Raw genomic sequence first — 56215 nt, forward strand, 5'->3', positions numbered from 1 at the left:
GATCACCCGAAGCCTCAAACGCTACATAGCCCGCCAAATCTGGCGCACCCTCGAAGCCACCGCTTGACAAAAACCGTCACAGATCTTGCACTTTTCGTCGGGACGAATGCCGCCAGAGCGGGCATACCGGCGACCACGAGTGCAAGATCGGCGAGGTTTGACGAGCCGCTGTCGGGGTGCCGGGTGGCGGGGTCCGTGGCAGGCTGTCCGGCGTGAAAATCTACGCTGATCGTTTCCCGACCGCGCTGCGACAGCTGCTCACCGACCTGCTCGTCATCGCCTGGGTGTACGCGACGATCCGAGGCGCACTGTGGCTGCACGACCTGGTGCAGAAGCTGGCCGTACCCGGGCAGAAGCTGGAGGGCGCGGGCGGCGGACTTGCCGACAACCTCGCCGAGGCCGGCGGCAAGGTCGGCCGGGTGCCGTTGGTCGGCGACGAGCTGACCGCACCCTTCGAGCGGGCGGCCGGTGCCGCCCGCTCGCTGGCCGAGGCCGGCCGCGACCAGCAGGAGTTGGTCGACCAGTTGGCGCTGGCACTGGCCGTGGGGCTGCTGATCGTGCCGCTCGGACTGGTGGTGTTCGGCTGGTTGCCGCTGCGGGTGCGCTGGATGCGCCGGGCCGGCTCGGCGGCGACGCTGGCCGCCGCGCCCGCCGGCCGGGATCTGCTGGCCCTGCGCGCCCTGGCCGGCCAGCCGCTGCGCAAGCTCACCCGGATCGCCCCCGACGTCGCCGAGGCCTGGCGCCGTGGCGACGACGCGACGGTCAACGCCCTGGCCGCCCTCGAACTCCGCCGCCTAGGCCTCCGCGACCCCCACCACCCGTAACCCACCCTGCCCCCGCCCCAGGGCCGCCGTCCCACCCCGCCAGCCCAGGCCGCTGATCATGAAGTTGTTGTCGTCGATATCGGCGTGGCGCGACAACAACCTCATGATCAACGCGGGCGGACGCGGGCGGACGCGGGCGGACGCGGGTTACGGGGTGGGGGGTGGGGGGAGGTGGCGGCGGGCGGTGGAGGGGGCGGTGGAGGGGCCGGGCGTCCAGGGGGCCACCCAGGGCAGGTCGGTGGATGGGGTGATCACGCCGTTCTCCAGGGCGGCGTAGCGGCCGGCGAGGATGCGCTTGGCGGCCGTCACGTCGATCGAGTCGGTGTTCTCCCACAGGGCGGTGAACAGGGCGTCTACCCGGACCCGGGCCTGCCGGCAGAACAGGTCGGCAAGTTCGACGTTCTCCGGTCGGCTGTCGCGCTCGGCGTGGGCGCGTACGCAGACCGCGCTCATCGCGAACAACTCCGCGCCGATGTCCACCACCCGGCCGAGGAACGCCTGCTTGCGCTCCATCTTTCCCTGCCAGCGGGACATCGCGTAGAAGGTGGACCGGGCCAGCTTCCGACTGGCGCGTTCCACCTGACGCAGGTGCCCGGCGAGCGGACCGAACTCGCTGTACCCGGTGGGCTGCTGCCCCTTGCCGACCGCGAGGGTCGGCAGCCATCGCGCGTAGAACGCGCCCGCCCGGGCACCGGCCTTCGCCTTGCGGGCGAGCCCGGCGTCGGGGTCGATGATGTCACCCGCCACCGAAAGGTGCGCGTCCACCGCCTCGCGGGCGATGAGCAGGTGCATGATCTCCGTGGAGCCCTCGAAGATCCGGTTGATCCGCAGGTCGCGGAGCATCTGCTCGACCGCGGCCGGACGTTCGCCCCGGGCGGTGAGCGACTCGGCCGTCTCGTACCCCCGGCCACCGCGGATCTGGACCAGCTCGTCGGCGATCCGCCACGCCATCTCGCTGGCGTACAGCTTGACCAGCGCCGCCTCGATCCGGATGTCGTTGCGGTCGTCGTCGGCGAGCAGGCAGCAGAGGTCGAGCATGGTCTCCATGCCGTACGTGGTCGCGGCGATGAAGGAGAGCTTCTGGGCGACCGCCTCGTGCTCACCCACCGGCCGGCCCCACTGGACCCGCTCCGCCGACCATTCCCGGGCCACGTTCAACGCCCACTTGCCGGCGCCGACGCACATCGCCGGCAGCGACAACCGGCCCGTGGTCAGCGTACTCAGGGCGATCCGCAGCCCCTTGCCCTCGCCACCGATGACGTTCTCCTTCGGCACGAAGACGTCGTGGAAGCGGGTGAGGCTGTTCTCCAGTCCACGCAGGCCGAGGAAGGCGTTGCGCCGCTCGACCGTGATGCCCTCGGCGTCGCCGTCGACCACGAAGGCGGTGATGCCGCCACGACGCCCTTCGGTCTTCGGCACCCGGGCCATCACCACGAGTTGGGACGCCACGGTGCCGTTTGTGGCCCACAGCTTGACGCCGTTGATCCGGTAGCCGGTGCCGTCGGGCGTCGGGTCGGCGGTGGTCGCCAGGCGGGCCGGGTCGGAGCCCACGTCCGGTTCGGTGAGCAGGAACGCGGAGACTTCCCCGGCGGCCAGCCGGGGCAGGAAGCGACGCCGCTGCTCCTCGCTGCCGAACATCTTCAACGGTTGCGGCACGCCGATCGACTGGTGTGCCGACAGGAGCGCGCCGATCGCCGGGCTGACCGAGCCGGCGAGCATCAACGCGCGGCAGTAGTGCAGGTTGCTCAGGCCCAGCCCGCCGTACTCCCGACCGATCTTCATCCCGAACGCACCCAGCCGGGCCAGCCCCTGGAACACCTCGTCGGGGATCCGCGCGTCACGTTCGATCGCCGCGCCGTCCACCTCGGCGGCGACGTAGTCGCGGAGCCGACCGAGGAACTCCTCGGCGCGGGCCTGGTCCTCCGGATCCGGTCGCGGCCACGGATCGATCAGGTCGAGCCGCAGCCGCCCCAGGAAGAGTTCCTTGCCGAAGCTGGGCCGGTCCCAGGTGGTCTGGCGGGCCGCCTCGGCGACCTGACGCGCCTCCTTCTCGGACACCTGACCTGTGGCGTCCGGAGTGGACGCACGGGTCTCGGTCTCCGGCGACGGGTCGGCGTCACGGCTGTCGGTAGCTGACGGACGTTGGTTCTCGGCGATGGCCACGGCAAACCCCCCGGGGGCTCGATCCGGACAGTCGGACTGTTCCGCCTGTTCAGCAGGCTACCCGCGTTTGTTACCCAAAGGTAGCCACGGATATCCGCAGCAGCGGCCGGCTCAGTCCTGGTTCAGGCCGCTCGGGTCCTCGTCGTCGTCGATGTCGTCCTCACCCCAGTTGCGGCGGGCGAACGGCAGGAACATCCAGAGGGTCAGGAACCACAGGCCGGCGATGCCACTGAGCAGGAAGGCGACCGGTCGGGCGAGTACGAAATCGGTGATCAGCAGCACCGAACTCACCATCGCGATCAGCATGAAGCCGAGGCCGCCGCTGGCCATCCGGTGGGCGAAGCGCACCAGTTCCGGCTTGCGTCCCTGCCGGAACAGCGCCCGGTGAAACGCCACCGGCGAAATGATCATCGCGGTGGCGCCGGCCGCGGCCAGCAGCGCGACGATGTAGACGTCCCGCTGGAACGGTGTGGTCTCGCCGAATCCGGCGCTGAACGGCAGAGTCAGCAGGAAGGCGAAGAGGATCTGCACGCCGGTCTGCGCGACCCGCAATTCCTGTAGCAGATCGGCGAAGTTGCGCTGCCACCGCTGCTTCTCGGTTTCCTTTGACACTGCGGACCTCCGGGGCTCCGCCGGCCCTGGCTGCCGGCGGTCACGCTGATGCCCCACCGGGTTCGAACCGAAACCCGTTCAGGATCACCCCTGCCCGCTCTCCGCCCGCTCAAACCGTCGGGCGGACCCGGGCCAGGATCGCCTCGGCCAGCGGCGTCGGCGCCTCGTCCGGGATCCAGTGGGTGATCCCGGCCAGTTCGACGAATCGGAAATCCCCGGTCACGTGCGCGGCGCACGCCTGCGCGGCGACCCGCCCGATGGCGACGTCACCGTCACTCCAGACGAACGTGGTGGGCACCGGCACCGGGCCGGTCGCCGCCAGATCCGCCTTCGACATCGCCCGGTACCAGTTCAACGCGGCGGTCAGCGCACCCGCCTCACGCATCGGATCGGCGTACGCGGCCACCCGGGCGGCGTCACCGACGCCACGCAGCAGCCGACGCAGCCCGGCCGCACCGAGCGCCAGCAGCGTCTTCTCGGCCACCCCCGGCTGCCGGAACAGCAGCATGTACGCGGAGCGCGCCTTCTGCTGCGGGTCGTTCGTCAACGCGTACGCCATGGCCGCCGGATGCGGCACGGAGACCGCGGTCAGGGTCCGTACCCGGTCCGGGTGGGTGGCGGCCAGCGCCCACCCGACGACCGCACCCCAGTCGTGCCCGACCACATGGGCGGCGGGCACCCCGAGGGCGTCCAGCACCGCAGCCGCGTCGGCGACCAGTTCACCCAGCCGGTACGCCTCGACCTCGGCCGGCCGGGCCTGCGGCGAGTAGCCCCGCTGGTTCAGCGCGTAGCTGCGCAGACCCGCGGCGTGCAGGGCCGGCAGTACCCCGTCCCACTCACCCGAGTGCTGCGGGAAACCGTGCAGGAGCAGCACCGGTTCGCCCTGCTCCGGACCGCCGGTGGCGACGTCGAACCGCAGACCCCGGGCCTCGATACGCATTCCGGCAGCCTACCGACAACCCGACACCGGCTCGCAAAGGTGATACCAGGCCGGAGATCAACGGGACGGCTCGGCCAGCCGCTCCATCCGGTTCCAACCGGTCCAGCCACGCTCACGTAACAGCTCCTTCAGCCGTTGTATCCGGGGGTCGGACTCCTCGGCGAGCGCGTCCACCAGGTCGTGCGGCAGCTCGTCGTAAGCCTCGTTGCTGACGTTCAGCTCGCCCGCGGCGTACGCCTGCTCGGCCAGGCAGGCCATGATGTCGGCGGCTTCCACCAGGCGTGGATCGTCGTCGGCGTCGCTGTCGAAGACCTCGGACAGTACCCGGTAGAGCCGGACGACCCGCGGGTCGTCGAGCTGCGCGAGTTTGCCGGGCATGAGCTCGCGGACGCTGTCGGGCCAGCGAGCGGCGACCAGGATCCATCCGTCCCGTTCACCCGCCACCACCCGCTCGGAGGCACCGATCTCCCGAAGCCGGTCGAGGTAGGCGGTCACCTCCGGGGGGGAGCATCAGGCCGTCCCCGGCCGCGAGTTGCGCGATCTGCCGACGGCTGGTCTGAAGCCGTTGGATCTCATCCCGGAGGTGGCTGTCGATCATATGAATCGCCTCCGTGAAGGTCACCGCGTCGGCTTCGAGTAACTGATCGATCCGGGACAGCGGCACCCCGGCGTTGGCCAGAGTGCGGATCTTGATCAGCGACACGGCCGCTGTCGCGCCGTACCGCCGGTAACCCGAGGCATCACGCTCCGGCTCGGGCAGCAGCCCAATCTGGTGATAGTGCCGCACCGTCCGCACCGTGACACCGGCGTACGTCGCCAGTTGACCGATCGTCAGCATGCTCCGATCCTGCCCTCACCACACCCGGTCCGGTCGGCGCCGACTCATGCGATCCTCCGCCGGTAGTAGATGGTGGCGGTGAGGTAGGCGACGATGAGGATGCCGACGCACCAGGCGAGTGCGGTCCAGATGTCGGAGCCGACGGGCCGCTGGGTGAACAGGTCCCGGATCGCGTTGACGATGGCTGTCACCGGTTGGTGCTCGGCGAAGGCCCGCACCGGACCGGGCATGGTGTCCGTGGGCACGAAGGCCGAGCTGACGAACGGCAGGAAGATGAGCGGGTAGGAGAACGCGCCCGCGCCGTCCACCGACTTCGCGGCGAGGCCCGGGATCACGGCAAGCCAGGTCAGCGCGAGGGTGAGCAGGGCCAGCATGCCTGCCACCGCGAGCCAACCAAGCACATCCGCCCCCGAGCGGAAGCCCATGAGCAGGGCGACGCCGACGACGACCACGAGTGAGATCAGGTTGGCGACCAGCGAGGTCAGGACGTGCGCCCACAACACCGAGGTTCGTGCGATCGGCATGGACTGGAACCGCGCGAAGATGCCGCCCTGCATGTCCTGGAAGAGCCGGAACGCGGTGTAGGAGATACCCGAGGCGATCGTGATGATCAGGATGCCCGGCAGCAGGTAATTCACGTACGAGTCGGACCCGGTCTCGATCGCACCGCCGAAGACGTAGACGAACATCAGCAGTAGGGCGATCGGCATGATCGCGGTCGTGATGATGGTGTCCGGGCTGCGGGAGATGTGGCGCAGGGATCTTCCCAGGAGCACTGCGGTGTCGCCGAGGAAATGCTTGTTCATGGCTGTTCCTTGTCCGTGTCGGCACCGACGAGGGTGAGGAAGATGTCTTCGAGACTCGGCTGCTTCTCGACGTACTCGACCTCGGCGGGTGGCAGGATCCGCCGCAGCTCGTCGAGGGTGCCGTTCACGATGATCCGGCCTTCGTGGAGGATCGCGATCCGATCCGCGAGGTGTTCCGCCTCGTCGAGGTACTGGGTGGTGAGCAGCACCGTCGTGCCGCCTTCAGCGAGCGCCTTGACGGCCTGCCACACCTCGATCCGGGCCTCCGGGTCCAGCCCGGTCGTCGGCTCGTCGAGGAAGACGACCGGCGGGTTCCCGATGAGACTCATCGCGATGTCCAGCCGACGGCGCATGCCACCGGAGTACGTCGCCACCCGCCGCCCGCCCGCCTCGGTCAACGCGAAGCGCTTCAGCAGGTCGTCCGCGATCGCGTCGGGTGCCTTGAGGTGACGGAGTCGGGCGACCAGGATGAGGTTCTCTCGCCCGGTGAGGATCTCGTCGACGGCCGCGAACTGCCCGGTGAGGCTGATGGACTCGCGTACGTCGGCCGGCTGGGCCGCGACGTCGAAGCCGTTGACGTGGGCGGTGCCCGCGTCGGCCTTCAGCAGCGTGGAAAGGATCTTCACCACCGTGGTCTTGCCCGCCCCGTTCGAGCCGAGCAGGGCGAAGATGCTTCCCGGCGCCACATCGAGATCCACGCCGCGCAGCACATGCAGTTTCTTGTACGACTTTTCCAGGCCCCGGACACGAACCGCAGGCCCCTGAAGTTGACTGGTTGTCGCAGGGACGTTCATGCCGGTCAGCATGGAGGGTTGACGCAGCGTCAGGGTCAAGGCCGCAGCCCGATAATGACCGACGGGAATGGGCCTAGTCGTACGGGCGCTTGGGGACGGGCACCTGTCGCCAGGACTCGACCTCGAGGTAGGGGATCTCGGCGTCGTTGACCGGATCCCGACCGAGCCGGTCGCTGTAGCGGCCGGTCACCTCCACCCAACTGTCGTCGGGCAGCCCGGCCGGTACGTCGCCGGTCAACCCGAGCTTGACCGGGCGGCCGTCGGCGGCGCAGCAGGACAGCACCATCCGGGCCAGGATCGGCTGGCCGTCTGCGCCGGTGGCGATGAAGCCGGTGAGCTGCACCCGCCGATCGCCGATCGACGCGCCCCGGTCGAACAGTGCCCGGGAGGCGTAGTCCAGGACGCTGACCTGCACCGGGTTGCCCTCGGGCAGCGGCGGGTAGTCCGACTGCTGCTGGCTGCTCAGCGCGGTGCCGGCCTGGCCTGCCGCGTACGAGCCGAGGGCCGGTGGGGCGACCAGCAACAGGCCGAGCACGGGCAGGATCAGCAGCCAACCGACCCGCGGCTCGTGGTGGGCGTGCCCGTGCCCGTCGTGACCGTCACCGGACCCATCGGCTGGTACGCCAGCGCCGTCGCCCGGGAGGGGCCGCGAACCGGTATCGGACCACGCCGGGACGGCAGCGCTGCCACCGACCGAGACGGCATCGTCCCCACCGACCGGTGCGGCACCGTCGGCTCCGGCGGGTGCGCCGCCGGGAGCGCCGGCCGGGGCCAGTGCGCGGGAGGCCGGCGGCCGCAACTCGTACCAGAGCGTCATGATCGCGGCGGCGATCAGCAGCAGCCCGGCGGCGATCAGGAAGGGGCGCAGGCCCTCCTTGACGTAGCGCAGGTAGAGATCGGTGGCGCTGGCCCGGAGCACCGCGCCGCCGAGCAGCAGCAGGATCACCGCCTGCGCCTGCCGGTTCACAGCAGCACCGCCCCGGCGCCGACGGCGACCAGCACGGCCACCACGAAGGTGGTCGGCGCGAACCGGAAGGCGAACCGGCGGCCGAACACACCGGCCTGCATCGAGATCAGCTTGAGATCGACCATCGGCCCCACCACCAGGAAGACCAGTCGGGACGTGAGAGAGAACTGGGACAGCGAGGCCGCCACGAAGGCGTCGGCCTCCGAGCAGAGCGAGAGCAGCACGGCGAGCAGCGCCAGTGCCAGGATCGACAGCCACGCGTTGTCGGCGAGGGTCTGCAACCACCGTTCCGGCACCAGCACGTTGATGCTGGCGGCGGCCATCGCGCCGAGCACCAGGAACCCGCCGGCGTGGGTCACGTCGTGGCGGACCGCGGCCCAGAAGGCCCGGCCCCGGGAAGCGTCGTCCAACTCCGGGCGGCGCGGCATCCTGATCCACTCGGTGCGCCCGAGCCGCAGCCAGAGCCACCCCATGATCATGGCGACGATCAGGCTGGCGACGCCCCGGGCGAGGACCATCTCGGGATTGTTCGGGAAGGCGACCGCGGTGGCGGTGAGCACGATCGGGTTGACCGCCGGGGCGGCGAGCAGAAACGCCAGCGCGGCGGCCGGTGTGACGCCCCGCCGGATCAGTGACCCGGCGATCGGCACCGAGCCGCACTCGCAGCCCGGTAGTACCACGCCGGCCGCGCTGGCCGCCGGCACCGCCAACGCCGGGTGCCGGGGCAACGCCTTCGCCCAGAAGGATCGGGGTACGAAGACCGCGATCACCGCGGAGAGCAGCACTCCGAAGACCAGGAACGGCACCGCCTGCACCATGATCGAGACGAAGACGGTGGTCCAGGTCTGGATGCGGGGATCGTCCAGGGTGGCGGCGATCGGCTCCCGAAAGATGATCAGGATGATCAGCAGCGCCGCCAGGACCTCCACCGATCCGATCCGGTCGCCGAGCCAGCGCCGGGGCGGCTCGCCACCCCCCGGCTCGGGAGGGCGCGTCCCGGTGTCCACGCCCCCACCTGAGGGCCGGCCCTCAGGGTCGCCGGCTGGCACGGCCCGGTCAGTGTCTGTGGTCACCCGTCACCCTTCGGCCGTGGCGGATCGGCGGACTGAGATTACCGTCCGGCGCGGATGACGTCGATGGATGTCACAGATTTGGCCGGACCGTCGCCCCGCCGAGACGGCCGGCTCGCATATCCCAGCGCCACCAGTCCACGCTTCCCGTGCCACCGGATCGCGGGAGGCAGGCACCCGTCGTGACCTGGGGAGATCACATTGCCCGTGGATCTTCCGTGGTGTTAGCGTCGGCGGGACAGACAACACCTCCGACAGGGGAGCGCACAGCGCTGAGAGTGCGGGTCCGCCCGCAGACCCTCCGTACCTGATCTGGGTAATGCCAGCGCAGGGAGTTCGGTCCACCTCCAGCCCGCCACCGTTCGGCGCCGCCGGGCGGGGCGTGCGTCTTGCCTGGTTCGTATCTGGACTGGGAGCAATCATCATGAAGACCACCGACAGCAACCGCTGGCGCACCATCGACATCGTGGTGGCGTCGGTCATCGCCGTCGCCTTCGGCGTCATCTTCTGGGCGTGGGGCGTGGTGTGGAGCGTCACCGAGGGCGCCTTCAGCTTCTTCCCGCCGGCACAGACGCTCATCTACGGTGTCTGGCTGGTGCCGGCCGTCCTCGGCGGCCTGGTCATCCGCAAGCCCGGCGCTTCGCTGTACTGCGAACTGCTGGCGGCGATCATCTCGGCCCTGCTGGGCAGCCAGTGGGGCACCATCGTCCTGTTGCAGGGTTTGATGCAGGGTCTCGGCGCCGAGTTGGCCTTCGCCGCCTTCCGATACCGCTCGTACCGGCTGCCGGCCGCCCTGCTGGCCGGCGCGCTGACCGGCCTGAGCGCGGCGATCTTCGACTTCGTCTACTGGAACGCCGAACGCGACATCGCCACCTACCGCGTGCCCTACGCCCTGCTCACCATCGTCAGCGCCACCGCAATCGCCGGCGCTGGCGCGTACGCCCTCACCCGCGCCCTGACCCGCACCGGCGTGCTCGACCGCTTCCCCGCCGCCCGCGAACGCCCCCTCGTCTGACCCCCACCCATCGCGTTGATCATGAGGTTAGCGGCATTTTCGATCTCCAAATCAACCGTCAACTTCATGATCAACGAGAAGGAAGGATGGACGGACGGAGGGAGGGGGGAGGGAGGGGCGGGATGGTTAGCGGGGTGCGGGTGCGGGGGTTCGGGTGGCGGCATGCCGGGCGGCGTGGCTGGGCGGTGCGTGGGGTTGAGCTGCGGGTGGAACGTGGTGAGAAGGTGCTGCTGTTGGGGGCGTCCGGTGCCGGGAAGAGCACGTTGTTGGCGGCGCTGGCCGGGCTGCTGCCCGAGGACTCCGGGGAGCACGAGGGCAGCATCGAGATCGACGGCCGACCGGCCGGCGAGGCCCGGGAGCGGGTCGGCATCGTCTTCCAGGACCCGCAGTCCCAACTCGTGATGGCTCGCAGCGGCGACGACGTGGCGTTCGGGCTGGAGAGCCGGGGCGTGCCGGCCCGACAGATCTGGCCGCGGGTGGACGAGGCACTGCACCGGGTCGGCTTCCCGTACCACCGGGACCGGCCCACCGCGGCGCTCTCCGGCGGCGAACAACAGCGCCTCGCCCTGGCCGGCGTGCTGGCGCTGCGTCCCGGCCTGCTGCTGCTTGACGAACCCACCGCCAACCTCGACCCGGCGGGTGCCGCCCTGATCCGCACGGCGCTCGCCCGGGCGGTGGACGCCGACACCACCCTGATCCTGGTCGAACACCGGGTCGCCGAGGCGCTGCCCCTGGTCGACCGGGTGGTGGTGCTCGAACCCGGCGGCGGCGTCCGCGCCGACGGCCCGCCGGACGCGGTCTTCGCCACACACGGCGACGCCCTCGCCGCAGAGGGGGTCTGGGTGCCCGGCCGGGAGATCCCGCCACGCCGGGCCGCCGGCCCGGCCGGCGAGGTGCTGCTCACCGCCGAGCGGCTCGGCCAACCACCCCGGCTGGCCGCCACCGACCTGACCGTACGCGCCGGTGAGGCGGTCGCCGTGCTCGGACCGAACGGCGCCGGAAAATCCACTCTGGCGCTGCTGCTCGGCGGGCTCCTCCGGCCGGGCACCGGGAAGCTGGTGGCGAGCCCGGAACTGGCCGGAGCGGACTCGCGGACCGCGCCGCACCGCTGGCGGGCACCGGCGCTGACCCGCCGGATCGGCTCGGTGTTCCAGAATCCCGAGCACCAGTTCGTCACCGGTACGGTCTTCGACGAACTGGCCTTGGGTCCGAGGCGGACCGGCACGTCCGAATCGGCGGTCCACGACCGCGTGACGGAACTGTTGAGTCGGCTGCGGCTGGATCGGCTCGCCGCCGCCAACCCGTACACCCTCTCCGGGGGCGAGGCGCGGCGGCTGAGTGTGGCGACCGCCCTGGCCACCGCGCCCCGCCTGCTGATCTGCGACGAACCCACATTCGGCCAGGACCGGCGTACCTGGCGGGAACTGGTGGACCTCCTCGCCGACCTGCGCGACGCCGGTCACGGCCTGGTCACGGTCACCCACGACGCCGAGTTCGTGGCCGCGTTGGCCGACCGCACGCTGGCCCTCGCTCCACCCGGCGCGGGACCGGAGCCGCGATGATCACCCTGGAGCCGATCGCCCGGCCGGGTGCGCCGCTGGCCCGGCGCAATCCGGTGGCCAAGCTGGCGGCGGCGATGCTGTTCGCGTTTCCGCTGATGGCCACGCTGGATCCGGTCACCCCGGCCATCGCGATCGCCGTGGAGTTGGCAGTGCTGCCACTGTTCGGGGTGCACCCCGGGCTGCTGGCCCGACGGGCCTGGCCACTGCTGGCCGCCGCCGGCGGCATCCTGGTCACGCTTGTGCTCTTCGCCGCCGACCGATCGGGTCGGGTGCTGCTCGACGCGGGGCCGGTCGTGGTGACCTCGGGCGTGTTGACCACTGCACTCGGTCTGGTGCTGCGGCTGTTCGCGGTGGCGCTGCCCGGCGTGATCGTCTTCGCCACCACCGACCCGACGGACCTGGCCGACGCGTTGGTGCAGAACGCCAAGGCACCCGCCCGGTTCGCGATCGGCGCGTTGGCGGCGTTCCGGTTGGTGCCGCTGCTCGGCCAGGAGTGGCAGATGATCGCCATGGCACGCCGGGCGCGCGGCGTCGAGGCGGGACGCAACCCGGTGGCCCGGCTGCGGCTGTTCGTCTCGACGGCGTTCACGCTGCTGGTCGGGGCGATCCGGCGGGGCACCCGGCTCGCCGTGGCGATGGACGCCCGAGGCTTCGACAGCGGCGTGCCGCGCACCTTCGCCCGCCGACAGCGTTTCGGCACGGCCGACTGGCTGCTCGTCGTCGGCGCGACGGCGACGGCCGGAGCCGCGCTGGCCGTCAGCGTGGCGCTCGGCACCTTCCGTCCCCTGATCGGCTGACACCGCCGCCACCCGCCGATCCTGCGTCGAAGCGGCACCGGGTGAGCGGCGGACCCGATCGACACCACACATGGTCGGGATCGCATGTTCGCATGTTCGCCGCGAAGGTGACACGCCACGTTCCCCCGCTGCGACCAGATTGGCCTGCGACGACTCCTCGATCAAACTGGAGCAGCAGATGGGCCACGGCCACGCGCACCAGCACGACCACGACGCCGCCAGCGGTACCGACGTACCCCCGGCGCTCGACCTGTCCATCCCCGACGGTGACCTGCCGCCGGCCGACCTGAACCGGCGCGGCTTCCTGCGCAACGCCGGCCTGCTCGGTGCCGGCGCGGCCACCACCGTGCTGGCCGCCGGCACCCCGGCGGCGGCCGGTGGCCATGACCACGGTCACGGTCACGGGCCCGGCGGGGACCACGGCAAGACTGGCGGGTTCCACTGGCTCGCGGGCGACCACCACATCCACACCCAGTACAGCTCCGACGCCATGTACCGGGTGATCGACCAGGCCCGGCACGCGCGGGCGTACGGCCTGGACTGGATGGTCGTCACCGACCACGGCAGCGCGACGCACGCGAAGATCGGCGTGGAGAAGGTCAACCCGGACATCGTCGCCGCCCGCTCCCGGCTCAAGGATCTGCTGATCTACCAGGGCCTGGAGTGGAACATCCCGGCGGCCGAGCACGCCACCGTCTTCGTTCACCCCGGACGCAACGAGGTCGCCGTACTCAAGGAGTTCGAGAACTCCTTCGACGGCAGCGTCCGCAACGCCGGCGACAACACCCCGGTGAACGAGGCGCTGGCCATCGCCGGCATCAAGTTCCTCGGCGAGGCGGTCCGCAAGCGCCGCGTCGAGGGTGCGCTCTTCCTGGCCAACCACCCGGCCCGGCGGGGCATCGACTCCCCGCACGAGATCCGGGCGTGGCGCGACGCCGACCCGAGCGTCGCCATCGGGATGGAGGGCGCACCGGGCCACCAGGCCGCCGGCCTGCCCCGGGACAGCGGCGGCCGGGCCCGCGGCTACTACGACAACAACCCGTCGGCCAACTCGTTCCCCGGTTACCCCCTGGAGAGCTACCGCACCTGGGGTGGGTTCGACTGGATGACGTCGACGGTCGGCGGACTCTGGGACAGCCTGCTCGCCGAGGGCCGGGCCTGGTGGATCAGCGCCAACTCCGACTCGCACGTCAACTACCTGGACACCTCCCAGCGTGGCCCGGGCAGCGACTTCAACCTCAACGGCAGGTACAACGACCCGGTCCACGGACCGGTGATCACCGAAGCCGGCGACTACTGGCCGGGGCAGTACAGCCGCACCCATGTCGGGGCGAGCAGCTTCAACTACCGGGCGGTCATGGACGGTCTGCGCGCCGGCCGGGTCTGGGTCGACCACGGCGGTCTGATCAAGGGGCTGGACGTCCGCGCCCGCGTCGCCGGTGACCGGCGGGCCAACTCCGGCACGCCACTCGGCGGCGTGCTGCGGGTCCGCCGGGGCACCTCCGTCGAGGTGACCATCGACGTCGACCTGGCCGACATCCCGAACTGGTCGCAGTTCGTGCCGGTGCTCGCCCGCGTCGACGTGATCGCCGGCCGGGTGACCGGCCCGGTCGCCGACCAGGACAGCTTCACCGCCCCGAACACCCGGGTGGTGAAGTCCTTCGAGGTCACCAGGAAGACCGGCCGGGTCTCGTTCAGCTACTCCTTCGGCCGGGTGGATCAGCCGTTCTACCTGCGCATCCGGGGTACCGACGGCAAGCGCAGCCAGCCCGGTCTGATGGGCGCGGGGATCGACCCCTTCGGTCCCGCGTTGGACATCTCCGGTGCCGCCAACCCGTGGGAGGACCTGTGGTTCTACGCGAACCCGATCTGGGTCCTGCCGAAGTGATCGTCGGCCTCAGCCTGGGGCACCGAACCCTGCGTGAGGCCGACCACTGGCTCACCGATCAGGCGAGGGTGCTCGGGCCGGACCTGGTCGCCTGCACCCACCTGGTCGCCGGGCCGTACCCGCATGTGGCGCTCAGTGTGGCCGGCACGGCCGCGGAGCGGCTCGCGGAGCTGGCGGTCACCCCACCCGAGCTGCGGGCCGCAGCGGCCCGGGCAGCCGGCGAACACGCCGCCCGCCGCTCCGGTCGCGCGGTGCGGTACCCGGGGGCCGACCGGATGGTCGGCACCCTCACCGTCGACGAGTTGCTCGCCGCCGGGGCGATCGAGCGGGTGGTGGCGCTGGGTGGGGCGCCGGTAACCCCGGACACGCCGGTGCACACCAGGGACTTCGTCCGGCCACAGTGGCAGGACGGCGAGCTGGTCCTGGTCACCATGCCGCACCACGCGGGCGGCCTGGCCCCGTTCGAGGTGCCCGACCCGACGCCCTGCTGCGCCGACCACTGACCCCGCGGTGATACTCCGACCGTGGCGCCCGGCACCGGCGCGACGCGGGAGGGCAGCGGGCCGGGTGCGCGTACCGACGCACACCCGGCCCTCGCCCGACCCCTCAGCTACGCCGGAAGGCGTAGCGGCGGACCTGTCCGGTCCGCTGGCCGCGTCCGACGCCGGAGGTGCCGGTGGCCGGCGGACCCGCCTTAGGTGCGGCCGGCCGCCCGGCCGGCAGGGTCGGCACCGGCGCGATCGCGACGTCGTCCAGATTCGCCGGTGTGACGGCGGCGAGTTCCGCCGAATGACGGTCGGGACGGGATTTCCGGGTACTGCGCTGGGCGGGCATCTGTGCCTCCTCGCTCGGCCGGCAACCCGCGAACGGTCGGCCGACCACATCGTGAGGACCGCCACCGGGGCGGTCGGAACGGATCGGACTGCTGCCCGGGACCGGCCACGGAGGACGCCACCGCCGACGGCGGGTGGACACACGCGGACGCCCGGGAGCACACGGGTCGCGGCACGACGGCGGCGAGACCCGGCTCGGAAAAGGGGCGTCAGTAGCGCATGCCCGCACGTTACCGGCCGGGCGAGGCGGCCGCATCCGAATTAACGCCACCGGTCCGCGCAGGGATCGTGGTGCGCTACGCGACCACCTGATGACCAGCGGTGGGGGGACGGCGCACGCCGACCCGATGCCGCGATACCGTCGCAGCACTACAGGTAGACGGCGGAAGGTGGCGACGAGGATGGCGGATCGGGCTACGGCGCAGATCGGTGTGACGGGGCTGGCGGTGATGGGTCGCAACCTGGCCCGGAACCTGGCCCGCAACGGGTTCACCGTGGCGTTGCACAACCGCTCGCCGGAGCGGACCCGGTCGCTCGTGGCGGAGCACGGCGACGAGGGCACCTTCGTCCCGACGGAGTCCCTGGCGGACTTCGTCGCCGCGCTGGAGCGCCCCCGCGCGGTGATCATCATGGTCAAGGCGGGCGGCCCCACCGACGCGGTGATCGACGAGTTGGTGCCGCTGCTGGAGGCGGGCGACATCATCATCGACTGCGGCAACGCGCACTTCGCCGACACCCGCCGGCGGGAGGAGGCGCTGCGGGCCCAGGGCCTGCACTTCGTCGGCACCGGCGTCTCCGGTGGCGAGGAGGGCGCGCTGTGGGGGCCGAGCATCATGCCGGGCGGCTCGGCCGAGTCGTACCGCAAGCTCGGACCGATCTTCGAGAAGATCGCCGCGCAGGTCGAGGGCGAGCCCTGCTGCCAGCACGTCGGGCCGGACGGTGCCGGGCACTTCGTCAAGATGGTCCACAACGGCATCGAGTACGCCGACATGCAGCTCATCGCCGAGGCGTACGACCTGCTGCGGGCCGGGCTGGGCGCGGAGCCGGCGGAGATCGCGCAGATCTTCCGGGAGTGGAACTCCGGCGAGCTGGAGTCCTTCCTGATCGAGATCACCGCCGATGTGCTGGCGCACACCGACGCCGCCACCGGGCGGGCGTTCGTGGACGTGGTGCAGGACCGGGCCGAGCAGAAGGGCACCGGCCGGTGGACCGTCCAGATCGCCCTTGACCTGGGCATCCCGATCACCGGCATCGCCGAGGCGACCTTCGCCCGGTCGCTGTCCGGGCACGTGGGCCAGCGCGAGGCCGCGGTGCAGGCCTTCCCCGAGGCCGGCGAGAAGTGGCAGGTCAGTGACCGCGAGGCGTTCATCGAGGACGTACGCCGGGCACTCCTGGCCTCGAAGATCGTCGCGTACGCCCAGGGCTTCGACCAGATCCGGGCCGGCAGCGCCGAGTACGACTGGGGCATCGACCTGGGCGGCACGGCGACGATCTGGCGCGGCGGCTGCATCATCCGGGCCCGGTTCCTCGACCGCATCAAGCAGGCGTACGACGAGCAGCCGGAGCTGCCCACCCTGCTGGTGGCACCGTGGTTCGCGGACACCGTGCGCGACGGCGTGCCGAGCTGGCGACGGGTGGTGGCGGAGGCGGCCCGGGCGGGCGTTCCGGCTCCCGCGTTCGCCTCGTCGCTGGCGTACTTCGACGCGCTGCGGGCGGACCGACTGCCGGCCGCACTGATCCAGGGGCTGCGCGACAACTTCGGCGCGCACACCTACCGCCGCGTCGACCGGGACGGCTCGTTCCACACCCTCTGGGCCACCCCCGACCGCGCCGAGGTCGAGGCCTGACCCGCAGGTCGAGGCCAACACCCCTGATACGCGGCATCTCGCGGTATCCCTCAACAGGAATACCGCGAGATGCGGTATTGCTGGGCTACCGGCGCGTCAGAAGAAGCGGCGGCGCTTGGCCTGCCGGGGGCGGATGAGGTCCGCGCCCTTGTTGAGCAGTCGAGTGGCCCGGTTGGGGCCACGACGGGCCTCCAGCGTGTGGCTCAGCTTCCGGGCTCCGGCGGCGGCGACCGGTACCGCGATGGCCATCACCGCCCACTGCCCGATGCGCTTGCGGATCATATGGGTTCACCTCCGTCAGTGGCTGCTGCCGGCGGTGATACCCAGTGTGGCCGCCGGGTATGCGTTCGGGTGGCCGCGACCACCACCGCTCAGCTGGCCGGGACCGTGGCTGCTGAGGTCGTCGGGGCCACCGGATTGGGCAGCGCGCCGCCGAACCGCCGGTCGCGCTGGGCGTACAACTCGCAGGCGTACCACAGGTGCCGGCGGTCGAAGTCCGGCCAGAGCGTGTCCAGGAAGATCAACTCAGCGTACGCGCTCTGCCAGAGCAGGAAGTTCGAGGTCCGCTGCTCGCCGGAGGGCCGCAGGAACAGGTCCACCTCGGGCACCTCAGGGTGGTAGAGGTACCGCTGGACCGTCTTCTCGGTGACCTTGGCCGGATCGAGCCGGCCGGCGGCCACGTCCCGGGCGATCGCGGCGGCCGCGTCGGCGATCTCCGCCTGCCCTCCGTAGTTCACGCAGAACTGCAGGGTCAGCGTCGAGTTGCCGCGGGACATCTCCTCGGCGGTCTGCAACTCGCTGATGACGCTCTTCCACAGCCGCCCGGCCCGACCGGACCACACCACCCGCACCCCGAGGTCGACCAGCTGGTCCCGGCGGCGGCGGATGACGTCCCGGTTGAAGCCCATCAGGAACCGCACCTCGTCCGGTGAGCGTCGCCAGTTCTCCGTCGAGAAGGCGTACGCCGACAGGTACGGAATGCCCAGCTCGATGGCGCCCTCGATGGTGTCGAAGAGGGAGAACTCCCCCGCCTCGTGGCCCTTGGTGCGCGGCAGACCGCGCTCCTTGGCCCACCGGCCGTTGCCGTCCATCACCACGGCGACGTGGCGGGGCACCGCCCCCGGTGGCAGCGCCGGCGGTCGGGCTCCCGACGGATGCGGTGTCGGCGGCACCGGCTCGCGCCGCCCGGCCCTGGACGATCGGATCACTCGGTTCTCTCCCTACTCGCGTCCGGTGACGCCCGGTCGGGCGGCAACGCTGCGCCGGCCGGGGCCACGGTGCCGGCCTCGCCGGTCGGCCGTCGCGCGCCGGGTGCCGACGGCACCCCACCCCGGTCGACCAGCGGCAGCGAGCGTAGCGCGCGTTCCAGGTGCCACTGCAGGTGCGCCGCGACCAGGCCGCTGCATTCCCGGCGTACCCCGTTCTCGGTGGCGTCGGCGACCCGCCAGTCACCGACGGTCAGCGCCGACATCAGGTCGATGGTGGCCGGGGCCGGGTGGGCGGCGCCCGGTGGGCGGCAGTCCGGGCAGACCGCGCCCCCGGCCGGCACCGAGAACGCCCGGTGCCGGCCGGGGGTGCCGCAGACCGCGCAGGCGGTCAACGCCGGCGCCCAGCCCGCCAACGCCATCCCGCGCAGCAGGTACGCGTCGAGCACCAGCGTGGGGGCATGGCCGCCGTCGGCGAGGGCGCGCAGCGCGCCCAGGGTGAGCTGGAACAGCCGCAACGACGGTTCCCGCTCGACCGGGGTGAGTCGCTCGGCGGTCTCGGCGATCGCGCTGGCGGCGGTGTAGCGGGGATAGTCACCGAGGAACCGCTTGCCGTACAGGTCGATCCCCTCGACCTGGCTGACGGTGTGCAGCGAACTGCCCTGCTCCCCCTTGGGGTCGCCGGCCAGTTGCACATCGACGTGGCCGAAGGGCTCCAGCCGGGCACCGAACTTCGAGGTGGTCCGGCGCACCCCTCGGGCGACCGCGCGGAGCCGGCCGTGCCGCCGGGTGAGCAGGGTGATGATCCGGTCGGACTCGCCGAGTTTCTGCACACGCAGCACCACCGCGTCGTCGCGGTAGAGCTGTCGGCGGTACCCGGCCATCGCGCCATTCTCCCCTCCGGCCGAAAATCAGGTCCGACCCCGGGTCGGAATTCAGGGTCCGCTCGGGGTCGCCGTGCCGGCGAACCCGGATGCGTGCCCGGTCACGCCGGTCGTAGCGTGCTCGGCATGGCTTCGCACCGGACCAGCACCGTCTCCCGGCCCACCGTCGCAGATCGGCACACCGCCCTGCGCCGAACCATCGCCCGTCGAGGGAGCACTGCGCGCCGGACCGGCATGGCGATCGCCGCGACCGCCGCCCTCATCGTCCTGGTCGGGTGCGACAACCTGTCGTCCCGGCGGCTGGACTTCGACACCACCGAGTCCGCCCGGATCACCGCGATCCAGGTGCTGCCCGGTGCCGGCGACGTGGTGGTCCGGGCGGACGGCGGGGCGGACGAGGTACGCGTCAAGCGCGTGGTGCGCTACCAGGGTGGCCAGCCGGACGCGACCTACGAGATCAAGGGCGCGGAGCTGGTGCTGGACACCTCCTGCGGCCCCCGGTGCAGCGTCTCCTACGAGGTGACGGTCGGCCAGGGGGTGAGCGTACGGGGCGAGACCGGCTCCGGGAACGTCAACCTCAGCCGCGTCGGCCAGGTGGATCTCAAGGTCGGCTCCGGTGACGTGCGGGTGGCCGCGGCGACCGACGAGGTGCGGGTGGAGACCGGCTCGGGCGACATCGAGGTGCACGACGTGACGGCGTCCGTCGTCATGCGGGCCTCCTCCGGAGACGCGACCGGAAGCCGCCTCGGCGGCAGGGTGGACGCGGAGACCAAGTCCGGCAACATCACCCTCGAACTGGACAAACCCGCCTCCGCACGGGCGCACGCGTCGAGCGGCAACGTCGACCTGACCGTGCCGGAGGGCGCGTACCAGGTCCGGTCGAAGGTCGGCTCCGGCCAGATCGAACTGGGTGTGGCGCACGATCCGTCCGCAACATCAGTGCTGGACCTGCGTACCGGCAGCGGCGACATCACCGTCACCTCGCGATGACGTCCCCACCCCGGCCACGCTGTTCCGGCACCAGCGTCGCCCGACGCTCAGCCGGCCCGTCGCTCGGGTCGTCGTCGCCGGTGCGGGACTCCGCGTGCCGGCGGACGGGGCGCGACGTCGGGCGACGGCCACCGGGAATCAGCTCGGGCGGACGCTGCGCCGCGACATCCTCGACCCAACCCACCACCGCGGTCACCAGGCCCACCAGCAGGAAGACCAGGGCCACCCGGATCGCCAGGCCCAGCAGATCCTGATGCGACCAGCCGACCACGTCGACAAGCGGGGTCAGCGCCACCACGAACGCCATGTGCCACAGATAGATCGTCAACGCCCGCCGGTTCAGCACGGTGACCACCCGGCCGAACACCGCGTTGCGATCCAACCAGGCCGCGGTCGCCGGTGCCCGACCCAGTGCCACCAGGATGAACGCGGCCGACCAGAGCGCGTTGCCGAGCGGAATGTCGTTGAGGTCGTAACCACGCGGACCCTGGTGAGTCAGGATCCAGGCCCCGCCCACCGCCGCGAGCGCGACCGCGGTCGGCACCAGAATCCAGACACTCAGGCGGCGCAGCATTCCGCTCTGGTGGGCGAAACCCAACAGCCAGGCCCCGAAGTAGAGCCCGAAATGGCGCAGCACGACCGGCGGATTCTGGTAGATGCCCAACTCGATTACCAGCAGCAGGCAGTACGGAGCGAGCAGGGTGGGCACCGGGAAACGGCGGAACAGCCACAGCGCGGCCGGTGAGGCGAGAACGAACCACAGATAGTCACGCAGGTACCAGATCGGGCTCAGCGCCAGCGCACCCCAGTAGTTCGCCGGTGGGTCGGCCACCGGAAATAGCCAGAGCAGCACCGCCGGGGTGAACGGCAGCCCGGTGAGCAGCATCGCCGGCACGAAGATCGCAGCGACCACCCACAACGACGGCAACAGCCGCCGCAGTCGCCGGCCGACCGCCATCGGCCCGGACCGCGACAGGGACGCGGCCATCAGCGAACCGGCGAGCGCGAACATCACCGACATCGCCGGGAACATCAGCGTAAGCGATCCCCAGCCGGTGACGTGGTAGACGACGACCCGCACGATGGCCAGGGCGCGCAGCAGGTCCAGGTATCTGTTTCGCATCAGCCTGCATCTGTGTCGGGGGCGCGGAGGCTCTTGCTTCCCTACCCTCCGTTGCCTGCCGACGAACCGACCAGAGACCCACTGCGTTAGTGAAACTTCCCATATGCCTGACCGGTCCAGATCAGACGATCCGGTGCCGGTCGTCCGATTTCACCGATCCGCCGGATCGACTCAGAACCCGAGCTTGCGCAACTGCTTCGGGTCGCGCTGCCAGTCCTTGGCCACCCGTACGTGCAGATCGAGGTAGACCTTCGTACCCAGCAGCTCCTCGATCTGCCGTCGCGCGGCGGTGCCGACGCCCTTGAGCCGAGCGCCCCGATGCCCGATGACGATCGCCTTCTGGCTGGGCCGCTCCACGTACACGTCGGCGTAGATCTTCGTCAGCCGGCCCTCCGGAATCATCTCCTCCACCACCACGGCGATGGAGTGCGGCAACTCGTCCCGGACCCCCTCCAGCGCGGCCTCCCGGATCAGCTCCGCCACCAGCACCTGCTCCGGATCGTCGGTGAGCATGTCGTCCGGGTACAGCTGCGGCGACTCGGGGAGATAGCGCGTCATCACCTCGACCAGGGTGTCCACCTGGTGCCCGGAGACCGCGCTGACCGGCACGACCTCGGCGAAATCCCCCAGCTCACTGACGGCGAGCAACTGCTCGGCCAGCCGCTTGCGATCGACCAGGTCGGTCTTGGTGACCACCGCCAGCACGGTCGCCTTCAGCTCGGCCAACTCCCCGGTGATGAACCGGTCGCCACGGCCGATCGGCTCGTCGGCCGGGATACAGAGGCCGATCACGTCGACCTCGCTCCAGGTCTGCCGCACCAGATCGTTGAGCCGCTCGCCCAGCAGGGTGCGAGGACGATGCAGGCCCGGGGTGTCGACCAGCACGAGCTGCGACTCCGGCCGGTGCAACACCGCCCGGATGATGTGCCGGGTGGTCTGCGGCTTGTTCGACGTGATCGCGATCTTCTGCCCGACGATGGCATTGGTCAACGTGGACTTGCCGGCGTTTGGCCGCCCGACGAAACACGCGAAACCCGCCCGATAGGCGCGTCCGCTGCGTTCGCTCATGACGCCGCTCCGCTACGCTCCGCGCCGCCATGAGGCACCCACGCACCGCGCCTGACGATTCGCTCGCTGAGCTCGCTCATTCGGTCACCGTGCCGAGCAGCGTGCCGTCCGGTCCGGCCACGTGCACCGGCGCGTCGGCGGTCAGGTCACGCACGGCCGCGTAGCCGGCACCGTCCAGGGTGGACGCTTCGGTCACCACCACCGCGGCCTCCAACCGGGTGGCACCCGCCGCAGCCGCCGAGGCGACCGCCAGTTGCAGCGCGGTGATGGTCAGCGAGGGCAGCGACACGCTGGCCGCCGCGTACGTCCGACCGTCCTGGTCCCGGACCGCGGCGCCCTCCACGGCGCCCACTCGGCCCCGGGCACCCCGGGCGAGGATGACCAGCTTGCCGTCCTCGGCGCTCAGTTCGGAGCCGGAGGACCGGACGGCCGGTACGGCGGGTGACTCAGGCATCGGCGGGCTGCCTCTCCTCGGATCGGTCGGTGTCGGAACGGGACGCGGCCGGCCTGCCGCCCGGATCGTCAGTGGTGTCGGTCGGCTCCACCCGACGCACCAGCACCGTGTCGATCCGGTTGCGGCGGCCGGTGGTGCCCTCGGCGACCAGTCGCAGGCCGGCCACCTTGACCTGCGCACCCGGAATCGGCACCCGACCCAAGGCCTGGGCTAGCAGACCACCCACGGTCTCCACCTCGTCGTGCGGCAACTCGGTGTCGAACAGCTCGCCGAGATCCTCGACCGGCAGCCGGGCGGTGACCCGCACCGCGCCGTCCGGCAACTGCTCGACCGGTGGGCGCTCGACGTCGTACTCGTCGGTGATTTCCCCGACGATCTCCTCGAGAATGTCCTCGATGGTGACCAGGCCGCCGGTGCCGCCGTACTCGTCCACCACGATGACCAGGTGGTTGCGGGCGGCCTGCATCTCCGACAGCAGATCGTCGACGGGCTTGGACTCGGGCACGAAGGTCGCCGGCCGCATCAGCTCGGCCACCGGCAGCTGACGGTCCTCGACGGCCCCGCCCTGGGTACGCCGGATCAGGTCCTTGAGATAGAGGATGCCGAGCACGTCGTCCACGCTCTCGCCGATCACCGGGATCCGGGAGAAGCCGGAGCGCAGGAACAACGCGAGCGCCTGGGAGAGGTTCTTGCCCGATTCGATCCACACCATCTCGGTACGCGGAACCATCACCTCGCGGGCGATGGTGTCACCGAGAGCGAAGACCGAGTGGATCATCTGCCGCTCGCCGTGCTCCACCACGCCCCGCTGCTCGGCGAGGTCGACCAGCTCACGCAGCTCGACCTGAGTGGCGAACGGCCCCTCCCGGAAACCACGTCCCGGAGTGACCGCGTTACCGATCAGGATCAGCAGAGAGGCCAGCGGGTTGAGCACCCGGCCCAGCCAGCGCACCAGCGGTGCGGCCGAGCGGCCCACCGCGTACGCGTGCTGCCGGCCCAGGGTGCGCGGGCCCACACCGACCACGACGAAGCTGACCACGGTCATCGCCCCCGCGGTGACCAGCGCCGCCCGCCAGCCCGCGCCGAAGGTGTCCACCGCCACCAGCGCCACAAGCGTGGTGGCGGTCAGCTCGGCGAGCAGCCGGAGCAGCAGCAGGAGATTGAGGTGCCGGACCACGTCACCGGCGACCGTCTGGAGAGTACGCGCTCCCCGGATCCCCTCACGGGCAAGTTCGGCCGCCCGGGCCGGGGAGACCGCGGCCAGGGCGGCCTCGGTCATCGCGATCAGGCCCGCGAGCACCACCAGCCCGGCAGCGAACACGAGCAGTTGCAGGTCGGGTAGGCCGGTGGCGGCCGCGGCCAACGAAGTGTCCATCACCGGGGGCGGGCCGACCGCCAGCTCGCCAGCAACCGGGCCTGGAGCCCGAACATCTCCCGCTCCTCCTCCGGCTCCGCGTGGTCGTAACCGAGCAGGTGCAGGACACCGTGCACGGTGAGCAGATGCAACTCGTCAGCGGTGCTGTGCCCGGCGGTGGCCGCCTGCTTCGCCGCCACCTCCGGGCAGAGCACGATGTCGCCGAGCAGCGCCGGTTCACCACCGGCGGCAACCTCACCCGGCCCGTGGTCGACGCTGCCCTCGTCCATGGGAAAGGCCAGCACGTCGGTCGGGCCGTCGCCGCCCATCCAACGATGGTTCAGCTCGGTCATGTAGTCGACGTCCACCAGCAACACGGAAAGCTCGGCGAGCGGGTTGACTCCCATCTCGTCGAGTGCGTGCCGGGCGACGGCGAGCACGGCGTCGGTGTCGACCTCGGCACCGGACTCGTTGGCGATCTCGATGGACAACTGTCTTCCCTCGGTCTAGCGGCGCCGGCCGCCGCGGTTGCCCTGGGCGCTGCGCCCGGACACCGCGTGCACGCCCTGCGCCTGCTGGTTCTCGGCGTCCCACCGCGCGTACGCGTCGACGATCTCTCCGACCAACCGGTGACGTACCACGTCGGCGCTGGACAGCTGCGCGAAGTGCACGTCCTCGACACCTTCCAGGATGTCCCGGACGACCCGCAGCCCGCTGGTCGTCCCACCGGGCAGGTCGACCTGGGTGACGTCGCCGGTGACCACGATCTTGGAGCCGAAGCCGAGCCGGGTGAGGAACATCTTCATCTGCTCGGGAGTCGTGTTCTGCGCCTCGTCGAGAATGATGAACGCGTCATTGAGCGTGTTGTGCGTGACCAGGAAGTCATCGGTGACATAGAGCGAATCTTCCGCCGCCACCTGGATGCACATCGTCTCCTGGACACCAGCGGGGACGATCGAGTCGATGAAACGCATCGGTCGGCCGCCGCCGCACTCTTCGTACCGCTGGCGCTTACGCGCCAACCGGAACGGCGCTACGCCCTCCGGCAAGCGGATCTCCACGACATAGGCGTCCGACCGGTACGCGACCGGTCGACCGTTGGCCAGGCCAGGCTTGCAACCCTCGGCCTCTCGAACGCGCCACGTCGCCACGCCACCGAGTGACTGGACCAGGTGGACGACGTCGTCGCGGAGTCGGGGAGAGGTCGTCGAGTACTGCACCCGGCAGGTGCGTCCCGCCTGGACGACCGGCCCGCCGTCGGTGTCCAGCAGCCCTTGCAGGACGGCCAGTCGGACATCGACGCTGTTCTGGAGATACACGGACGGGACGAACTTGGTGCCCGACTTCGTCCCGGCCAGTCCCAGCTCACGGAGCGCGACCGTCACCGGGTTCGCGACGATCACCCCGCCGCGGTGACCCTTGGTGTGCCGGAGCACATAGTCGTATTCGCTCTTGCGGTGCAGCTCGATGTCGACGAGGTTGTCCTCCACCGCCCGGGCGAGCTCAGGGTCCGCCGTGGTGAACCCGGGCGTCGTGCGGCACGAGATCGAACCGTCACCGAGCAGCAGGCCGAGGACGTACGGATCGAGCGGAACGTCCTGCGGTTCCAGCTGGACCGGAGCTACCACCGGGAGTTCGTACCGGCGGATGTACCCCCGCCGCTCCTGCCCGATCATCTCCTGGGTCTCGAGCGTGCGTCGGCGACCACGCCGTTTGTCCTCGGGCGTGGCGACGGTCCAGAGGTGCTCACCGCAGCACAGGGTGGAGGCCCCGTCCTGCGTGGTCACCCGGTAGACCTGCTTGGGTCCTTGCGGGTAGATCCCGATCACCGGGGTCGGCATGCCGTTCGAGCCGATCACCAGGTCGCCGACCTGGAGTGAACCGAACCGCTTGAAGCCTTCGGGTGTCAGCACGCGTGCGTCGTACGGCTGCGCCCGACCCCTCATGTATGCCAGGGGTGCGACCTCGATCGTCCCGGCCGCCATCAGTTTCGGGATGGTCTCCGGGTCGAGCATGTCGTGCAGCGCGTCGTAGAGGGGGCGCAGATAGGGGTCGATCTTCTCGTTGAGCGTGCCGGGCAGGAAGCCCAGCCGCTCACCGGCCTCGACCGCCGGCCGGGTCAGGATGATCCGGTTGATCTGCTTGGCCTGCAACGCCTGCACCGCCTTGGCCATGGCGAGGTAGGTCTTACCGGTACCCGCCGGGCCGATGCCGAAGACGATGGTGTGCCCGTCGATCGCGTCGACGTAGCGCTTCTGCCCGAGCGTCTTGGGGCGGATGGTGCGCCCGCGCCGGGAGAGAATGTTGAGGGTCAGGACCTCGGCGGGCCGCTCCGTGCCACCCTGTTCGAGCATGCCGACGGTACGCCGGACGGCATCTGTGGTCAGGGTCTCGCCTTTCTCGATGAGTTCGAGCAACTCGCTGAAGAGCCGCTCGGCGAGGGCGTTGTCGGCGGGAGCGCCGGTGATGGTGATCTCGTTGCCACGCACGTGCACGTCACTGTTCACCGAGCGCTCGACCAGTCGCAGGATCTCGTCACCCGCGCCGAGCAGGTTGACCATGATCTTCGAATCGGGAACCGTGATCCTGGTCTGCACCCGGGGCGGGCCGGGAGGTGGGGTGCCGGTCATAGGTCGGGCCCGAGGGCCCTGCGCCACCTGCTCTCGATCTCGGTGCCGGGCCCGTGGCACGGCGTGCGGACGTTGCCACCATCGTATCGGGTCAACGGCGGGGACACGCTGCCCATTTCCGCCGCTGCGACGCGCCGGCACGACCGGACACAGCAGGGCATTCCACCCCGATGAACCGCCCGGTCAGCCGCGGAAGTCGGAGCCGTCGAAGGTCTCCTGACGGCGGGTGAACCGGTAGGTCGCCCAGTGCATCCGGAGCACCACACCAGCGGAGTCCCGGGTCAGCCGGAGCAGCTCGCCGTTCTCCCGGCCGGAGACGGTACGGAACACGTCCGGCTGGTCCGGCACCGGGGCGAACACCGCCGGCGGCTTCCCCGGCGGATCGCCGGCGGCACGGGCACGCAGCGCCCCCTCGTGCCACGAGAAGACGTACTCGAAGCCCTCGCCCCACCAGCGGCCGAGCAGCCCGCGCACGTCCGGCGGCGCCGGATCGCCGGGACGCCACGGGTCGATGTCGGCCGGATCGTGCTCGACCGCGGCGGCGAGCAGCCGGTGCGGCAACTCCAGCAGCTCGACGGCGGTGCCGGAGGAGCCCAGTACGGCGGCGCCGAACGCCCCCGGGGTGCCCTCGCCGCCCCGGCGGCCGTACGCCCCAGCGAGGAAGCCGGGCATCGCCCCGTCGTGCCCGACGTGCACCACCCGATCCCCCTGTGGCACCAGGATCAGGCCGAGGCCGAACCCGCCGGCCCACAGCGCCTCGTCGGTGACCGTGACCGGCCAGCGCATCTCGTCCAGCGTGGCCGGGGCGAGCACCCGACCTGCCGCGTCCAACGCCGCCGGGTCGGCCAGGAAGGCGGCCCAACGGGCCATGTCGGTCGCCGTGCTCCACAGTTGCGCGGCGGGGCTCACCGCGCCGAAGTCGGTGGGTGGCTCCGGACGCGCCTCGTCGGAGTACGCGTCGACCAGGAACCCGGTCGCGGCGCGCGGACCCGGGGTGACAGCGGTGGAGGTGAGCCCGAGCGGGGTCAGCACCCGCTCGGTCAGCACCTCCGCCCAGGTGCCGCCGCGTACCTGCCCGACCAGGTGGCCGAGCAGTGCCATGCCGAGATTCGAGTAGTGGTAGCGGCGCCCGGTGGGCAGCACCCGCTCGGCCCGCTCCAGCTCGGCGATCAGCTGACCGGTGTCCGGCGCGCGTAGCGTGTCCCAGACGTCGCCGTACGGTTCCCGTTGCAGGCCGGCGGTGTGCGACAGCAGCCGACGCACGGTCAACTCGCCGTGCGCCGGCAGGTCGAGGTGCCGCCGCAGCGGGTCATCGAGGTCGAGCAGCCCGTCGTCGCGGCACTGCATGACCAGTACAGCGGTGAACGTCTTGGTCACCGAGCCGATCCGGAACCGGGTCTGCTCGTCCAGGGCCGTGTCGTTGCCGGTGCCGCCGGCGGTGCACGTCCACAGCGGCCGGTCGGCGCGATGCACCGCAGCCGAGATCGCCGGCACCCGGGCCTGTGCCTGGACCTGGCGCACCATCCGGCCCAGACGACCGGCGGCGGAGGTGCGGCCGGCGGCGGAGGTCATCCGAGGTCCCGGGCCAGCATCGGGCCGAGTGGTGCGCCGCCGAGTACGTGGGCGTGCACGTGGAAGACCTCCTGGCCGCCGTACGCCCCGGTGTTGAACATCAGCCGGAACCCGTCGCCGAGCAGTCCCTCGTCCTCGGCCACCGCGGCGGCCGTGGCCAGCACCTCGCCGGCCAGCGCCGGATCACCCTGACCGAGGGTGGCCACGTCGGCGTAGTGCTCCTTCGGTACGACCAGCACGTGTACCGGCGCCTTCGGGTCGATGTCGCGGAAGGCGAGCGTGGTGGGCGTCTCGCGGACCACGGTGGCCGGAATCTCTCCGGCGACGATGCGGCAGAACAGACAGTCGCTTCCCATCCGGGCAGTGTAAGGAAGGGATCCCCGGCGATGTCCGCGCGAGGCTCACCAACGCAGCAGGCGGGTGGCGAGGACCGCCAGGGCGGCCACGCCCGCGGTGGAGGTGCGCAGCACCGAGGGGCCGAGCCGCACGGGTCGGGCGCCGGCTTCCTGGAAGGCCGACAGCTCGTCCGCGGTGATGCCGCCCTCCGGGCCCACCACCAGCACGATCTCGCCGTGCTCGGGCAGCTCGACGGTGGTCAGCCGGTCGGTTGCCTCCTCGTGCAGCACGTAGCCGGCCGCTGCCCCGGCGATCCGGCGCGTCACCGATGCGGTGGTCTCGTCCGGCGCTCCCGCCACCACCGGCAGCCACGCCCGGCGGGCCTGTTTCGTCGCTTCCCGGGTGGTGGCGACCCACCGGCTGCGGGCCCGTACGCCCCGGTCGCCGCGCCACTGCACCACCGAGCGGCCCGCCGCCCAGGGGACGATCTCGTCCACGCCCGCCTCGGTCATCGCCTGCACTGCCAGCTCGCCCCGGTCGCCCTTGGCGATGCCCTGGACCACCACCAGCCGCGGGTTCGCGGCGTCGACGTACCCCCGGTCGGTCACGTCGAGGTCGAGGGTGCCCCGGCCGACGGCGGTCACCACGGCGGTGGCCGTGCCGCCCCGCCCGTCGGCGAGCAGCACCTGTTCGCCGGCGCGCAGCCGTTGCACGGTGGCGGCGTGGTGGCCCTCGGGGCCGTCCAGCACCATCGAGGCGGCGGTCGGCAGCGACTCGACCAGGAACAGCGGGGCGGACACGTCAGGCGTGGCCGTTGAAGGCGTCGCGCATCCGGGAGAAGAACCCGCCCTGCTTGGTCAGCTCGGCGACCTCCTCGCCGCGGGTCTTGGCGAAGTCGCGCAGCATCCGTTCCTGGTCGGCGTCGAGCTTGGTCGGAGTGCGCACGTCGAGGTGGACGTAGAGGTCGCCCCGGCCGGCGCCGCGCAGGTGCGGTACGCCTCGGGCCCGCAGCCGCAGGGTGCTGCCCGGCTGGGTACCCGGCTTGACGTCGACGGGTTCCTCGCTGTCGAGCGCCTTGATGGTCAGCCGGGTGCCGAGCGCGGCGGCGGTCATCGGCACGGTGACCCGGCAGTGCAGGTCGTCGCCCTTGCGGGAGAAGACGTCGTGCGGCCGTTCGTGGATCTCCACGTAGAGGTCCCCGGCGGTGCCGCCGCCCGGGCCGACCTCGCCCTGCTGGGCGAGGCGGATGCGCATGCCGTCCTCCACCCCGGCAGGGATCTTGACGGTCAGCGAACGACGGGTGCGTACCCGGCCGTCACCGGCGCAGGTCGGGCAGGGGCTCGGGATGGTGGTGCCGTAGCCCTGGCAGACCGTGCACGGCCGGGCGGAGACCACCTGCCCGAGGAAGGTGCGCTGCACCGACTGCACCTCGCCCCGGCCACCGCACGCCTCGCAGGTGGCCAGGTGGGTGCCGGCGGCGGTGCCGGCACCGGAGCAGGTGGTGCAGAGCACGGCGGTGTCGACGGTGATCGGCGCCTCGACGCCGAAGGCGGTCTCCTGGAGGTCCAGTTCCAGGCGCAGGATGGCGTCGGCGCCGGGGCGGGTACGCGGACGCGGGCCTCGCCCGGCGCCGGTGGCACCACCGAAGAACGCGTCCATGATGTCCTGGAAGCCGACGAAGGGGCCTGCCCCGCCGGGGCCACCCGGACCGCCGGGCCCGCCTCCGCCGGGTGCCAGCGGATCCCCGCCGAGGTCGACGATCTGCCGTTTCCGATCGTCCGAGAGGACCTCGTACGCGGCGTTGATGTCCTTGAACTTCTCCTGTGCCTCCGGATCCGGATTCACGTCCGGATGGAACTGCCGCGCCAGCTTGCGGTAGGCGCGCTTGATCTCGTCATCGGAGGCACCCTTGCTCACGCCGAGAATGCCGTAGTAGTCCCTGGCCACTGCGTTCCGTGTCCTCGTGTTCGTCTCGAGTTACGCCGTTCGGCGGCGGCAGCCTGCCGTCGGCCCTGACTTGTCAGTTCTGGGCCAGCAGCTCGCCCACGTAGCGTGCCACGGCCCTCACCGTGGCGATGGTTCCGGGGTAGTCCATCCGGGTCGGTCCCAGCACGCCCATCCCCCCGACGATTGTCGCGCCCGGGCCGTATCCGGTGCTGACCACGGAAGCCGCCCGCAGGTTGTCGTACTCGTTCTCGTCGCCGATGCGCACCCGCAGTGTGCTCGGCTCCACCTCGCCGATGAGCTTGAGCAGCACGACCTCCTCCTCAAGTGCTTCAAGGATCGGACGCAACGAGCCCTGGAAGTCGAGCAGGCCGCCCCGGGCGAGGTTGGCGGTGCCGGCCAGAGCGAGCCGCTCCTCGTGCCGTTCGACGAGCGTCTCCAGCAGCACCGTGGACAGGGTGGTCATCGCCGGGCGCAGGTGCGGCACGCAGTCGTCGATGAGGGCCTGCACCAGCGGCGGGGTCTCCGACAGGCGGACGCCCACCAGTTTCTCGTTGACCAGCCGGCGCAGGTCCAGCACGTCGTCGGCGAGGACCGGCGCGGGCAGCTCGACGAGTCGCTGCTCGACCCGGCCGGTGTCGGCGATCATCACCAGCATCAGCCGGGTGGTGGAGATCGGCACCAGTTCCAGGTGACGCACCCGGGATCGGGCCAGGCTCGGGTACTGCACGACGGCGACCTGCCGGGTCAGCTGCGCCAGCAGCCGCACCGTGCGGTGCACCACGTCGTCGAGGTCGACGGCGCCGGCCAGGAAGCGCTCGATCGCCCGGCGCTCGGCCGGGCTGAGCGGCTTGACCCGGCTCAACCGGTCGACGAAGAGTCGGTAGCCACGGTCGGTGGGCACCCGCCCCGCGCTGGTGTGCGGCTGCCGGATGTAGCCCTCGTCCTCCAGCACGGCCATGTCGTTTCGGACCGTGGCCGGCGAGACACCGAGTTGGTGCCGCTCGACAAGCGACTTGCTGCCGACCGGCTCCTGGGTGGCGACGTAGTCCTCGACGATCGCCCGGAGCACGGCGAGCTTCCGGTCGTCCAGACCCATCCTTGCCACCTCCTGTCGCAGGTCAGCCCGCAGCGTCACGGCCACCAGAGGAACACTCTGGCACTCGACTGTAGCGAGTGCCAGTCTACGTCGGCGTCCCCGTCCACGCGATGATCAAGTCGGCACGCCCGTCATCGAACCGATCGGTGGGTTGACACTCGCCGGTGTCGCTCTGGTGCGCCGTTGCCGGTGGCACCTACCGTGACCCCCATGACTGAACCACCTCGTCCCCCGGACTCCGGCGACGAACCCACGACACCACTGTCCGGTTCGCCTGGCCAGGGCGGCTATCCCCCGCCCGGCGGCTATCCACCTCCCACCGGCGACCAACCGCCGCCGGCCGGCTACCCCCCACCCGGGGGCTACCCGCCGCCCGGCGGTTACCCGCCGCCGCCCGGGGCCCCCGGTGTCGGCTACCCGACCGGCGGTTACGGCGCTCCTGGCGGTGGCTACGCCAACAACGAGGACAAGACCTGGGTGCTGATCGCGCACTTCGGCGGCCCGCTCGGCGTGGTCGTCGGTGGCGGGCTCTTCGGCTGGGTGGCGCCGCTGATCGCCATGATGGTCCGCGGGCAGCAGTCCCCGGTCGCCCGGGCCCACTCGGTGGCCGCGCTGAACTTCCAGCTCACCTGGGCCATCGTCGGGGTGCTGAGCTGGGTGCTCGCCACCATCACCTGCGGCATCCTGTTCTTCGTACCGATCATCGTCGCGATCGTGCCGCTGATCTTCGGCATCATCGGCGGGGTCAAGGCCAACGAAGGGGTGCTCTACCAGTACCCGATGACGTACGCCTTCGTGAAGCGCTGACCGGCCGGCTTACCTGGTGACGGGGGTCAGGGCAGCAGGTCGCGAACCACGGCGTCGGCGAGCAACCGGCCGCGCAGGGTGAGCACGGCGCGGCCGGCGGCGTGGGCGGGCTCGGCGAGCAGCCCCTCGGCCAGCGCCCGCGCCGCGCCCGCCCGCCCGGCGTCGGTAAGCACGTCCAGTGGCAGGCCGGAAGCCAGCCGCAACCGGAGCATGACGTCCTCCATGTGCGCCTCGTCGCCGGTGAGCACCTCCCGGGCCTGCCCGGGTGACGCCCCGGCGGCGAGGCGTTGCGCGTACGCGGCGGGATGTTTGACGTTCCACCAACGCACTCCGCCGACGTGGCTGTGTGCCCCCGGCCCGAGGCCCCACCAGTCACCGCCGGCCCAGTAGAGCAGGTTGTGCCGGCAGCGCGCGTCCGGCGTGCGGGCCCAGTTGGAGACCTCGTACCAGGAGAAACCGGCCGCGCCGAGGGCGGACTCGGCGGCCAGGTAGCGGTCCGCGGCCACGTCCTCGTCCGGGTAGGGCAGCTCGCCACGGCGCATCTGGGCGGCCAGCCGGGTGCCGTCCTCGATGATCAGGGCGTACGCGCTGACATGGTCCACGCCCGCGGCCACCACCTGGTCCAGCGAGGCGGCGAAGTCCTCGGCCCGCTCCCCCGGTGTCCCGTAGATCAGGTCGAGATTGACGTGGTCGAAGCCGGCGTCGCGGGCCTCCAGCGCGGCGGCGGTGGCCCGGCCGGCATGGTGCCGGCGGTCGAGCACGGCGAGCACCCCGGGCGCGGCCGACTGCATGCCCAGCGAGATCCGGGTGTACCCGGCCGCGCGCAACTCCTTCAGCGAGGTGGGCGTCACCGATTCCGGGTTGGCCTCGGTGGTCACCTCCGCGTCGGCGGCCAGCCCCCAGGTCCGGTCGATCGCGTCGAGGATGCGGGCCAGGTCGTCGGCGGGCAGCAGGGTGGGGGTGCCGCCGCCGACGAAGACCGTGTCCACCCGGGCTGGCGGGGCCTCGCCCAGCACCCGGGCGGCGAGCGTCAGTTCCGCCAGCACGGCGTCGGCGTAGCCCTCCCGGCTCGCGCCGCCGCCCAGCTCGTCGGCGGTGTACGTGTTGAAGTCGCAGTAGCCGCAGCGGCTCGCGCAGAAGGGCACGTGCACGTACACCCCGAAACCGCGGGCGCCCACGGACGCACGGGCGGACGCGGGCAGCGACCCGTCGACGGGGACGGGCTCGCCTGCTGGAAGGACGCCGGGCATGGCCACTAGTGTGCCCTGGCATGACCTCTCCCGACGCGCTCGTGCGGGTCGCCACGGCCCACGGGGTGACCACGCTCACCCTGGACAGTCCGCACAACCGCAACGCGCTCTCCACGCCGCTGATGACCGAACTGCTGGCCGGACTGTCCGCCGCGGTCGCCGACGACGCGGTCCGGGTGATCGTGCTCGACCACACCGGGCCGGTCTTCTGCTCCGGAGCCGACCTGAAGGAGACCGCGGCGGCGTACGCCAGCGGCACGGTGCCCGCCGGGATGCTGGGTGACGTGCTCGCGGCGGTCCGGGAGTGCCCGAAGCCGGTGCTGGCGAGGGTCGCCGGCCCGGCCCGGGCCGGCGGCCTGGGTCTGATCGCGGCGGCCGACCTGGCGGTCTGCACGGCCGAGGCCACGTTCGCCTTCACCGAGGTGCGGATCGGGGTGATCCCCGCGGTGATCTCCGCGACGGTGCTGCCCCGCCTGACCAGCCGGGCGGCAGCCGAGCTGTACCTGACCGGCGACACCTTCGACGGCCGGCGGGCGGCCGAGATCGGCCTGGTCACCGCCGCGGTGCCGGCAGAGGAACTGGATGCCACGGTGCAGCGGTACTGCGACTCGCTGGTACGCGGGGCCCCGGCGGCGATGGCCGGTGCGAAGCGACTGCTGCGCCGCCCGGCCGCCGTCGACCTGCGCGCCGACCTGGCCGAGCTGGCCGAGCTGTCCACCGGGTACTTCCTGTCGGCGGACGGGATCGAGGGGGTCACCGCGTTCCGGGAGAAGCGGCCGCCGCGCTGGGTGGCGGAACTCGGTAGGTGAGGTACGGCCGGGACGGGGAACCTCGCGTTGCGCGTGGGCGCCACAGGAGGTGGGAACCGCTCGGACGACCCGAACGGGTCGATCAGGGACGTACGCTTGGCGGACCTTGACACAGGAGGTGCGGGTGCGAACTCGGGCTGTCGCGACGGGCTTCGTGGTCCTCGTCCTGATCGCCGCGATCGGGATGATCGTGGTGCTGAGGCAGGCCGGTGAGGGGCTACGGCTGCCGCTGGCCGGCCGGGCCTGCACGGTGCAGGCCGACGGCGAGGTGACGCTCGACTCGCAGCAGATGGCGAACGCGGCGACCATCGCGGCGATCGGCGTGCAGCGCGAGATGCCCGAGCGGGCGGTGGTGGTGGCGCTCGCCACCGCGTACCAGGAGTCCGGGCTGCGCAACCTGACCGGTGGTGACCGCGACTCCGTGGGGCTGTTCCAGCAGCGACCGAGCCAGGGCTGGGGCACACCGGCCCAGATCCGCGACCCCCGGTACGCGGCGGGGAAGTTCTACGCGGCGTTGAAGAAGGTGCGCGGCTGGGAGGACATGCGGGTCACCGACGCCGCACAGAAGGTGCAGCGCTCGGCCTTCCCGGAGGCCTACGAGAAGTGGGCCGACGAGTCGCAGGTGCTCACCCGGGCGCTGCTCGGTCACGCCACCACGGCGGTCACCTGCGCGGTGGGCGGCGACCCGGTGATGCGCGGTGCCGCCGCCATCGCCGCGCTGACCAAGGGACTGGCGCTCGACTGGGGCCTGGTGGCCGTCGCCTCCGACGACGACCGCCCGGCAGGCAGGAGCTACTTCAGCTCCGCCGTCGACAACTACGGCAACCCGACCCTGCTGAAAGTGGGGATCAACGACTTCGAGCGGAGCCCCGCCGGCAGCCTGATGACGTCCCCCGAGGGCGTACGGGCCGGCTGGCGGTACACGCACTGGCTGGTCTCCCACGCCAAGGAGCACGGGGTGAAGCGGGTGACCTATGACGGCCGGGAGTGGACCGCCAAGCGCGGCGCCTGGAAGCGGTTGCCGGACAGCGACCGGGGCGACACGGAGGTTCTCGCCGAGGTCCACGCCGACGTCTGAGCGACCCCCGATCTTTTTACCCGCAGTCACCGCAAGATCCGGCAATTCGGCACGTAAGGCCGCGTCTCGCCACGTTGGGTGACGTGCGGTAGTCAGGCAACCGCCTTCAGTCGCCGTGCCTGTGGAAAGGTCGCGGGGTGCCCCCCGGGCCATCCGGACGCGCGTTACGATCGGCGGCCTGTGCCAGAAATGGTTTCACCTCTTGGGGAGGGGTACGACGTGGCGTTCGACTACGGCGACCGGACCGGCTACGAACCGATCAGTGACGTCGACCGCAAGGAGTTTCACGAGCAGGGCTTTCTCCTGCTGCGGAACGTCCTGACCGAGGATCACCGGGCCGCTCTGGAGGCCGCGGTCGACCGGGTGTACGAGGAGGAGAAGGCCAAGGGCACCACCACCAAGGACGGCACCCTGCACCTGCTGGGCTTCCTTGAGCGTGACGAGCTCTTCGGCGAGCTGCTCACCCACCCGATCGCCTTCCCCTACATGTGGGGGCTGGCGGGCTGGAACATCTACACCCACCACAACCACCTCGACGTCACGCCGCCGGCGTCGGAGCCCGAGAAGCCGTACTGGGGTTGGCACCAGGACGGGTACCGGCAGAACTCCGACCCGGAGACGATGGACCCGAACCTGCCGCGGCCGATGTTCTCGCTGAAGGTCGCCTACGTGCTCTCCGACCTGTCGGAAAAGGGTCGGGGCGCGACGAAGGTGATCCCGGGCAGCCACCTGTGGAACTCGCTGCCCCGCCCGACGGACCTGAGCGTGCACAACCCGGATCCCGAGGGCACGGTCGAGATCACCGCCAACCCGGGTGACGCCTTCATCTTCGACCGCCGCCAGTGGCACTCCCGGTCGACCAACCTGTCGAACATCACCCGCAAGATGCTGTTCGTCGGTTACACCTACCGGTGGATCCGCCCGCTCGACGAGCTGCACCCCGACAAGGACGGCGAGTGGTACCGCAACCGCACGCCGGTGCAGCGCCAGTTGCTCGGTGAAGGCACCCACACGGCCAACTACTGGGGCATCAACTGGGACGGCTACATCGACGACGAGATCCCGCTGCGCAAGGAGCTCAAGCAGCGCGGTCTGCTCAACCGCAGCATCCCCTGGCTCCGCTGACCGGACCGTGACGACAGGCCCCGTGGGCCACGCCTGGACGTGGCTCACGGGGCCTGTCGCGTCACCTCGGGACGACGCGCCGATCCGTCAGCCGGCCGGTTCACCCCAGGCGGCGACGCGCCTTCTCGCGGATCGGCTCGGGCAGGTCGTCGGCCGCCAGCAACCGGGGCAGCAGCGCCGGCTCCAGGCTGAGCGCCCGGAACACCTCGCCGAGGGTCACCCCGTGCGCCGGCCGGTGCACGATCTCGATCGGATCGCCGGCGCCCACCGCGCCCTCGCGCACCACCCGCAGGTACGCGCCGGGGGTCGCGCGGGCGGTGAACCGCTTGATCAGATCCGGTACGCCCCAGAATCCGGCAAAGGTGGTGCACGGCGTCCGCGGCATGGTCACCTGGAGCAGCACCTCACCGACGGCCCACTGCTCGCCGATCACGGCGCCGGTCACGTCGACCGCGTACGTGGTGAGGTTCTCGCCGAAGCCGCCGGGGCGGATGGTGCGCCCGAGGTCCGCCTCCCACCAGGCCGCGTCCTCCCCCGCGTACGCGTAGACAGCCTTGTCCGGACCACCGTGGTGGGTCCGTTCGCCGATGAAGTCGCCGGCCACCCCGTCGACGCGGAAGAGCACCGGAGCATCGGCCGGCCGCTTGTCGATGCCGCTGCGCCCGCTCGCGTCACCGGCCCACGCCGCCTCGGTCACGATGCCGACGTTCACCGATGCCACCCTGCCCGTCATGATCACATCCTACGGGAGCGACCTCGTCACGCCACGGCCCTCGCCCGCCGCCGGCTGGTCAGGTCGGTCGCGGCACGGGGGCGGGCCGGCCGCCGCGCCTGCGCACGAAGTTGGGCGTACGAACGCGAAAGGCACCCGACCTCGACGGTCGGGCGCCTTTCGACGGTTCAGCTGTTACCGGTGGGTGACACCCCGGCGGTTGCGGCCCACGCCAGCGACCAGCGCCACGGCGACGGCGGCCAGCAGCACCTGGAGCATCAGCTCCCGCCAGTCGATACCGGCGGTCTCGGCGAAACCGGACGCACGGGCGATCACGGTACCGAGCAGCGCCGCACCGACACCGATGAGCATGTGCAGCCAGATCGGCATGTTCTGACGGCCCGGCACCACCAGTCGGCCCAGCGCACCGACGATCAGACCAACGATCAGGGCGGTGATGATGCCCCAGACGGTGAGCTCCATGGTCGCTCTCCTTCACAAAGACGTTCCACAATGTGTGGCGTTCCTGTCGTGACCGCCTAATGCCCGACCCACGAAGATCCCAAACCGGCTTTTCCGTCCGAGAGGTCACGACGACTCCGAAAGATCGCGGCCAGCGACTCTTCGCCGCGATGCCGTGAGCTACGGCCAACGCCGACGGGGTCGACACGCCGATCGGCCGGTCTGGTCAGGCCGCGAGCGAGCGGGCCCGAACGCCGACGGGCGCCCGGCCGGGTGGCCGGGCGCCCGTCGAGGCGGAGTCGGTTACCGATGGGTGACGCCGCGACGGCGACTGCCCACGCCGACCACCAGCGCGACCGCGATCGCGGCCAGGGCGACCTGGACGGCCAACTCGGCCCAGTCGATACCGGCGGTCACCGTGGCGATGCCCATCGCACGGGCGAGCACGGTGCCGAGCAGCGCCGCACCGACGCCGATGATCATGTGCAGCCAGATGGGCATGTCCTGCCGGCCCGGTACCACGAGACGGCCCAGCGCGCCGATGATCAGACCCACGAACAGCGCGGTGATGATGCCCCAGACGGTGAGCTCCATGGCGGATCTCCTTACCCGGAAGATGTCATTTGGGGGGTTCCTGTCCTCTCGGTCAGATTCCCTCGACGACGAATCCCCAAACCGCCCGCGCCCAGCCGGACGCCCCTAGGCAAGCAGGCGCCACCCCGGGTCGGTCACTTTTTTCCGCTCGCCTTGCCGTCGGAGTCGGAGGAGAGCGCGGCGATGAACGCCTCCTGCGGGACCTCCACCCGGCCCACCATCTTCATCCGCTTCTTGCCCTCCTTCTGCTTCTCCAGCAGCTTGCGCTTACGGCTGATGTCACCGCCGTAGCACTTGGCGAGCACGTCCTTACGGATGGCGCGGATGGTCTCCCGAGCGATCACCCGGCTGCCGATGGCCGCCTGGATCGGCACCTCGAACTGCTGGCGCGGGATGAGGTTGCGCAGCTTCGCCGCGATGGTGGTGCCGTACGCGTACGCCTTGTCCTTGTGCACGATGGCGCTGAACGCGTCCACCGGCTCGCCGTGCAGCAGGATGTCGACCTTCACCAGGTCGGACGCCTGCTCGTCGGTGGGCTCGTAGTCCAGCGAGGCGTAGCCCTTGGTGCGGCTCTTGAGCTGGTCGAAGAAGTCGAAGATGATCTCGGCCAGGGGCAGCGTGTAGCGCAACTCCACCCGGTCGGCGGAGAGGTACTCCATGCCGAGCAGGTTGCCCCGCCGGCCCTGGCAGAGCTCCATCACCGCACCGACGTAGTCGTTCGGCGTCAGCACGCTGGCCCGCACCGTCGGCTCGTACACCTCGGCGATCTTGCCGGTCGGGTACTCGCTCGGGTTGGTGACCACCACCTCCTGGCCGTCCTCCTGGATCGCCCGGTAGACCACGTTCGGCGCGGTCGAGATCAGGTCCAGGTTGAACTCCCGCTCCAGCCGCTCCCCGATGATCTCCAGGTGCAGCAGGCCGAGGAAGCCGCAGCGGAACCCGAAGCCGAGCGCACCCGAGGTCTCCGGCTCGTAGGTGAGCGCGGCGTCATTGAGCTTGAGCTTGTCCAGCGCGTCGCGCAGTGCCGGGTAGTCCGAACCGTCGATCGGGTAGAGCCCCGAGTAGACCATCGGCTTCGGGTCCTTGTACCCACCGAGCGGCTCGGCGGCCGGCCGGTTGTTGATGGTGACGGTGTCACCGACCCGGGACTGCCGGACGTCCTTCACCCCGGTGATCAGGTAGCCGACCTCACCGACGCCGAGCGCCTCCGCCTTCACCATCTCCGGCGAGATGACCCCGATCTCCAGCAGCTCGTGCACCGCGCCGGTGGACATCATCTTGATCCGGTCCCGGGCGCTGATCTGACCGTCGATCACCCGCACGTAGGTGACCACACCCCGGTAGACGTCGTACACCGAGTCGAAGATCATGGCGCGGGCCGGAGCATCGGCGTCACCCACCGGCGGGGTGAACTGCCGGACGATCTCGTCGAGCAGGTACGGCACGCCCTCACCGGTCTTGCCGGAGACCTTTATGCAGTCCGCCGGGTCACCGCCGATCAGGTGGGCCAGTTCCTCGGCGTACTTCTCCGGCTGGGCGGCCGGCAGGTCGATCTTGTTGAGCACCGGGATGATGTGCAGGTCGTTCTCGAGCGCGAGGTACAGGTTCGCAAGCGTCTGCGCCTCGATGCCCTGGGCTGCGTCGACGAGCAGGATGGCACCCTCGCAGGCGGCCAGCGACCGGGACACCTCGTAGGTGAAGTCGACGTGACCAGGCGTGTCGATCATGTTGAGCACGGCCTGCTCGCCGGCCCGCTCGCCCTCCCGGATCGTCCACGGCATCCGGACCGCCTGGCTCTTGATGGTGATGCCGCGCTCGCGCTCGATGTCCATCCGGTCGAGGTACTGCGCGCGCATCTGCCGCGGGTCGACCACACCGGTGAGCTGCAACATCCGGTCGGCCAGGGTCGACTTTCCGTGGTCGATGTGAGCGATGATGCAGAAGTTCCTGATCCGCCCCGGGTCGGTGGCACCAGGAGCGTTCGCGCCGGGATCGAGCGTCGGTGGCACAGCGGTCCGTTCTGGTCGGCTGACGTGAGCGGGCCGGCACGCGCCGGCCCCCTCTATGCTCCCATGTCCCCGGCTGGCATCGGCCGGGCGTCCGTCACTCCTGCGGCGGCTCGACGAAGAGGGTGGCGAGCCGGGGCAGCCTACGGCGGGCCTCCTCCTCGTCGTCGAAGTCCCAGAAGTCGTTCAGGTCGGGCTGCGGCGTCGCCGCGCGCTCCCCCGGCAGGTCGGTCGCGGTGGCCCTGCGGTACGCGTCCCACGGCACCGCGAGCATGTCCTCGCACTCGAACTCCTCGCCGCTGAGCGAGGCGGACCGGATCTGCGGCAGATCGGCAAGCGAGTCCGGATCGGCGACCGCCCGGGCGAAGACCTCCCGTCCCTGGGTCATCAGCCAGCCCCGGAAGTACTCGAATCCGTCGTCGGAAGCGCCACCGTTGATCAGGTACGCGGCGCCCCACAGATCGACCCGGTAGGACGCGGCCAGGACCCGCTGCTGGTGGTGGGCGTACCCGACGATCTCCTCGGGGTCGCGGGCGGCGAGCAGCGCGACGGCCCGGGCGGCGATGGCATCCGGCTCTCCCCCGCCGGTGCGGGCCCGGTCGATCAACTGCCAGAAGTCGTCGGTCCTCATGGTCCGGCAGTCTGGCAGACACCACCACGGGTGCCCGGATCCGCGCCAGATGTCGCCGCCGGACCGGGCACCGGGCAGCATGGTCGGGTGAGCTTCGCCTCCCCGCCCGCCGTGCCGTACCACGCCACCGCGCAGCGGCCCGAGTGGTCGGCCCTGCCGGCGCGGCTGCGGGCCGCAGTGGCCACCCGGCTGGGCGCCCCGGTGGTCCAGGCCCGGACCGCCGGTGCCGGTTTCACCCGGGGGTTCGCCGCGCTGCTGCGCACCGCCGACGGGCAGGGCGCGTTCGTCAAGGCCGCGCCCCACACCGAGCAGCCGCACCTGGTCGACTGGTACGCCCGGGAGGCCGCGATCCTCACCCGGCTGCCGGCCAGCCTGCCGGTGCCCCGCCCGCGCTGGACGCTGTGGGAGGCGGGCTGGTACGTCCTGTGCCTCGATCCCGTCGACGGTCATACCCCCCGGCTGCCCTGGGACCGTGCCGAGCTGAGCGCCACCCTCACCGCCTTCACCGACGTCACCGAGGCGCTCGCCGAACCGCCGGCCGAGTTGACCGCCCTCGGCCTGCCCCACCTCGCCGACCTGGCACGCGACGACATCCTCTGGTGGGGCGAGGTCGCCGCCGGCCGGGAACCGGTGCCGCCGCTGCCCGCCCCGGCCCGGGGACGGCTGGCCGAACTGGTCGCGCTGGAGTCGCGCCTGCCCGGGTACGCCGCCGCCGCGACCGGACTGACCCACGGCGACCTGCGGGTCGACAACGTGCTGATCGACACCGTCGGCACGGCCTGGTTCTGCGACTGGTCGTGGCTGTGCCACGGGCCGGCCTGGTTCGACCTGGTCACCCTGCTGATCACCGGGTACGCGGGCGGGTTGGACGTCGATTCGCTCTTCGCCGCCCACCCGGCCGCGGCCGGCGCACCCGACGACGCGCTGGACGTCACGCTGGCCGCCCTGGCCGGCTACCACCTCACCGCCGCCACGTCGACACCGCCGACCGCGTCGAGCCACCTGCCGGCGCACCAGCGGTGGACCGGTGGGCAGGCCCTCGCCTGGCTGGCGCACCGCCGTGCCTGGGCCTGACCGTCGCCGCGTCCGCTCGGTCGACCGTGCCGGTGTCGGACCGGTCGGCCTGGCACCGGCGACCGCTGCGGTGCCGTTTTGGCCCGCCCGAACCGGACCTGGTAACCTGGCTCTTCGCGCAGCGATGACGCATGTTCGTCGCGCGCACAAGCTGACCAACCCGAGCTATCAAGACGAGGCTGTCGCGTGGCGAACATCAAGTCCCAGATCAAGCGCAACCGGCAGAACGAGAAGCGCCGGCTGCGTAACAAGTCGGTCAAGTCGTCGCTGAAGACCGCCATCCGCAAGTTCCACGAGGCCGCCGAGGCCGGTGACGTCGAGAAGGCCACCGTCCTCATGCAGGACGCCTCGCGCAAGCTGGACAAGGCGGTCAGCAAGGGCGTCATCCACGGCAACCAGGCCGCGAACCGCAAGTCCGCGATCGCCAAGCGCGTCGCGTCGCTCGCCTCCTGAGCCAGCGCCCAGACCTGACGGAAGCCCCGAGGCGGTGCCTCGGGGCTTCCGCACGTCCATCCGCCCGGCGTTGATCCGTTCCGGTCCGGCGGCGCGCGCCCTGATCAGGACCCAGGTTCGGTGGTTTCCGGCCGAGACCCGACGTCACTGCGCTCCGCCGGCTCGGACCGCACCACGACGCCGGGCACGCTGTGCCGTAGCCAGTCGACCCGGGCCCGCCCGACCACCGGCTCCATCTGCTGGCGGAACCGGTCACGTTCCTGCTCGGGTACGGCTGCGGCGGAGCGCACCACCGCAGCGGCCACCAGGTCGTTGAGCTTGACCATCACGGCCACCGCGGCCGGTAGCACGAGCACCGCCCACCAGGTCACCAGTTCGGCGAGCGCGAGCAGCGCCGCCAGCGCGATCGTCCCCTCGAAGAAGATGAAGCAGAGCACCCCACCCGGGTTGACGAACCGCAGGCCGAGCGCCCGCGCGTAGAACGGACGGTACCGCTCCTCGTCGGCCGGGATCGTGGCCCACGAGCCACGGAGGGCTCCGCTCACCTGGCGCCGCCCTGCCGGGCGGCAGCCACCGAGAAGACCGCCTTCTCCAGCGCGTACGCCCGGTCGTCGGAGCCGCCCTTGACGGCCGCGTTGCACTCGGCCGCCGCCCGCATGGCCAGGACCAGCCCGTCGGGGGTCCAGCCACGGGCCTGCCGTTGGGCCCGTTCGACCTTCCACGGCGGCATGCCGAGGCTGCTGGCCAGCTGGTACGGGCTGCCCCGGCCCGCCGAAGCGACCCGGGCGACCGTACGGATGCCGTCGGCGAGGGCGTCGGCGATCGGTACCGGATCCACCCCCACGTGCAAGGCCCAGCGCAGTGCCTCCAGGGCACCCGGGAGGTCACCGATCATCGTGGCGTCAGCCACCGTGAACCCGCTGACCTCCACCCGGCCCCGGTAGTAACGCGCCACCGTGTCGGCACCGATCCGGCCGTCGGTGTCGGCGATCAGTTGGGAACAGGCTGCCGCGAGTTCGCGCAGGTCGTTTCCGACGGCGGCGATCAGTGCTTCGGCGGCGTCGTCCGTGCACCGTCCGCCGGCCCGGCGGATCTCGTCGCGGACGAAGGCCACCCGGTCACGGTGTCCCTTGAGCTTTGCGGCGGGCACGACCCGGGCACCGGCCGACTTCAGGCCGTCGGCGAACGCCTTGCCCTTCGCGCCCCCGAGGTGCGCCACCACGAGCTGCACCTCCGGGTCGGGGTTCTTCGCGTACGCCAGCAGGGCGGCGACCAGGTCCTTGCGGGCGTCCTGACCGGACCGGAGCACCAGCACGCGACGCCCGCCGAACAGCGACGGGCTGAGCATCTCGTCGATCTCACCGACGGTGAGCTGACTGGCCTGGTATTCCCGCACGTCGACGGCGGGGTCGGCGGCACGGGCGGCGACAACGGTTTCGGACACCGCGCGCGTGGCGAGCAGCTCCTCGTCGCCGAGGACGAGCACAATAGGAGCGGCACTGGCGGCGGTCACGCCGCCCATATTCGCACGCGCGGCCGGCCGGTCCAGCCTGCTCGTCGTTACTCTGCCGGCAGACCCCGCACTCAGCGCAAATCCAGACATACGTCTTATCTTCCGCTTTTCGCGCTAAATTACCGTCGATTCATCGTGGTGAACGGACCCGGTCGACACCAGCGCTCACCACCGCCAGCCCCCGGGGCGACCGCACCACCGCCACGTCACCCCCGACGTCGGTACGCAGCACCCGCGCCCCGCCCCGGGCCAGCCGGGCCAGCACCGCCTCGTTGGGGTGGCCGTAGGTGTTCTGCGCACCGACCGGCACCACCGCCACCGCCGGCCGCACCGCGTCCAGAAAGGCCGGATCCTGGTACGCGGAGCCGTGGTGGGCGACCTTCAGCACGTCGGCCCGCAGCCCGTCCGGTGGCAGCCGCTCCCGCAGCGCACGCTGTTCCTCGACCTCCGCGTCGCCGGTCAGCAGGATCCGCACCCGGTCGACCGTGGCGAGCAGCACCAGTGAGTTGTTGTTCGGATCCGAGCGGGTTCCGCGCATCGGGTACGGCGGGCCGAGCACGGTCAGGTCGACCGCGCCGGCCCGGTAACGCCACCCCGCCGGGGCGGCGACCACCGGCGTGCCGTGTGCCGCGGCGGTGTTGCGCACCAGGTCTCGGCCGGCCACCGGATCCGGCCACTGCGGAACCAGCACCGTGTCCACAGGCCTTCCCCGGAAGATCCCAGCCACCCCGCCGGTGTGGTCCACGTGAAAGTGGCTGACCACCAGCAGCGACACCCGACGTACGCCGAGCCGGCGCAGGCAGGCGTCCGCCGTCGCCGGATCCGGACCGGCGTCCACCACGACCGCCCGACCGGCCGCCACCGGCAGCAGCACCGTGTCACCCTGACCCACCGCACAGGCCGTGACGACCCAACCGTCCGGCGGCCAGCCCGGCGCGACCACCCGCACCGGCAGGGCGCCCACCACGACCGCGACGAGGCAGACCGTCACCAGGCGGCGTACCAGCGGGCGCCGGGCGGCGACCAGCAACGCCACGGTCAGCACCGTCAACAGCAGCGCCCCGCACACCCCGCCGGGCCAGGGCAGGTTGCCCGCCGGCAGCCGGGCACCGTACCGGGCGACCAGCACCAGCCACCACGCCGGCCAGTGGGCCAGCCAGGCAAGAGCCTCGGCCCCGCCCGCCCAGATCGGCGAGACGATGGCCGCCGCCACGCCGAGCACCGTCGCCGGAGCGATCGCCGGCACGGCGAGAAGGTTCGCCGGCACCGCGACCAGGCTGACCGTGCCCGTCAGGCCGGCGATCACCGGCGAACAGGCGAGTTGCGCGGCGGCCGGCACCGCCAGCGCCTCGGCCGCCCCCGGCGGTACGCCCCGTTGACGCAGACCGTCCCGCCAACCCGGCGCGAGCAGCAGCAGACCACCGGTGGCCAGCACGGAAAGGGCGAAACCGGCGTCGCCGGCCAGGCCCGGGTCGACCAGCACCAGCACCGCCACGGCGGCGGCCAGCGCGGGGACTGCCGCCCGGGATCGGCCGGCGGCCAACGCGGCGAGCCCGATCGCACCCATGGTGGCCGCGCGCACCACGCTCGGCGACGGCCGGACCAGGATGACGAAGCCCACCAGGGCCAGCCCGCAGAGGCCGACGGCCAGCGCGGGACCGGCTCGGGCCCAGCGGGCCAGCAACAGCACCGCACCCACCACAATTGCCACATTCGATCCAGAGACAGCATTCAGGTGAGTCATTCCAGTGGCCTGGAAATCCTCCTCCACCGTGTCGGGCAGCCGGCTGGTGTCCCCGACCACCAGACCGGGCAGCAGGCCACCGGGATCGTCCGGCAGAGGTGCGCACGCCTGCTGGAGGCCGGCGCGGAGCCGGCCGGCAGCGCGCTGCAACGCCGACGGGGAACCGAGCCGATCCGGCGCGCCGGCTGCCATCAGGACCGCCCCGGTGAGGTCGCCGCCGCGCGGCGCGGCAAGGCGCCCCTGCGCGGTGAGCCGCTGCCCGGGCAGCAGCCCTCGCCACGCGGGATCGTCGGCGAGCACCAGTACCCGCGCCGGTACGGTGATCCGTTGGCCCTGCGGCCCGCTCAGGGTGACCAGCCCGGCCGACACCAGCACGGTCGGTGGACGGCCCACGATGCCGCCGCGTACCGGCCTGGGATCGTCCCGGACGACCAGTTCGGCGGTGACCCGGGCCCGTTCGTCCACCAGGGCACGCAGCGGGCCCGCGTCCCGTACGGTCAGCCGCGCCGAGGTGGCCGCCCCGCCACAGACCACGCCGATCAGGACCGCCACCGCGACCCAGCCGTGGCGGCGCGCGGTCGGACCGGTGCGCCCGACGAAGCCGAGCAGGTGCAGTGTCGCCAGCCCGGCGAGACCGGCCGCGACGGCGGCCAGCAGCATCATCCGCCGGGCATCGAGGTGCAGCCCCGTCAGCGCGGTGAGCCAGGCCGCCACCGCCAGCCCCGCCAGGCGGAGGTCGGGTGCGGCCCCGCCGGTCGCGACACCCGGGATTCCGGCCGACGGTGCGACCGGGGCGGCCGACGCCTTCACACCGTCACCAGATCCTTGAGTTGCTCGTACCGGGCGTCGCCGATCCCGTTGACCTGACGCAGGTCGCCCACGGACCGAAAGCCGCCGTGCTGGTCGCGATGCTCGATGATGCGCTTGGCGAGCACCGGCCCCACCCCGGGCAGCGTCTCAAGCTGTGCCGATGTGGCGGTGTTCAGGTTGACCCGCCCGCCGGTGCCGGGTTCGCCGCCCGAGCCCGAGCCGGGCAGGGTGCCCGACGGCGGGACACCCGGGGCCACGGTGGGCGCCGGTACGCCGACCAGGATCAGTTCACCGTCGCTGACCCGACGGGCCGGGTTCAGCATCGCCACGTCCACTCCGGGCAACGCACCCCCGGCGGCGTCGACGGCGTCGGCCACCCGAGCGCCGGCCGCCAGCCGCACCAACCCGGGCCGTCGGACCTTGCCGGCAACGGCGACCACAAGTTCACCTGTCGGTGCCGCCGGTTCGTCGTCGGCCGTGACCGACGGATCCGGAGTCCCGGCGGTGCCGGTCGCCGCGACGACCGGCTCCACCTGAGGCCGGGATCGCCAGGCCCAGAGCCCTGCGGACAGCACCACGAGAACGGCGACGGCCGCGAGCGCGCGGACTCCCCGCCGCCCCGGATCGAAGGCACCAGGCCCCGACAGGAGGGGTCTCGGCGACACCTCGTCGGCCGTCAGCTCGCGCTCCACGGCGACCGGTCCCCCGTCGCCAGCATGCAGCGGACCACCGGCCCGAAGCCGCCCGGCCACACGAACCGGGCCAGTGTCACCACCCGGATCGACCGCCTGGACCGGCAGCAGCACTGTCGGCCAGTCCGTCACCGACGGCGGCGGTACGGCGGCGCCGGCTGGCAGGTCCGACGTGCCGGGCATCAGTCGCCACAGCCGCTGCCGGACCACCATCTCGTCGTCCTCGTCCTTCGACACGGCGCGAGGCTAGGGCGGCCAGACCCCGACGGGTGTGCCGAGCCTGCCAGCCTGTGGACAGCGCGGGACTCTGTGGACAACGCCCGGATCATGCGCTGGATCTGCTATGACGACGCCAAAGCCGGCACCGGGTCAGTCCGTCCGCGACTCCGGGTCCAGACCGAGGACGGCGCGCCCGCCGTCGACCGGCAGGGTCACCCCGTTGACGAAGCCGGCCGCCGGCGAGAGCAGGTACGCGACGGACTCCGCCACGTCCTGCGGCTGCCCGATCCGGCCCACCGGGTGCAGCCGGGCAAGCTCCGCCTCGATCCGCCGCGCCTGGTCCGGCTCGGCCTCGGCGAGGAACGCCTCGTGTCGTTCGGTGGCCACCGAACCGAGAGCGACCGCGTTGGTTCGGATGCCGTACCTGCCGTACTCGACGGCCAGCGCCCGGGTCAGCCCCTCCACGGCCGCCTTGGCCGTGGCGTACGGCAGGCAGCCCGGCACCGGCCGATTCGCCTGATGCGACGAGATGTTCACCACCGCACCAGCGGTGCCGGCAGCGAGGAAGCGGCGTACCGCGATTGCCGCACCGACCACGACCGGGCGCAGGTTTCGGGTGATCAGGTCGACGACCTCGCCGACTGGCGCGTCGTGTACCGAGGCGTCGCGGAACACTGCGGCGTTGTTCACCCAGCCGATGAGCGGGCCGAAGCGTTCCGCCAGGTCCGCGGCCCGCCCGGCGACGCCCTCGTCACCGGCGTCACCGACCACCGTCGCGAGTTGGTCGGCCCGGGCGTGCCCCTCCACCCAGGACAACGCGCCCGGATCACGTTCGACCACCACGACCGACCCCCCGTCGGCGAGCAACCTCTCCACGATTCCCCGGCCGACCCCGCGTCCCCCACCAGTCACCACACAGGACATTGCCCCCACCTCCCCCGGCCCGGCCACGCGATCAATCCTCGCTCACCGGCGCCACCAGCGGCGAGCAGGTCAGCGGGTGGGTGGCACCGGAGGCGGCGGCCCGCCGATCGCCCCGGCGACGAGCGCCGGCCGCCCGCTCGACGGCGCCGACGTCAGCGACCCTGACGACCCGGCGGGTCAGCCGGCGGTGTCCGGCCTACGGTGGATCACCACGCAGGCGAGTCCGGGCCCGACGTGCACCGCGACGGCGGCACCGGCCTCGGAGACGTACGCCTCGCGCAGTCGGTCGCCGAGCCGGCCGGTCAGTGTGTGGAGGAGTTCCTCGGCCCGCTGCGGTGCGTCGAGATGGTGTACGGCCAGGTCCACCGGCCCGTCGCCGGCCGCTTCGACGGCGAGGTCCGCCAGACGCGCCATGCCCCGACTGGCGGTGCGGACCTTGTCTCGCAGCACGATGCGCCCCTCGGGCATGTGCAGGATGGGCTTGACCGACAGTGCGGTGCCGAGCAACGCCTCCGCCGCGTTGATCCGCCCGCCGCGACGGAGGAACTCCAGCGTGTCGACGTAGAAGTGGATGCTGGTACGACCGATGGCGGCTTCTGCCGCAGCGCGTACGCCGGCCAGGTCGGCGCCCCGCGCGGCGGCCCGGGCCGCCGCGATCGCCGGGAAACCGAGACCCATGCCGCAGGAGCGGCTGTCGACCACGCTGACCCGGTCGCCCAGTTCGGCGGCGGCCAACTCGGCGGCCTCGACCGTGCCGGAGAGCCCGGCCGACAGGTGCACCGAGACGACGCCCTCCGCCCCGGCGTCCAGCAGTTCCCGGTACGTCCGGCCAAACTGCTCGGGCGACGGGCGGGAGGTGCTCACCGCCACCCGCCGCGCGCGCAGCGCCCGGGTGGCGTCCGCCGGAAAGGTCTCGAAGCCCTCCAGCCCTTCGACGCCGGCCAGCACGACGGTCAGCGGCACCACGGTCAGCGCGTGCTCCCGCAGCAGCTCGGGTGGAAGATAGGCGGTGGAGTCGGTGACGACCGCGACTGGCATGCGGGCACGGTAGCGGATCAAACTGGGCGGCTGCCTGGCCGCGTCCGCTCAGACCGGCTCGGCGGAGACCGGAATGCCGGTCGCGGCGGTGCCGGTCGCGGCGGCGGGGATCTCCATCGGGCCGACGTTGTGGGCGCGCAGGTGCCACCCACGCTCGACGTCGTGGCGCAGTTCCGTCCAGTGACAGTTGCGCAGCGACCCGACGGCACGCAGCACGGCGTGCTCCCAGCCGAGCAGGTGGCCGCAGCCCTGCCGGGCGGCGCCGCCGTGGGTGGCAATCACCACGGTGCCCCCGGGCAGTTGGTCGGCGGCCTCCTGCAACGCGGTGCCGATGCGTTTGCCCAACTCGTCCAACGGTTCGATGTCCGCACCCGGGTCGGGATCCCCGGCCCGCCAGCGGGCGTACTCCCGGGGGAACCGCTCCGCCACCTCGGTCAGCAGCAGACCCTGCCAACTGCCGAAATGCCGCTCCCGCAGGCGGGCGTCGGAGCGTACCGGCAGGCCGGTCAGCGCGGACAGCGCGGTGGCGGTGTCCGCGGCGCGGCTCAGGTCGCTGGCGACCAGAGCGTCCGGGCGCAGCGCGGCCAGCAGCGGCGCGGCCGTGCGCGCCTGTTCCCGGCCGAGGTCGTTCAGCGGTACGTCGGTCTGTCCCTGGACCCTGCTGGCGGCGTTCCAGTCGGTGTTGCCGTGCCGCCAGATGATCAGCCTGGTCACTCGCCCGATCCGGCGGAAGCCTCTGCGCGGGCGAGGTCCCGGTCGACGAACGGAATGGTCGGGCAGTCCTTCCAGAGCCGGTCGAGGGCGTAGAACTCGCGTTCCTCGGTGTGCTGCACGTGCACCACGACGTCGACGTAGTCGAGCAGCACCCAACGGCCGCCGCGCTCGCCCTCCCGCCGCACCGGCTTCGCCTTCTCCGGCAGGTCGAGCAGGGCCTCCTCGATGGCGTCGACGATGGCCAGCACCTGGCGCTCGTTCGGGGCCGCGGCGAGCAGGAACGCGTCGGTGATGGCGAGCTGGTCACCCACGTCGATGATGACGATGTCCTGAGCCTTCTTGTCGGCCGCGGCCTGGGCGGCGACGATCGCCAGCTCGTGAGCGCGTTCGGAAACTGTCACCGTTCTCCTTCGATCAACCGTGCGATGCTTCCAGCCTCTCACACGGCCCGGATTCCCGACTCGCCAGTTTCAGCCGGAAAGAGGGATGAAACGGCCGAATCAACCCCGATACAGGCACCGTTTCGCGATGTACTGCACCACACCGTCCGGCACCAGATACCAGACCGGCTCGCCCCGGGCGACCCGGGCCCGGCAGTCGGTGGACGAGATCGCCATGGCCGGCACCTGCACCAGACTGACCGTGTCGGCGGGCAGGTGCGCGGCGGTCAGCTCGAAACCCGGCCGGGTGACCCCGATGAAATGAGCCAGCTCGAAGATCTCGTCGAGGTCCTTCCAGCTCAAGATCCGCTCCAGCGCGTCCGCGCCGGTGATGAAGAACAGCTGCGCCTTCGTACCGTACTGGGAACGCAGGTCGCGCAGGGTGTCGACGGTGTAGGTGGGCCCACCCCGGTCGATGTCGACCCGACTGACCTGGAACCGGGGGTTGGAGGCCGTGGCGATCACGGTCATCAGGTAACGATCCTCGGCCGAGCTGACCGGGACGTCGGCCTTCTGCCACGGCTGCCCGGTCGGCACGAAGATCACTTCGTCGAGGCCGAACCGGTCCGCCACCTCGCTCGCGGCCACGAGGTGCCCGTGATGGATCGGATCGAACGTTCCGCCCATGATGCCGATCCGCCGGATGTCTTCCTCCACCCCATGATCCTAGGGCGTGCCCGACCGGAGGCGGGCCGGGCCGGCACCCTCCGGACCGGCCCGACCACGGTCGTCACGCGGTGGTAGCGGCCACCGCCGTGCGCGCCACCAAGGCCCGGCGCAGGTCGTCGTCGGCGTCGGTGACCACCCGACGCAGCCCCGGCGTGAGGTCGTCGCGGGCCAGCAGCGCCGCGGCCGCCTCCCGGGTGGGCTGGGACACCGCGTGGCGGGGGAAGGCCAGCTTGGCGACCTCATCGGCCACCCAGGGCGTACGCAGCCGCGCGGCGGCCGGCATGTCGGCAAAGTAACTGGCCACGTAGGCACCGGTCAGGTCGGCCTGCTCGGGCTGCCAGAAGCCCTCCGCCGTCGCCTCGACCAGCCGATTCGACAACTCCGTGTTCGACACGATGATCTCCCAGGCGGCCTGCTTGGCAGCGGGGTCGGGCAGGGCGGCTCGGCACCGGGCGGCCCGCTCGGCGCCGGTGGCGCTCGGGTCGGCTGCCGCCTCCGCCTCGATCTCGGCCGCACCGGCGGCACCGAGGACCACCAACCGGCCGAGCAGTGCCCACCGTAGTTCGGCGTCCACGGCCAGTCCGGTGGGGACGGCCCGGCCGGCCAGCCAACCGGTGAGCATTTCGGCGTCGGTGCTCGCGGCGATCAACCCCCGGGCGGCGGCCAGCTGCAACGACTCCCCCGGCGCGGCGCCGTCGAGCAACCGCCGGCAGGACTCGGCGACCCGGGCCAGGGCGGACCGTCGGGCCAGCGGGTCGAGATAGCGGTCGATAAGCGTGCGGCTCATCGCCAGCACGTCCTCGACGATGATCACTTCCGTCTCGGTGGGCAGTGCCGCGTCAATCAGGTCCACCAGACCGGTGACCGGCCGTTCCCCGTCGGTCGCCGCGTCCAGCGCCTCACCCCAGAGCAGGGCGCGGGCCAGCGGATCGGTCAGGCGGGGCAGCAGCAGTGGCACCGCATCGGCCGAGGCGGCATCGAGGCGGATCTTGGCGAAGGTCAGGTCGCCGTCGTTGGGCAGCAGCACCGCGGCTGCCGGCTCACCGGCCAACCCGACGAGCCGGGTACGGCCGTCGTCGGTCTTAGGATCGAGGTCGACCTCGATCCGCTCGGCGGTGCCGTCCACCGCGTACCGGCCCACGCCGATGCGGTGCGGGCGCAGCACCGGGTGTGTCGGCGGCGCGGTCTGGGCGATCACTACCTCGTCGTACCGGCCGTCGGCGTCCACCGTCACCTCGGCCCGCAGCGTGTTGACCTGTGCGGTCCGCAGCCAGGACTCCGCCCAGTCGGTCAGCTCCCGCCCGCTGCTGGCGGCCAGGCTCTGGAGCAGGTCGGCGAGGGTGGCGTTGCCGAAGCGGTGCCGGGCGAAGTGGTCGTTGAGACCGGCCAGGAACGCCTCGTCACCGAGCCACGCCACCAGCTGCCGCAGCACGCTGGCCCCCTTGGCGTACGAGATGCCGTCGAAGTTGAGCAGCCCCTCGGCGGCGTCGGTGACCCGCTCGGGCGCCACCGGATGGGTGGAGGGGCGCTGGTCGGCGGCGTATCCCCACGCCTTGCGGCGCAGCGCGAACGTCGTCCACGCCCGGTCGAACCGGGTCGCCTCGGCGGTGACCCGGGTGCCCAGGTACTCCGCGAACGACTCGTTCAACCACAGATCGTCCCACCAACGCATGGTGACCAGGTCGCCGAACCACATGTGCGCCATCTCGTGGGCGATCGTGGTGGCACGCAGCTCGCGCTGGCTGTCGGTGACCGCCGAACGGAACACGTAGTCGTCGCGGAAGGTGACCAGACCCGGATTCTCCATGGCGCCCGCGTTGAACTCGGGCACGAACGCCTGGTCGTACTTGCCGAACGGATAACGCTCGTCGAACAGCTGATGGAACCGGTCGAGACACTGCTTCGTGACGGTGAAGATCTCCGTCGCGTCGGTGTCGAGGTGCTCGGCGAGTGAGCGCCGGCAGTACACACCGAGCGGAATGCCGTCGTGGGTGTCCCGGCGTACGTGCCAGGGGCCGGCGATCAGCGTGAAGAAGTACGTCGCGATCGGCAGGGTGGGAGCGAACTCCCAGCGCCCCGGTGCCGGGTTGGCCGCCAGTTCCGCGTTGGCCGCCACCGTCCAGTGCTCCGGCGCGGTCACCGACAATGTGACCGGCGCCTTCAGGTCCGGTTGGTCGAAGGCGGCGAAGACCCGTTGCACATCGTCCAGGAACGACATCACGTACAGGTAGGTCTCGCCGTCGGCGGGATCGACGAAGCGGTGCATCCCCTCGCCGGTGTTCGTGTACGCCATCTCGGCGTCGACGGTCAGCGTGTTCTGCGCCGCCAGGCCGGTCAGCGGCAGCCGGTTGTCGTCCAGCGTCGCGGGATCGAGATCGGTGTCGTTGAGCCGTACGGCGAGCAGTTCCGCCGGCTTGACCTCGGCAAAGGTCTCGGTGCCGGTGGCCCGGAACCGGATCGTGACGTGGGATCGGAAGCGCTCACCGCCCCCGGTCAGGTCGAGTTCCACCTGGTAGGACTCGACGGTAATCGACGCGCCACGCGCGGTCGCCTCTGCACGGCTCAGGCTCGGCATCCGCTTATCCTGCCCGATGAGGGAACGAACCGGCTTCCCCATTTCCCCTGGTACTGGAGGACGGGACCATGACAGCGCATCCCAAGGGTGACTTCGACCTCTCCCGGGCGGTCTGGCAACGGGCCGAGGGCGACACCTCGGAGGCCGCGGTGGAGGTCGCCTTCGTCGACGATCTCATCGGCATGCGCAACTCCGCCGAGCCGGACGGCCCGGTGCTGGTGTTCACCCAGGCCGAGTGGGACGCCTTCGTCGCGGGTGCCCAGGACGGCGAGTTCGATCTGGACTGACCACCACCAGCGGCGTCCCGGGCAACCGCACTAGTCACCGTCGCCCCAGCCGAGGCCACCGGGACCGGGCGCGTGATGGAAACCGGCGTGGCCGGCGACATCGACACAACATTCGGCGTCCGGCCCGAGGGCACCGCAGAACAACCGCTCCGCGCGGTGCCAGGCGTCGGCCGGCGACAACGCGGAGGCACCGAGCGCCAACTCGGGCCGGAGCACGCTCAACGCCTCGGCGTACCCGACGGCCACCTCACGGGCGGCGACGAGATCGGCAGCGGTGAAGCCGAGATGCACGGTGAAATGGCGGTCGGGCGGGGACGGCCGGCGCGGCGGCCCCACCAGCGGTAGCCGATCCCCGCCGGCCGCCCCGGCCATCCACCGACGCCAGTACGCCGCACGGTTGTCCCGCATCCGTCCTCCCCGTGGCACGCCGAACCCCTGACCGGCGACGCACCGACCAACCGGTCGGGTTTGGCGGCTGGATCACCGCTGGGCAGATCGACGACGTCGCCGGAGCCAGCAAACCAGGCTTCCCCGATCCTGGGAGGGGCCAGCAGCCGACCTGCCCGACCGGCCCGGCGTCACTGCCGCCCGTCGTGCGGTTCAGCGGCTCTGACCTGGGTAGGTACAGCCCGCGACGATTGAACGGCCGGTCGGCGACGGCCGCGCCTCGGCAGCAGGGGACCCGATGGCGACCATTCCGACGGACCGCAGCCCGGACAGCACCCTGGCCTTCCTACGGGCCGGCTACCGCTTCATCGGTCAGCGGTGCGAGCGGTACGGCACCGACATCTTCCAGACCCGTCTGCTGCTGGAGCCGACGATCTGCCTGCGCGGCCGGGCCGCCGCCGAACTCTTCTATGACGCCGACCGGTTCGTGCGGGAGGGTGCCATGCCGGCTCGCGGTCAACGGACGCTGACCGGCCGGGGCGGCGTCCAGGGTCTCGACGGCGACGCCCACCACGACCGCAAGGCCATGTTCATGTCGCTGATGACCCCGACCGCGGTGCGGCGGCTGGGGCAGCTCTTCGCCGACGAGTGGCAGGCTCGGCTGCCCGCCTGGGAGCTCGCCGGGACGGTGACCCTGCACACCGAGGTCGCGTCGATGCTGACCCGGGCGGTCTGCGCCTGGGCAGGGGTGCCGCTGAGCGATGGCGAGCTGGATCGGCGTACCGCCGATCTACAGGCCATGATCGACAGTGCCGCCGCGCTCGGTCCCCGGCACTGGCGTGGTCGACTGGGCCGGCTGCGCGGCGAGCACTGGGCCGGTGATCTCGTCGAGCGGGTACGCGGCGGGTCACTGTCGCCGCCCGACGGCACCGCCCTACGCGTGATCGCCGAGCACCGCGACGGCGAGGGACATCGGCTGCCCCGCCGCGTCGCCGCGGTGGAGCTGCTCAACGTGCTCCGTCCGACCGTCGCGGTGGCCCGGTTCGTGGTCTTCGCCGCGCTGGCCCTGCACGACCATCCCGCCTGGCGGCAACGGGTCCGCGACGACGAGGCCACCGGGCAGTTCGTGCAGGAGGTGCGCCGCTACTACCCGTTCTTCCCGGTGGCCGCGGCCCGGGTCCGGCGGGACTTCGACTGGCAGGGGTACCACTTCCCGCAGGGCCGTCGGGTGCTGCTGGATCTCTACGGCACCGATCACCACCCCGAGGTGTGGCCGGAGCCGGAGCGGTTCCGGCCGGAGCGCTTCGCCGGTTGGCCAGGTGACCCGTTCACGCTGGTACCGCAGGGCGGCGGAGGCCATCTCACCGGACACCGCTGCGCCGGAGAGTGGATCACGATCGAGTTGATGAAGCGGGCGGTGACGCTGCTGACCGAGGTCATCCGCTACGACGTACCGCCGCAGGACCTCGCGGTGGACCTGAGCCGGATGCCGGCGCTGCCGGGCAGCGGCTTCGTCGTCACCGCCGTGCGACGCGTCCACTGAGCCTGCCGGCCGGGCCGGCACCGGGCTGACGCCGTGCCGCCGGG

General features: G+C 71.6%; 54 protein-coding genes, 4 pseudogenes and 1 riboswitch. Of the genes and pseudogenes, 16 read left to right on the top strand and 42 right to left on the bottom strand.

Features of this window, described 5'->3' with window-relative positions; all coding sequences use genetic code 11:
• Window positions 1-212: 212 nt before the first annotated feature.
• Entirely contained in the window at window positions 213-824 is a 612-nt protein-coding gene (locus tag AB0J93_RS26705) for a hypothetical protein (protein WP_282237174.1), read from the top strand.
• Window positions 825-971: 147 nt separating this feature from the next.
• Here AB0J93_RS26705 and AB0J93_RS26710 read toward each other — a convergent pair whose 3' ends face one another.
• From AB0J93_RS26710 to AB0J93_RS26745, 8 genes and pseudogenes are all read right to left on the bottom strand, one after another.
• Window positions 972-2882, bottom strand: a complete 1911-nt coding sequence (locus AB0J93_RS26710) for an acyl-CoA dehydrogenase family protein (RefSeq protein ID WP_363925145.1) — start codon at window positions 2880-2882, stop codon at window positions 972-974.
• Window positions 2883-3098: 216 nt separating this feature from the next.
• Window positions 3099-3599, bottom strand: a complete 501-nt coding sequence (locus AB0J93_RS26715; RefSeq protein ID WP_363925076.1) for a DUF6328 family protein — start codon at window positions 3597-3599, stop codon at window positions 3099-3101.
• A 109-nt stretch (window positions 3600-3708) separates the two neighbouring features.
• Window positions 3709-4539, bottom strand: coding sequence for an alpha/beta hydrolase (locus AB0J93_RS26720; RefSeq protein WP_363925077.1), 831 nt, complete (start codon window positions 4537-4539; stop codon window positions 3709-3711).
• Between the two features lie 57 nt (window positions 4540-4596).
• Window positions 4597-5377, bottom strand: a pseudogene (locus tag AB0J93_RS26725) (MerR family DNA-binding transcriptional regulator).
• Window positions 5378-5421: 44 nt separating this feature from the next.
• Window positions 5422-6183: an ABC transporter permease gene (locus AB0J93_RS26730; RefSeq protein ID WP_363925078.1), complete on the bottom strand. Its 762-nt coding sequence runs from the start codon at window positions 6181-6183 to the stop codon at window positions 5422-5424.
• Entirely contained in the window at window positions 6180-6977 is a 798-nt protein-coding gene (locus AB0J93_RS26735) for an ABC transporter ATP-binding protein (protein ID WP_363925079.1), read from the bottom strand. Before AB0J93_RS26735 ends, AB0J93_RS26730 begins: the two co-directional genes overlap by 4 nt.
• 73 nt (window positions 6978-7050) lie before the next feature.
• On the bottom strand, window positions 7051-7944 hold the full coding sequence (locus tag AB0J93_RS26740; protein ID WP_363925080.1) for a TIGR03943 family protein: 894 nt from the start codon (window positions 7942-7944) through the stop codon (window positions 7051-7053).
• A complete protein-coding gene (locus AB0J93_RS26745; RefSeq protein WP_363925146.1) occupies window positions 7941-8882 on the bottom strand; it encodes a permease in 942 nt (313 codons plus the stop codon). The genes AB0J93_RS26740 and AB0J93_RS26745 overlap by 4 nt, the downstream gene beginning before the upstream one ends.
• Before the next feature lie 378 nt (window positions 8883-9260).
• A riboswitch (TPP riboswitch) is annotated at window positions 9261-9366 on the top strand.
• Between the two features lie 72 nt (window positions 9367-9438).
• Between AB0J93_RS26745 and AB0J93_RS26750 the strand changes: the two genes are divergently transcribed.
• The 5 genes from AB0J93_RS26750 to AB0J93_RS26770 all read left to right on the top strand — a co-directional run bounded on the left by AB0J93_RS26750 (window position 9439) and on the right by AB0J93_RS26770 (window position 14779).
• Window positions 9439-10029 carry an ECF transporter S component gene (locus AB0J93_RS26750; protein ID WP_363925081.1) on the top strand — a complete coding sequence of 197 codons (591 nt, stop codon included), beginning with the start codon at window positions 9439-9441 and terminating at the stop codon, window positions 10027-10029.
• Window positions 10030-10151: 122 nt separating this feature from the next.
• Window positions 10152-11591 (top strand): ABC transporter ATP-binding protein, encoded by a 1440-nt coding sequence (locus AB0J93_RS26755; protein WP_363925082.1) that lies wholly within the window; start codon window positions 10152-10154, stop codon window positions 11589-11591.
• The gene (locus AB0J93_RS26760) at window positions 11588-12388 is read left to right on the top strand and encodes an energy-coupling factor transporter transmembrane component T (protein WP_363925083.1); all 801 of its coding nucleotides are present in this window, start codon (window positions 11588-11590) and stop codon (window positions 12386-12388) included. The genes AB0J93_RS26755 and AB0J93_RS26760 overlap by 4 nt, the downstream gene beginning before the upstream one ends.
• Before the next feature lie 178 nt (window positions 12389-12566).
• Entirely contained in the window at window positions 12567-14276 is a 1710-nt protein-coding gene (locus AB0J93_RS26765; protein WP_363925084.1) for a PHP domain-containing protein, read from the top strand.
• A complete protein-coding gene (locus tag AB0J93_RS26770; protein WP_363925085.1) occupies window positions 14237-14779 on the top strand; it encodes a hypothetical protein in 543 nt (180 codons plus the stop codon). Before AB0J93_RS26765 ends, AB0J93_RS26770 begins: the two co-directional genes overlap by 40 nt.
• Window positions 14780-14882: 103 nt before the next feature.
• Here AB0J93_RS26770 and AB0J93_RS26775 read toward each other — a convergent pair whose 3' ends face one another.
• Window positions 14883-15110: a hypothetical protein gene (locus AB0J93_RS26775; RefSeq protein WP_363925086.1), complete on the bottom strand. Its 228-nt coding sequence runs from the start codon at window positions 15108-15110 to the stop codon at window positions 14883-14885.
• A gap of 400 nt (window positions 15111-15510) precedes the next feature.
• Between AB0J93_RS26775 and gndA the strand changes: the two genes are divergently transcribed.
• Entirely contained in the window at window positions 15511-16956 is a 1446-nt protein-coding gene (gndA, locus tag AB0J93_RS26780) for an NADP-dependent phosphogluconate dehydrogenase (RefSeq protein ID WP_363925087.1), read from the top strand.
• A 96-nt stretch (window positions 16957-17052) separates the two neighbouring features.
• On the opposite strand, the gene AB0J93_RS26785 is transcribed toward gndA, so the two are convergent.
• From AB0J93_RS26785 to recO, 3 genes are all read right to left on the bottom strand, one after another.
• Window positions 17053-17238 carry a hypothetical protein gene (locus tag AB0J93_RS26785; RefSeq protein WP_210936411.1) on the bottom strand — a complete coding sequence of 62 codons (186 nt, stop codon included), beginning with the start codon at window positions 17236-17238 and terminating at the stop codon, window positions 17053-17055.
• A gap of 89 nt (window positions 17239-17327) precedes the next feature.
• Entirely contained in the window at window positions 17328-18128 is an 801-nt protein-coding gene (locus tag AB0J93_RS26790) for an isoprenyl transferase (protein WP_363925147.1), read from the bottom strand.
• 32 nt (window positions 18129-18160) lie between these two features.
• Window positions 18161-19045 carry a DNA repair protein RecO gene (gene recO / locus AB0J93_RS26795; protein ID WP_363925088.1) on the bottom strand — a complete coding sequence of 295 codons (885 nt, stop codon included), beginning with the start codon at window positions 19043-19045 and terminating at the stop codon, window positions 18161-18163.
• 126 nt (window positions 19046-19171) lie between these two features.
• On the opposite strand from recO, the gene AB0J93_RS26800 reads away from it, so the two are divergent.
• On the top strand, window positions 19172-20035 hold the full coding sequence (locus AB0J93_RS26800) for a DUF4097 family beta strand repeat-containing protein (protein WP_363925089.1): 864 nt from the start codon (window positions 19172-19174) through the stop codon (window positions 20033-20035).
• On the opposite strand, the gene AB0J93_RS26805 is transcribed toward AB0J93_RS26800, so the two are convergent.
• From AB0J93_RS26805 to hrcA, 13 genes and pseudogenes are all read right to left on the bottom strand, one after another.
• Entirely contained in the window at window positions 20022-21158 is a 1137-nt protein-coding gene (locus tag AB0J93_RS26805; RefSeq protein ID WP_363925090.1) for an acyltransferase, read from the bottom strand. The two genes, AB0J93_RS26800 and AB0J93_RS26805, sit on opposite strands and share 14 nt — an antisense overlap.
• A gap of 171 nt (window positions 21159-21329) precedes the next feature.
• A complete protein-coding gene (era, locus tag AB0J93_RS26810; protein WP_363925091.1) occupies window positions 21330-22226 on the bottom strand; it encodes a GTPase Era in 897 nt (298 codons plus the stop codon).
• A gap of 76 nt (window positions 22227-22302) precedes the next feature.
• The gene (locus AB0J93_RS26815) at window positions 22303-22680 is read right to left on the bottom strand and encodes a cytidine deaminase (protein WP_363925092.1); all 378 of its coding nucleotides are present in this window, start codon (window positions 22678-22680) and stop codon (window positions 22303-22305) included.
• Window positions 22673-24079 (bottom strand): hemolysin family protein, encoded by a 1407-nt coding sequence (locus AB0J93_RS26820; RefSeq protein WP_363925148.1) that lies wholly within the window; start codon window positions 24077-24079, stop codon window positions 22673-22675. Before AB0J93_RS26820 ends, AB0J93_RS26815 begins: the two co-directional genes overlap by 8 nt.
• Complete coding sequence (gene ybeY, locus AB0J93_RS26825; protein ID WP_363925093.1) at window positions 24055-24525, bottom strand: rRNA maturation RNase YbeY; 471 nt, start codon at window positions 24523-24525, stop codon at window positions 24055-24057. Before ybeY ends, AB0J93_RS26820 begins: the two co-directional genes overlap by 25 nt.
• Window positions 24526-24540: 15 nt before the next feature.
• Window positions 24541-24897: pseudogene (locus AB0J93_RS26830) on the bottom strand (PhoH family protein); the annotation flags it as partial.
• A 267-nt stretch (window positions 24898-25164) separates the two neighbouring features.
• Window positions 25165-25980 (bottom strand): annotated as a pseudogene (locus AB0J93_RS26835) (LAGLIDADG family homing endonuclease); the annotation flags it as partial.
• Window positions 25969-26664, bottom strand: a pseudogene (locus tag AB0J93_RS26840) (PhoH family protein); the annotation flags it as partial. The pseudogenes AB0J93_RS26835 and AB0J93_RS26840, both read right to left, overlap by 12 nt.
• A 183-nt stretch (window positions 26665-26847) precedes the next feature.
• The gene (locus AB0J93_RS26845) at window positions 26848-28236 is read right to left on the bottom strand and encodes a serine hydrolase domain-containing protein (protein WP_363925094.1); all 1389 of its coding nucleotides are present in this window, start codon (window positions 28234-28236) and stop codon (window positions 26848-26850) included.
• Window positions 28233-28592 carry a histidine triad nucleotide-binding protein gene (locus AB0J93_RS26850; RefSeq protein ID WP_363925095.1) on the bottom strand — a complete coding sequence of 120 codons (360 nt, stop codon included), beginning with the start codon at window positions 28590-28592 and terminating at the stop codon, window positions 28233-28235. The genes AB0J93_RS26845 and AB0J93_RS26850 overlap by 4 nt, the downstream gene beginning before the upstream one ends.
• Window positions 28593-28637: 45 nt before the next feature.
• Window positions 28638-29372 carry a 16S rRNA (uracil(1498)-N(3))-methyltransferase gene (locus tag AB0J93_RS26855; protein WP_363925096.1) on the bottom strand — a complete coding sequence of 245 codons (735 nt, stop codon included), beginning with the start codon at window positions 29370-29372 and terminating at the stop codon, window positions 28638-28640.
• Window position 29373: 1 nt separating this feature from the next.
• The gene (dnaJ, locus tag AB0J93_RS26860) at window positions 29374-30519 is read right to left on the bottom strand and encodes a molecular chaperone DnaJ (RefSeq protein ID WP_093407519.1); all 1146 of its coding nucleotides are present in this window, start codon (window positions 30517-30519) and stop codon (window positions 29374-29376) included.
• A gap of 73 nt (window positions 30520-30592) precedes the next feature.
• Entirely contained in the window at window positions 30593-31615 is a 1023-nt protein-coding gene (gene hrcA, locus AB0J93_RS26865; RefSeq protein WP_363925097.1) for a heat-inducible transcriptional repressor HrcA, read from the bottom strand.
• A 210-nt stretch (window positions 31616-31825) separates the two neighbouring features.
• On the opposite strand from hrcA, the gene AB0J93_RS26870 reads away from it, so the two are divergent.
• Entirely contained in the window at window positions 31826-32422 is a 597-nt protein-coding gene (locus AB0J93_RS26870; RefSeq protein ID WP_363925098.1) for a DUF4870 domain-containing protein, read from the top strand.
• A gap of 26 nt (window positions 32423-32448) precedes the next feature.
• Here the strand turns inward: AB0J93_RS26870 and hemW are convergent, their stop codons facing one another.
• Window positions 32449-33672, bottom strand: coding sequence for a radical SAM family heme chaperone HemW (gene hemW / locus AB0J93_RS26875; RefSeq protein WP_363925099.1), 1224 nt, complete (start codon window positions 33670-33672; stop codon window positions 32449-32451).
• A 20-nt stretch (window positions 33673-33692) separates the two neighbouring features.
• On the opposite strand from hemW, the gene AB0J93_RS26880 reads away from it, so the two are divergent.
• The 3 genes from AB0J93_RS26880 (at window position 33693) to AB0J93_RS26890 (ending at window position 36684) form a co-directional block, all read left to right on the top strand.
• Window positions 33693-34481 (top strand): enoyl-CoA hydratase-related protein, encoded by a 789-nt coding sequence (locus AB0J93_RS26880; protein WP_363925100.1) that lies wholly within the window; start codon window positions 33693-33695, stop codon window positions 34479-34481.
• Between the two features lie 118 nt (window positions 34482-34599).
• Entirely contained in the window at window positions 34600-35559 is a 960-nt protein-coding gene (locus AB0J93_RS26885) for a hypothetical protein (protein ID WP_363925101.1), read from the top strand.
• Window positions 35560-35748: 189 nt separating this feature from the next.
• On the top strand, window positions 35749-36684 hold the full coding sequence (locus tag AB0J93_RS26890) for a phytanoyl-CoA dioxygenase family protein (RefSeq protein ID WP_363925149.1): 936 nt from the start codon (window positions 35749-35751) through the stop codon (window positions 36682-36684).
• A 100-nt stretch (window positions 36685-36784) separates the two neighbouring features.
• Here the strand turns inward: AB0J93_RS26890 and AB0J93_RS26895 are convergent, their stop codons facing one another.
• From AB0J93_RS26895 to AB0J93_RS26915, 5 genes are all read right to left on the bottom strand, one after another.
• Window positions 36785-37417 carry an MOSC domain-containing protein gene (locus AB0J93_RS26895; protein ID WP_363925102.1) on the bottom strand — a complete coding sequence of 211 codons (633 nt, stop codon included), beginning with the start codon at window positions 37415-37417 and terminating at the stop codon, window positions 36785-36787.
• Window positions 37418-37591: 174 nt separating this feature from the next.
• Window positions 37592-37879 (bottom strand): GlsB/YeaQ/YmgE family stress response membrane protein, encoded by a 288-nt coding sequence (locus AB0J93_RS26900; RefSeq protein ID WP_093407532.1) that lies wholly within the window; start codon window positions 37877-37879, stop codon window positions 37592-37594.
• A 282-nt stretch (window positions 37880-38161) separates the two neighbouring features.
• Window positions 38162-38452, bottom strand: a complete 291-nt coding sequence (locus tag AB0J93_RS26905) for a GlsB/YeaQ/YmgE family stress response membrane protein (RefSeq protein ID WP_363925103.1) — start codon at window positions 38450-38452, stop codon at window positions 38162-38164.
• Between the two features lie 134 nt (window positions 38453-38586).
• Window positions 38587-40461, bottom strand: a complete 1875-nt coding sequence (gene lepA / locus AB0J93_RS26910) for a translation elongation factor 4 (protein ID WP_363925104.1) — start codon at window positions 40459-40461, stop codon at window positions 38587-38589.
• Between the two features lie 94 nt (window positions 40462-40555).
• Window positions 40556-41089 (bottom strand): DUF4240 domain-containing protein, encoded by a 534-nt coding sequence (locus AB0J93_RS26915; RefSeq protein ID WP_363925105.1) that lies wholly within the window; start codon window positions 41087-41089, stop codon window positions 40556-40558.
• 87 nt (window positions 41090-41176) lie between these two features.
• Here AB0J93_RS26915 and AB0J93_RS26920 point away from each other — a divergent pair, with 87 nt between their 5' ends.
• Window positions 41177-42163, top strand: a complete 987-nt coding sequence (locus AB0J93_RS26920) for a phosphotransferase (RefSeq protein WP_363925106.1) — start codon at window positions 41177-41179, stop codon at window positions 42161-42163.
• Window positions 42164-42349: 186 nt separating this feature from the next.
• Window positions 42350-42616, top strand: coding sequence for a 30S ribosomal protein S20 (rpsT, locus tag AB0J93_RS26925; RefSeq protein WP_363925107.1), 267 nt, complete (start codon window positions 42350-42352; stop codon window positions 42614-42616).
• A 104-nt stretch (window positions 42617-42720) separates the two neighbouring features.
• On the opposite strand, the gene AB0J93_RS26930 is transcribed toward rpsT, so the two are convergent.
• The 10 genes from AB0J93_RS26930 to pepN all read right to left on the bottom strand — a co-directional run bounded on the left by AB0J93_RS26930 (window position 42721) and on the right by pepN (window position 53954).
• Window positions 42721-43161, bottom strand: coding sequence for a hypothetical protein (locus AB0J93_RS26930; RefSeq protein WP_363925108.1), 441 nt, complete (start codon window positions 43159-43161; stop codon window positions 42721-42723).
• Window positions 43158-44138: a DNA polymerase III subunit delta gene (gene holA / locus AB0J93_RS26935; RefSeq protein ID WP_363925109.1), complete on the bottom strand. Its 981-nt coding sequence runs from the start codon at window positions 44136-44138 to the stop codon at window positions 43158-43160. Before holA ends, AB0J93_RS26930 begins: the two co-directional genes overlap by 4 nt.
• 121 nt (window positions 44139-44259) lie before the next feature.
• On the bottom strand, window positions 44260-46644 hold the full coding sequence (locus tag AB0J93_RS26940) for a ComEC/Rec2 family competence protein (RefSeq protein ID WP_363925150.1): 2385 nt from the start codon (window positions 46642-46644) through the stop codon (window positions 44260-44262).
• 35 nt (window positions 46645-46679) lie between these two features.
• Window positions 46680-47588 carry a helix-hairpin-helix domain-containing protein gene (locus AB0J93_RS26945; protein ID WP_363925151.1) on the bottom strand — a complete coding sequence of 303 codons (909 nt, stop codon included), beginning with the start codon at window positions 47586-47588 and terminating at the stop codon, window positions 46680-46682.
• A 156-nt stretch (window positions 47589-47744) separates the two neighbouring features.
• Entirely contained in the window at window positions 47745-48518 is a 774-nt protein-coding gene (locus tag AB0J93_RS26950) for an SDR family oxidoreductase (protein ID WP_363925110.1), read from the bottom strand.
• Window positions 48519-48695: 177 nt separating this feature from the next.
• On the bottom strand, window positions 48696-49556 hold the full coding sequence (locus AB0J93_RS26955; RefSeq protein WP_363925111.1) for a DegV family protein: 861 nt from the start codon (window positions 49554-49556) through the stop codon (window positions 48696-48698).
• A gap of 48 nt (window positions 49557-49604) precedes the next feature.
• Window positions 49605-50270 (bottom strand): histidine phosphatase family protein, encoded by a 666-nt coding sequence (locus AB0J93_RS26960; protein ID WP_363925112.1) that lies wholly within the window; start codon window positions 50268-50270, stop codon window positions 49605-49607.
• Window positions 50267-50671 (bottom strand): ribosome silencing factor, encoded by a 405-nt coding sequence (gene rsfS / locus AB0J93_RS26965; protein ID WP_363925113.1) that lies wholly within the window; start codon window positions 50669-50671, stop codon window positions 50267-50269. Before rsfS ends, AB0J93_RS26960 begins: the two co-directional genes overlap by 4 nt.
• Before the next feature lie 99 nt (window positions 50672-50770).
• Entirely contained in the window at window positions 50771-51367 is a 597-nt protein-coding gene (gene nadD / locus AB0J93_RS26970; protein ID WP_363925114.1) for a nicotinate-nucleotide adenylyltransferase, read from the bottom strand.
• 73 nt (window positions 51368-51440) lie between these two features.
• Window positions 51441-53954: an aminopeptidase N gene (gene pepN, locus AB0J93_RS26975; protein WP_363925115.1), complete on the bottom strand. Its 2514-nt coding sequence runs from the start codon at window positions 53952-53954 to the stop codon at window positions 51441-51443.
• 68 nt (window positions 53955-54022) lie between these two features.
• On the opposite strand from pepN, the gene AB0J93_RS26980 reads away from it, so the two are divergent.
• Window positions 54023-54241, top strand: a complete 219-nt coding sequence (locus AB0J93_RS26980; protein WP_093407559.1) for a DUF397 domain-containing protein — start codon at window positions 54023-54025, stop codon at window positions 54239-54241.
• Window positions 54242-54271: 30 nt separating this feature from the next.
• On the opposite strand, the gene AB0J93_RS26985 is transcribed toward AB0J93_RS26980, so the two are convergent.
• The gene (locus AB0J93_RS26985) at window positions 54272-54649 is read right to left on the bottom strand and encodes a hypothetical protein (RefSeq protein WP_363925116.1); all 378 of its coding nucleotides are present in this window, start codon (window positions 54647-54649) and stop codon (window positions 54272-54274) included.
• Between the two features lie 277 nt (window positions 54650-54926).
• Here AB0J93_RS26985 and AB0J93_RS26990 point away from each other — a divergent pair, with 277 nt between their 5' ends.
• The gene (locus AB0J93_RS26990) at window positions 54927-56171 is read left to right on the top strand and encodes a cytochrome P450 (RefSeq protein ID WP_363925117.1); all 1245 of its coding nucleotides are present in this window, start codon (window positions 54927-54929) and stop codon (window positions 56169-56171) included.
• The last annotated feature ends 44 nt before the right edge of the window (window positions 56172-56215 follow it).

The organism is Micromonospora sp. NPDC049374 (assembly GCF_040677165.1).
Lineage (GTDB): Bacteria > Actinomycetota > Actinomycetes > Mycobacteriales > Micromonosporaceae > Micromonospora.

Coding starts and splice junctions, on each gene's coding strand:
- AB0J93_RS26720 (WP_363925077.1), bottom strand. CDS start 4,539: ATGCGTATCGAGGCCCGGGGTCTGCGGTTCGACGTCGCCACCGGCGGT.
- AB0J93_RS26730 (WP_363925078.1), bottom strand. CDS start 6,183: ATGAACAAGCATTTCCTCGGCGACACCGCAGTGCTCCTGGGAAGATCC.
- AB0J93_RS26735 (WP_363925079.1), bottom strand. CDS start 6,977: ATGAACGTCCCTGCGACAACCAGTCAACTTCAGGGGCCTGCGGTTCGT.
- AB0J93_RS26750 (WP_363925081.1), top strand. CDS start 9,439: ATGAAGACCACCGACAGCAACCGCTGGCGCACCATCGACATCGTGGTG.
- AB0J93_RS26755 (WP_363925082.1), top strand. CDS start 10,152: ATGGTTAGCGGGGTGCGGGTGCGGGGGTTCGGGTGGCGGCATGCCGGG.
- AB0J93_RS26760 (WP_363925083.1), top strand. CDS start 11,588: ATGATCACCCTGGAGCCGATCGCCCGGCCGGGTGCGCCGCTGGCCCGG.
- AB0J93_RS26765 (WP_363925084.1), top strand. CDS start 12,567: ATGGGCCACGGCCACGCGCACCAGCACGACCACGACGCCGCCAGCGGT.
- AB0J93_RS26775 (WP_363925086.1), bottom strand. CDS start 15,110: ATGCCCGCCCAGCGCAGTACCCGGAAATCCCGTCCCGACCGTCATTCG.
- gndA (WP_363925087.1), top strand. CDS start 15,511: ATGGCGGATCGGGCTACGGCGCAGATCGGTGTGACGGGGCTGGCGGTG.
- AB0J93_RS26785 (WP_210936411.1), bottom strand. CDS start 17,238: ATGATCCGCAAGCGCATCGGGCAGTGGGCGGTGATGGCCATCGCGGTA.
- recO (WP_363925088.1), bottom strand. CDS start 19,045: ATGGCCGGGTACCGCCGACAGCTCTACCGCGACGACGCGGTGGTGCTG.
- AB0J93_RS26800 (WP_363925089.1), top strand. CDS start 19,172: ATGGCTTCGCACCGGACCAGCACCGTCTCCCGGCCCACCGTCGCAGAT.
- AB0J93_RS26805 (WP_363925090.1), bottom strand. CDS start 21,158: ATGCGAAACAGATACCTGGACCTGCTGCGCGCCCTGGCCATCGTGCGG.
- era (WP_363925091.1), bottom strand. CDS start 22,226: ATGAGCGAACGCAGCGGACGCGCCTATCGGGCGGGTTTCGCGTGTTTC.
- AB0J93_RS26815 (WP_363925092.1), bottom strand. CDS start 22,680: ATGCCTGAGTCACCCGCCGTACCGGCCGTCCGGTCCTCCGGCTCCGAA.
- AB0J93_RS26845 (WP_363925094.1), bottom strand. CDS start 28,236: ATGACCTCCGCCGCCGGCCGCACCTCCGCCGCCGGTCGTCTGGGCCGG.
- AB0J93_RS26850 (WP_363925095.1), bottom strand. CDS start 28,592: ATGGGAAGCGACTGTCTGTTCTGCCGCATCGTCGCCGGAGAGATTCCG.
- hrcA (WP_363925097.1), bottom strand. CDS start 31,615: ATGGGTCTGGACGACCGGAAGCTCGCCGTGCTCCGGGCGATCGTCGAG.
- AB0J93_RS26870 (WP_363925098.1), top strand. CDS start 31,826: ATGACTGAACCACCTCGTCCCCCGGACTCCGGCGACGAACCCACGACA.
- hemW (WP_363925099.1), bottom strand. CDS start 33,672: ATGCCCGGCGTCCTTCCAGCAGGCGAGCCCGTCCCCGTCGACGGGTCG.
- AB0J93_RS26880 (WP_363925100.1), top strand. CDS start 33,693: ATGACCTCTCCCGACGCGCTCGTGCGGGTCGCCACGGCCCACGGGGTG.
- AB0J93_RS26890 (WP_363925149.1), top strand. CDS start 35,749: ATGGTTTCACCTCTTGGGGAGGGGTACGACGTGGCGTTCGACTACGGC.
- AB0J93_RS26895 (WP_363925102.1), bottom strand. CDS start 37,417: ATGACGGGCAGGGTGGCATCGGTGAACGTCGGCATCGTGACCGAGGCG.
- AB0J93_RS26900 (WP_093407532.1), bottom strand. CDS start 37,879: ATGGAGCTCACCGTCTGGGGCATCATCACCGCCCTGATCGTTGGTCTG.
- AB0J93_RS26905 (WP_363925103.1), bottom strand. CDS start 38,452: ATGGAGCTCACCGTCTGGGGCATCATCACCGCGCTGTTCGTGGGTCTG.
- AB0J93_RS26915 (WP_363925105.1), bottom strand. CDS start 41,089: ATGAGGACCGACGACTTCTGGCAGTTGATCGACCGGGCCCGCACCGGC.
- holA (WP_363925109.1), bottom strand. CDS start 44,138: ATGGGCGGCGTGACCGCCGCCAGTGCCGCTCCTATTGTGCTCGTCCTC.
- AB0J93_RS26945 (WP_363925151.1), bottom strand. CDS start 47,588: ATGGTGGTCCGGCAGCGGCTGTGGCGACTGATGCCCGGCACGTCGGAC.
- AB0J93_RS26950 (WP_363925110.1), bottom strand. CDS start 48,518: ATGTCCTGTGTGGTGACTGGTGGGGGACGCGGGGTCGGCCGGGGAATC.
- AB0J93_RS26955 (WP_363925111.1), bottom strand. CDS start 49,556: ATGCCAGTCGCGGTCGTCACCGACTCCACCGCCTATCTTCCACCCGAG.
- pepN (WP_363925115.1), bottom strand. CDS start 53,954: ATGCCGAGCCTGAGCCGTGCAGAGGCGACCGCGCGTGGCGCGTCGATT.
- AB0J93_RS26980 (WP_093407559.1), top strand. CDS start 54,023: ATGACAGCGCATCCCAAGGGTGACTTCGACCTCTCCCGGGCGGTCTGG.
- AB0J93_RS26985 (WP_363925116.1), bottom strand. CDS start 54,649: ATGCGGGACAACCGTGCGGCGTACTGGCGTCGGTGGATGGCCGGGGCG.
- AB0J93_RS26990 (WP_363925117.1), top strand. CDS start 54,927: ATGGCGACCATTCCGACGGACCGCAGCCCGGACAGCACCCTGGCCTTC.